At 38.7% G+C, this 57,671-nt stretch carries 43 protein-coding genes and 1 tRNA gene (1 of these 44 running past the window's edge); 13 read left to right on the plus strand and 31 right to left on the minus strand.

Features of this window, described 5'->3' with window-relative positions:
- Nucleotides 1-55: 55 nt before the first annotated feature.
- The 3 genes from OQX64_RS09395 to OQX64_RS09405 form a co-directional block, all read right to left on the minus strand.
- Nucleotides 56-137, minus strand: a tRNA-Leu gene (locus OQX64_RS09395).
- A gap of 322 nt (nt 138-459) precedes the next feature.
- A complete protein-coding gene (locus tag OQX64_RS09400; protein ID WP_265818571.1) occupies nt 460-762 on the minus strand; it encodes a hypothetical protein in 303 nt (100 codons plus the stop codon).
- Nucleotides 763-813: 51 nt separating this feature from the next.
- Nucleotides 814-1,614 carry an ABC transporter substrate-binding protein gene (locus tag OQX64_RS09405; protein ID WP_265818572.1) on the minus strand — a complete coding sequence of 267 codons (801 nt, stop codon included), beginning with the start codon at nt 1,612-1,614 and terminating at the stop codon, nt 814-816.
- A 140-nt stretch (nt 1,615-1,754) separates the two neighbouring features.
- Between OQX64_RS09405 and OQX64_RS09410 the strand changes: the two genes are divergently transcribed.
- Nucleotides 1,755-2,801, plus strand: coding sequence for an L-dopachrome tautomerase-related protein (locus tag OQX64_RS09410; RefSeq protein WP_265818573.1), 1,047 nt, complete (start codon nt 1,755-1,757; stop codon nt 2,799-2,801).
- Here OQX64_RS09410 and OQX64_RS09415 read toward each other — a convergent pair.
- The 9 genes from OQX64_RS09415 to OQX64_RS09455 all read right to left on the minus strand — a co-directional run bounded on the left by OQX64_RS09415 (nt 2,785) and on the right by OQX64_RS09455 (nt 20,563).
- The gene (locus OQX64_RS09415; RefSeq protein ID WP_265818574.1) at nt 2,785-3,480 is read right to left on the minus strand and encodes an ABC transporter ATP-binding protein; all 696 of its coding nucleotides are present in this window, start codon (nt 3,478-3,480) and stop codon (nt 2,785-2,787) included. The two genes, OQX64_RS09410 and OQX64_RS09415, sit on opposite strands and share 17 nt — an antisense overlap.
- A 106-nt stretch (nt 3,481-3,586) precedes the next feature.
- The gene (locus tag OQX64_RS09420; RefSeq protein WP_265818575.1) at nt 3,587-5,992 is read right to left on the minus strand and encodes an ABC transporter permease; all 2,406 of its coding nucleotides are present in this window, start codon (nt 5,990-5,992) and stop codon (nt 3,587-3,589) included.
- 68 nt (nt 5,993-6,060) lie between these two features.
- Nucleotides 6,061-8,451 carry an ABC transporter permease gene (locus OQX64_RS09425; RefSeq protein WP_265818576.1) on the minus strand — a complete coding sequence of 797 codons (2,391 nt, stop codon included), beginning with the start codon at nt 8,449-8,451 and terminating at the stop codon, nt 6,061-6,063.
- A gap of 83 nt (nt 8,452-8,534) precedes the next feature.
- Entirely contained in the window at nt 8,535-10,916 is a 2,382-nt protein-coding gene (locus OQX64_RS09430) for an ABC transporter permease (protein ID WP_265818577.1), read from the minus strand.
- Between the two features lie 78 nt (nt 10,917-10,994).
- Nucleotides 10,995-13,373: an ABC transporter permease gene (locus OQX64_RS09435; RefSeq protein ID WP_265818578.1), complete on the minus strand. Its 2,379-nt coding sequence runs from the start codon at nt 13,371-13,373 to the stop codon at nt 10,995-10,997.
- A gap of 78 nt (nt 13,374-13,451) precedes the next feature.
- The gene (locus tag OQX64_RS09440) at nt 13,452-15,824 is read right to left on the minus strand and encodes an ABC transporter permease (protein WP_265818579.1); all 2,373 of its coding nucleotides are present in this window, start codon (nt 15,822-15,824) and stop codon (nt 13,452-13,454) included.
- Nucleotides 15,825-15,902: 78 nt separating this feature from the next.
- Nucleotides 15,903-18,272 carry an ABC transporter permease gene (locus OQX64_RS09445; RefSeq protein WP_265818580.1) on the minus strand — a complete coding sequence of 790 codons (2,370 nt, stop codon included), beginning with the start codon at nt 18,270-18,272 and terminating at the stop codon, nt 15,903-15,905.
- A 192-nt stretch (nt 18,273-18,464) separates the two neighbouring features.
- Nucleotides 18,465-19,163 carry an ABC transporter ATP-binding protein gene (locus tag OQX64_RS09450; RefSeq protein WP_088302383.1) on the minus strand — a complete coding sequence of 233 codons (699 nt, stop codon included), beginning with the start codon at nt 19,161-19,163 and terminating at the stop codon, nt 18,465-18,467.
- Between the two features lie 155 nt (nt 19,164-19,318).
- Nucleotides 19,319-20,563 (minus strand): efflux RND transporter periplasmic adaptor subunit, encoded by a 1,245-nt coding sequence (locus tag OQX64_RS09455; RefSeq protein ID WP_265818581.1) that lies wholly within the window; start codon nt 20,561-20,563, stop codon nt 19,319-19,321.
- Nucleotides 20,564-20,860: 297 nt separating this feature from the next.
- Here OQX64_RS09455 and OQX64_RS09460 point away from each other — a divergent pair, with 297 nt between their 5' ends.
- The 3 genes from OQX64_RS09460 to OQX64_RS09470 all read left to right on the plus strand — a co-directional run bounded on the left by OQX64_RS09460 (nt 20,861) and on the right by OQX64_RS09470 (nt 26,089).
- Nucleotides 20,861-22,270 carry a sigma-54-dependent transcriptional regulator gene (locus OQX64_RS09460; RefSeq protein WP_088302381.1) on the plus strand — a complete coding sequence of 470 codons (1,410 nt, stop codon included), beginning with the start codon at nt 20,861-20,863 and terminating at the stop codon, nt 22,268-22,270.
- A 92-nt stretch (nt 22,271-22,362) separates the two neighbouring features.
- Nucleotides 22,363-23,721, plus strand: coding sequence for a sensor histidine kinase (locus OQX64_RS09465; RefSeq protein WP_265818582.1), 1,359 nt, complete (start codon nt 22,363-22,365; stop codon nt 23,719-23,721).
- A gap of 169 nt (nt 23,722-23,890) precedes the next feature.
- Nucleotides 23,891-26,089: a bifunctional alpha,alpha-trehalose-phosphate synthase (UDP-forming)/trehalose-phosphatase gene (locus OQX64_RS09470; RefSeq protein WP_265818583.1), complete on the plus strand. Its 2,199-nt coding sequence runs from the start codon at nt 23,891-23,893 to the stop codon at nt 26,087-26,089.
- Between the two features lie 610 nt (nt 26,090-26,699).
- Here OQX64_RS09470 and OQX64_RS09475 read toward each other — a convergent pair.
- Entirely contained in the window at nt 26,700-28,484 is a 1,785-nt protein-coding gene (locus OQX64_RS09475) for a glycoside hydrolase family 15 protein (protein ID WP_088302147.1), read from the minus strand.
- Nucleotides 28,485-28,752: 268 nt separating this feature from the next.
- Between OQX64_RS09475 and OQX64_RS09480 the strand changes: the two genes are divergently transcribed.
- Together OQX64_RS09480 and OQX64_RS09485 are read left to right on the plus strand one after the other, a co-directional pair.
- Nucleotides 28,753-30,171, plus strand: coding sequence for a glycogen synthase (locus OQX64_RS09480; RefSeq protein WP_265818584.1), 1,419 nt, complete (start codon nt 28,753-28,755; stop codon nt 30,169-30,171).
- 2 nt (nt 30,172-30,173) lie between these two features.
- Nucleotides 30,174-31,442, plus strand: a complete 1,269-nt coding sequence (locus OQX64_RS09485) for a glucose-1-phosphate adenylyltransferase (RefSeq protein ID WP_088302144.1) — start codon at nt 30,174-30,176, stop codon at nt 31,440-31,442.
- A 170-nt stretch (nt 31,443-31,612) separates the two neighbouring features.
- Here the strand turns inward: OQX64_RS09485 and cobA (OQX64_RS09490) are convergent, their stop codons facing one another.
- From cobA (OQX64_RS09490) to OQX64_RS09530, 9 genes are all read right to left on the minus strand, one after another.
- Entirely contained in the window at nt 31,613-32,407 is a 795-nt protein-coding gene (cobA, locus tag OQX64_RS09490; protein WP_265818585.1) for a uroporphyrinogen-III C-methyltransferase, read from the minus strand.
- Nucleotides 32,408-32,925: 518 nt separating this feature from the next.
- Nucleotides 32,926-33,390 (minus strand): hypothetical protein, encoded by a 465-nt coding sequence (locus tag OQX64_RS09495; RefSeq protein WP_265818586.1) that lies wholly within the window; start codon nt 33,388-33,390, stop codon nt 32,926-32,928.
- Nucleotides 33,391-33,558: 168 nt separating this feature from the next.
- Nucleotides 33,559-34,809, minus strand: a complete 1,251-nt coding sequence (locus OQX64_RS09500; RefSeq protein ID WP_265818587.1) for a sulfate adenylyltransferase subunit 1 — start codon at nt 34,807-34,809, stop codon at nt 33,559-33,561.
- Between the two features lie 82 nt (nt 34,810-34,891).
- Nucleotides 34,892-35,797: a sulfate adenylyltransferase subunit CysD gene (gene cysD, locus OQX64_RS09505; protein ID WP_265818588.1), complete on the minus strand. Its 906-nt coding sequence runs from the start codon at nt 35,795-35,797 to the stop codon at nt 34,892-34,894.
- Between the two features lie 81 nt (nt 35,798-35,878).
- Nucleotides 35,879-36,622 carry a phosphoadenylyl-sulfate reductase gene (locus tag OQX64_RS09510; protein WP_265818589.1) on the minus strand — a complete coding sequence of 248 codons (744 nt, stop codon included), beginning with the start codon at nt 36,620-36,622 and terminating at the stop codon, nt 35,879-35,881.
- A 2-nt stretch (nt 36,623-36,624) separates the two neighbouring features.
- Entirely contained in the window at nt 36,625-38,133 is a 1,509-nt protein-coding gene (locus OQX64_RS09515) for a TSUP family transporter (RefSeq protein WP_265818590.1), read from the minus strand.
- On the minus strand, nt 38,117-38,887 hold the full coding sequence (gene cobA / locus OQX64_RS09520; protein WP_265818591.1) for a uroporphyrinogen-III C-methyltransferase: 771 nt from the start codon (nt 38,885-38,887) through the stop codon (nt 38,117-38,119). Before cobA (OQX64_RS09520) ends, OQX64_RS09515 begins: the two co-directional genes overlap by 17 nt.
- A 130-nt stretch (nt 38,888-39,017) precedes the next feature.
- Entirely contained in the window at nt 39,018-41,108 is a 2,091-nt protein-coding gene (locus OQX64_RS09525) for a HEPN domain-containing protein (RefSeq protein WP_265818592.1), read from the minus strand.
- A 557-nt stretch (nt 41,109-41,665) separates the two neighbouring features.
- The gene (locus OQX64_RS09530) at nt 41,666-42,112 is read right to left on the minus strand and encodes an RrF2 family transcriptional regulator (protein ID WP_265819043.1); all 447 of its coding nucleotides are present in this window, start codon (nt 42,110-42,112) and stop codon (nt 41,666-41,668) included.
- Nucleotides 42,113-42,338: 226 nt separating this feature from the next.
- Between OQX64_RS09530 and OQX64_RS09535 the strand changes: the two genes are divergently transcribed.
- Together OQX64_RS09535 and OQX64_RS09540 are read left to right on the plus strand one after the other, a co-directional pair.
- A complete protein-coding gene (locus OQX64_RS09535) occupies nt 42,339-43,556 on the plus strand; it encodes a metallophosphoesterase (RefSeq protein ID WP_265818593.1) in 1,218 nt (405 codons plus the stop codon).
- A 70-nt stretch (nt 43,557-43,626) separates the two neighbouring features.
- Nucleotides 43,627-44,256: a M23 family metallopeptidase gene (locus OQX64_RS09540; protein WP_265818594.1), complete on the plus strand. Its 630-nt coding sequence runs from the start codon at nt 43,627-43,629 to the stop codon at nt 44,254-44,256.
- A 13-nt stretch (nt 44,257-44,269) separates the two neighbouring features.
- Here the strand turns inward: OQX64_RS09540 and OQX64_RS09545 are convergent, their stop codons facing one another.
- The gene (locus tag OQX64_RS09545) at nt 44,270-45,133 is read right to left on the minus strand and encodes a DUF808 domain-containing protein (protein ID WP_088302177.1); all 864 of its coding nucleotides are present in this window, start codon (nt 45,131-45,133) and stop codon (nt 44,270-44,272) included.
- Nucleotides 45,134-45,416: 283 nt separating this feature from the next.
- Between OQX64_RS09545 and OQX64_RS09550 the strand changes: the two genes are divergently transcribed.
- Both OQX64_RS09550 and OQX64_RS09555 read left to right on the plus strand, forming a co-directional pair.
- On the plus strand, nt 45,417-45,605 hold the full coding sequence (locus OQX64_RS09550) for a hypothetical protein (protein WP_140418690.1): 189 nt from the start codon (nt 45,417-45,419) through the stop codon (nt 45,603-45,605).
- A gap of 176 nt (nt 45,606-45,781) precedes the next feature.
- Nucleotides 45,782-46,219 (plus strand): hypothetical protein, encoded by a 438-nt coding sequence (locus tag OQX64_RS09555; protein WP_265818595.1) that lies wholly within the window; start codon nt 45,782-45,784, stop codon nt 46,217-46,219.
- 48 nt (nt 46,220-46,267) lie between these two features.
- Here OQX64_RS09555 and OQX64_RS09560 read toward each other — a convergent pair whose 3' ends face one another.
- A complete protein-coding gene (locus OQX64_RS09560; protein WP_088302131.1) occupies nt 46,268-46,870 on the minus strand; it encodes a hypothetical protein in 603 nt (200 codons plus the stop codon).
- A 228-nt stretch (nt 46,871-47,098) separates the two neighbouring features.
- Here OQX64_RS09560 and OQX64_RS09565 point away from each other — a divergent pair, with 228 nt between their 5' ends.
- On the plus strand, nt 47,099-47,713 hold the full coding sequence (locus OQX64_RS09565) for a ferritin-like domain-containing protein (protein ID WP_322974946.1): 615 nt from the start codon (nt 47,099-47,101) through the stop codon (nt 47,711-47,713).
- An 83-nt stretch (nt 47,714-47,796) separates the two neighbouring features.
- Here the strand turns inward: OQX64_RS09565 and OQX64_RS09570 are convergent, their stop codons facing one another.
- Nucleotides 47,797-48,762, minus strand: coding sequence for an SDR family oxidoreductase (locus OQX64_RS09570; RefSeq protein ID WP_265818596.1), 966 nt, complete (start codon nt 48,760-48,762; stop codon nt 47,797-47,799).
- A gap of 193 nt (nt 48,763-48,955) precedes the next feature.
- Between OQX64_RS09570 and OQX64_RS09575 the strand changes: the two genes are divergently transcribed.
- The gene (locus OQX64_RS09575; RefSeq protein ID WP_265818598.1) at nt 48,956-50,134 is read left to right on the plus strand and encodes a M23 family metallopeptidase; all 1,179 of its coding nucleotides are present in this window, start codon (nt 48,956-48,958) and stop codon (nt 50,132-50,134) included.
- A 100-nt stretch (nt 50,135-50,234) separates the two neighbouring features.
- Here OQX64_RS09575 and OQX64_RS09580 read toward each other — a convergent pair whose 3' ends face one another.
- Nucleotides 50,235-50,816, minus strand: coding sequence for a Crp/Fnr family transcriptional regulator (locus OQX64_RS09580; RefSeq protein WP_265818599.1), 582 nt, complete (start codon nt 50,814-50,816; stop codon nt 50,235-50,237).
- Nucleotides 50,817-51,017: 201 nt separating this feature from the next.
- Between OQX64_RS09580 and OQX64_RS09585 the strand changes: the two genes are divergently transcribed.
- Nucleotides 51,018-52,085, plus strand: a complete 1,068-nt coding sequence (locus OQX64_RS09585) for an SDR family oxidoreductase (RefSeq protein ID WP_265818600.1) — start codon at nt 51,018-51,020, stop codon at nt 52,083-52,085.
- A gap of 100 nt (nt 52,086-52,185) precedes the next feature.
- Here the strand turns inward: OQX64_RS09585 and OQX64_RS09590 are convergent, their stop codons facing one another.
- The 5 genes from OQX64_RS09590 to OQX64_RS09610 form a co-directional block, all read right to left on the minus strand.
- Entirely contained in the window at nt 52,186-52,599 is a 414-nt protein-coding gene (locus OQX64_RS09590; protein ID WP_265818601.1) for a hypothetical protein, read from the minus strand.
- A 71-nt stretch (nt 52,600-52,670) separates the two neighbouring features.
- Nucleotides 52,671-53,387 (minus strand): hypothetical protein, encoded by a 717-nt coding sequence (locus OQX64_RS09595; protein WP_265818602.1) that lies wholly within the window; start codon nt 53,385-53,387, stop codon nt 52,671-52,673.
- Entirely contained in the window at nt 53,384-54,883 is a 1,500-nt protein-coding gene (locus OQX64_RS09600; protein WP_265818604.1) for a hypothetical protein, read from the minus strand. The genes OQX64_RS09595 and OQX64_RS09600 overlap by 4 nt, the downstream gene beginning before the upstream one ends.
- 6 nt (nt 54,884-54,889) lie before the next feature.
- A complete protein-coding gene (locus tag OQX64_RS09605) occupies nt 54,890-55,645 on the minus strand; it encodes a hypothetical protein (RefSeq protein WP_265818605.1) in 756 nt (251 codons plus the stop codon).
- Between the two features lie 3 nt (nt 55,646-55,648).
- Nucleotides 55,649-57,671, minus strand: partial view of a hypothetical protein gene (locus tag OQX64_RS09610; RefSeq protein ID WP_265818606.1) — the 3' portion only. Its footprint extends 1,616 nt past the window's final position; only the last 2,023 of its 3,639 coding nucleotides appear in the window; its start codon lies beyond the right edge, outside the window; it ends in the stop codon at nt 55,649-55,651.

The raw sequence follows: 57,671 nt of genomic DNA on the forward strand, positions 1-57,671 counted from the left end.
TTTTAAAAAACAAAACCGTTCCGATGTTTAAATCGGAACGGCCTTGATCTTGTTGTGCGGAAGAAGGGACTCGAACCCCCACGCCGTGAAGCGCCAGATCCTAAGTCTGGTGCGGCTACCAATTACGCCACTTCCGCAGTTAGGATGTTGTAAGGACTGCAAAGATAGAAACAAGATTGAATATTCAAAAGGTATCGCATAAAAATCTTCAATTATATTTAGTCAAAAACGCTAAGTATTTAATTTTGAGGGAGAAAAATTTTATTTAAAATTTATTAGAAAAGCAGTTTCAGTGCTAATCGGTTTCGGTAGTCCCGCTTTTTGCTGCAAGCCCGGTAGAAAAAACCGGGGCTTTTCGCGACAATCGGGTTTAGTAAACTAACATTCCTGCTGATCACGCCGTACTAATGCATAAAATTAATGACATCAGCAGCAAAGTTGGCCAGCAGGAATAGTACTCTAAAACTTAATTAAAGTCACATCTAACAATTCAGGCCCACCATCAACAGGATAACCTTTCACCTTATTGCCTTTCACCGTCACCTTTCTGTTCATGTACTGATCAAGGTTAATGGAGCCGCTTTTCAACGCATAGGTCTTATTTGGAGTGGTAAGCAAATGTGTACCATATTGAAAGGTTGTTATGCCAATTTTTTCAATGGTTCCGGTCGCTGTTGCACGATTTGCCGTATTTGAATCTTTAAAAGAGGTACAGCCGGAAAAAATGGCTATAAATAGTGATAATACAAGTATTTTTTTCATAATTACGGATATAACGAGGTAAATCTTAATAATGCGACAATTTAAAAAATGCTACCCATAAAGTTCTTTCTGAAACTCAAAAAAATATTGAACGGCCTTTACCAAACGGCTGCCATACCAGCTAAACATTTCACCATCAACCAGCATGATCCTGACATCTGGAACAGCAGCCTGGATTTCATCAATATGCTTTGAACCAAACGGATAGGGCTCTGATGAAAGCAGGATCAGGTCGCAGTTTAACGTGCGCAGTTCCTCAAGTGTAATTTCCGGATAGCGGTCTTCTTTTATTACATTGGTCATCCCGTTCAGCGACAAAATGTGATTAATAAAAGTATTTTTTCCGGCCGCCATAAAAGGTTTCCGCCAGATCAGATAGGCCACTTTTTTGTCGATCTTATTTTGCAACGCAAGGCTTTGCAAATCTCTGAAACCAGCAGTAATCAGGTGATTCAGGTAACCAGCTTCCGGCTCCCGATCAACCAATGCTCCGATTTGAGTAATGGTTTCCAAGGCATCTTCCAATGTAAAAATATCACTCATCCACACCGGGAAATCTATCGCCAATTCTTCAATATCACTTTGCGCGTTTTCCTCCTTATTGCCAATGATTAAATCCGGTTTCAACGCCCTAATTAAATCTATCTGTAATTTTTTGGTGCCTCCCACTTTAGTTCGTTCCGCAAATTTTTCAATCGGATGAATACAAAACTTCGTCAAACCAATTATCTCCAGGTCTAACCCCAAATCGAAGAGGAGCTCAGTTTGCGAGGGTACAATAGAAATAATTCTTTTTGGTGGAAAATTAATGGTGATCTCCTTCCCCATCTGGTCTGTAAAAGATTTCTGCATAAAACAAAGATAACTTAACCGGGTGAAAAACATTCTGCTTTAGTTTAAGGTTATTTAAGAGTGACCTGGCGAATTCATTCATGAAAAAATACACCCCCCCTATACTGTTCTTTATCAGCATTTTATTTAACACCAAAATAATGGCTCAGGAATCTACACTTATGGAAGTGGCTTCCTTTGGAAAATATCAGCCTATCGGGGTGACTGTCTCCGCCAAAACCAACCGACTGTTTGTGTCATTTCCAAAGCGGGAGCCATATTTATATGGTTTAACAGAAATCGTTGACGGCGAAAGAAAGCCTTTTCCGGATGAGGAATGGAATAAAACTGATACCATCAATACGAGAAACCATTTTGTCAGCGTACAGGATTTATATGCTGATGAAAAGAATTTCTTATGGGTCCTGGATTCCAGGCCAGGAGGCAGTGCATCTATTTTCGGGAGTGATCAGGCTCAAAAGAAAGAAGGCCACTTTAAATTATTACAAATTAACCTGGCAGACAACAAAGTAGTAAATGTTTACCATTTTGACGATTTACCAAAAGATAAAAGCGCACTGAATGATATCGTCGTTGATCACGACAAACAACTGGCTTATTTATCAGATCCGGGTTTAAGTGCGATTGTAGTATTAGATTTGAAAACCGGAAAATCAAGAACAGTACTTCAAAAGGATACAGCTACATTAGCTAATCCAGGCTTTATCCTTCATTTAGATAATCGTGATGTGGTGGATCATGCAGGCAAACCCTTCACTTCCAATGTAAATGGGATAGCTTTAACACATGACAATCAATATTTTTATTTCAGGGCCATTAATCAAACTAAACTGTACCGAATTAAAACGGAATATTTGGCAGATACCAGGTTAAGTGAAACACAGATTTCTGAAGGGGTAGAAATGGTGGCTGAAACCGGTGTTTGTCATGGCATGATTGCCGATAAAAAAGGAAATATTTACCTCAGTTCATCACCTGATTATTCGGTTAAATATGTGAGCCCGGACGGAAAGCTGCATACCTTAGTAACCGATAAAAGGCTAAGCTGGCCAGATTCTTTCGGTATAGGTGATGACGGCTACCTGTACCTGAGTTGCTCGCAACTGAACCGGCAGGAAAAATACAATAAGGGCAAGGACAGAACAGACTATCCTTACCGGATATATAAAGTTAAACTGCCTGAATAGGCTTTACGGAAACGTCATCTTTTACCACACCATCAGCAATGTGCAAAATACGGCTACCATACGCTGCATTCTTTTCTGCATGGGTAACCTGGATAATGGTGATGCCATCTTCTTTATTTAATTTTTGAAAAAGCTGCATAATTTCTTCCGCCTGTGCCGACTGAAGGTTACCGGTTGGTTCATCAGCCAGAATAATGCCAGGTTGTGCGGCCAGTGCCCTGGCAATGCCCACCAGTTGCTGCTGCCCTCCGGAAAGCTGGTTTGGAAATAAGTCTTTTTTCGCAACAATATTAAAACGATCTAATAAATCGGCAATTCTGCTGGCTCTTTCCGCACTGCCAACCTTTTTATACAATAACGGGGCTTCAATATTTTCGTAAACGGTCATCTCATCAATTAAATGATAAGCCTGAAACACAAAACCGATATGATTACGGTAAAGTTCTATCCTTTTCCGCTCATTTAAAGTAGTTACATCTTCGCCAAGAAACTCATAAGTGCCGTAAGTAGGTTCTTCCAGCATCCCCAAAATATTCAGTAAAGTAGATTTTCCGGCACCGGATGGGCCCATGATGGAAACAAATTCACCCTGTTTAATACTGGTAGTGACGTGGCGCAATACATAGTGTTTAATGCCTTTGCTGGAATAGTATTTTTCAATGTTTTTAAGTTCGATCATTTTATTTTAGTATCAAGATTGTTTAAACAAGGTTAGAGGTTTAGGGGTTAGAAGCGATATGATGAAGAGACCTAAAGCACTTAGCCCCCTACTTAACCGCTTTGCGCTATTCGTATTTAAGTGACTTAACAGGATTAGCAATAGCAGCCTTTCTGGCTTGAATGCTTACGGTTAAAACGGCTATAACTACAGAGGTAATTGTGGCCATGATAAAGGGTAAAACCGGCATATCAATCCGATAAACAAATCCATCAAGCCATTTTTTAATTAAGATATAGGCTACAGGCCAGCTGATGAGGTTAGCTACCATAACTAAAATCAGAAAGGATTTATTAAGCAGATTAATGATTTGCATATTTGATGCGCCTAGTACCTTTCTTACGGCAATTTCTTTTGTTCTTCGTTTCGAAACAAAGGTAGATAAAGCAAATAAACCAGATAAAGAAAGAGAAACGGAAACAACACTGAATATAATCATCATATTCATAAAACGATTATTTTCTGCTAAACTATTGGTGAATGCGTGACTCAAAGATTCATAATTCATAGGGTAATTTGGATAATATTTTTTCCATACATCCTCAATTTTTCTGATAATACCCTCATATTGATCGGAGTTAAACCTAACCAGTAAATTTCCATTTGAACTCATTCCCCCCAGATAAGTCACCTTATAAATGGTCGGAATAATAGTTTTATCAAACGATTCTGCATGATAATCTTTAATCACACCAATGATTTGAAAAACATTTTCATAGGACCTGAATTGTTGTCCAACAACATTGCCCCCCAATGCCTTCGCTGCAGATTCATTAAGTACTACCGTATTTACAGTATCTTGTTTATAAAGTGATGAAAAAAGACGCCCCTGTAATGGCTTTATACCTAAGGCGGGGAATGCTTCCATGGTTACCGTAACCATATTTAAATCCAATTTTTTACCTTTAAAATTAATCTTGTCAGCATAGGCATAAGTGTTTCCGATGACTTGCGTGGTAGAGCCAACATATTGTACACCAGAAACCCTCCTGATCTCCTTTGCTATTTTCTCGTTATAGTTAGTACTGATATTGATCACACGGCTCTTATCAAAACCCAGGTCTTTTTGATTCATAAAGCTTACCTGCCTTTGCATAATTCCTATGGCAATAATCAATGTGACCGAAATCACGAATTGCAATACAATTAATAAGTTACGTAAGGCCAAACCTTTATGACTGTTAGAAAAAACTCCTTTTAATACCGTAGCAGGTTTGTAATTTGACAGCACCTTTGCCGGATAAAAGCCGGCCAGCAGGGTGATGATTAAGAATAATCCAAATAGCTGCAACAGTATAAAAAACAATTTCTGATTTGACCAGAAAGTAATATGTAAGTCGAGCTGCTCATTAAAAACGGGTAAAAATAATTCGATGAGCACGCCACAAATTAATAAAGCAAATAAACTTTGCAGTCCTGTTTCCATTAAAAATTGCTTCATCAGTAAGCCTTTATTGGAGCCAAGCACTTTCTTAACACCAACTTCCTTCGCCCTTTGAAAAGATTGTGCTGTAGCCAAGTTAATAAAGTTAATAATGGATATTAAGAGTAAAAAGGTCACGATCAGAGAAACAGGCTTTATCTTTTCTGTCCAGCCAGCGGTAAACGGCGGGTTTTGATGCGCTTCATTGATGGGCAACAGCTTACAATCTGGCACATTTCCAGATTTAAGATAATCTGCATACGAATTTTGGCCGTTGATAAATGTACTTTTAAGGTTATTGGTGTAAACTTTACGAATATTTTCATTTAGCTGATTCAGGTCAGCTTTGCTGAACAACCGGGCATAAATTTCTGTATACTTGTGAACAGATGGATGCTGATCATCTTTATCGAACATACCGGTACGAATAATACCGGAAAAATTAACACTTTGCGGCGTAACTGGCTCATCAACTACGCCTGTAATAGTAAAATCCGTTAGGGCATCACCTTCCCACCTTACTATGCTAATCGTTTTACCAATAACATCTTCTGTATCAAAAAGTCTTAATGCCACTTCTTTTTTTAAAACAATGCTCTTGGGTTTGTTGAGGGCAGTGATTCCATTGCCCTTTAAAAACCGGTATGGCATCACTTTAAAAAATGCCGAATCTGCATCGCGGATTCCCCTAACCATGAGCGATTTACGACCCTTAACCGTCAGGGCATAATTTTGATACCAATCATTTTCAACTTTTGTAATGGCACTGATTTGCGGAATGTTCTGTTTCAGCAATGCTGCAATTCTACTTTCATTTGACGTTTGCCAATATTGTCTGTTATCTGGCGAACTGTATGTATGATATGCCCTTACCTGATAAACATCCTTCAAATCTGGCGACCATGTATCATAACTTTCCTCATAATTAACATATAACAGCAGCAAGACGAAGGCAGTTAACCCAATGGCCAAGCCTGAGATGTTAATGAAAGCGTATAACTTATTTTTCCAGAGGTTACGCCAGGCAATTTTTAGATTGAGTTTGAACATATTGGTATCAAGTATTTATTATCAAGTATCAGGACAATAGCAAATGCTTAGTCTTTGGTCTTTTAGCTTTATTCGTATTTAAGTGCATCAATCGTATTGGAAACAGCTGCTTTATAGGAGCGGATGCTCACGGTTATTAAAGTTATTGTCATAGATATGACCATTGCCAAAATGAATGGCCAGATGCTGATATCAATACGATAAGCGAAGCCGGAAAGCCATTTGAAAACGAATAAATACGCCAGCGGCCAGGCTACGAGATTTGCGATAAAAACCATTATAAGGAATGACCCGTTTAACATTTTCACCAATTCTATGGTTGAGGCGCCTAAAACTTTTCTGATGGCCACTTCTTTGGTTCGTTGTGTTGCGACGAAAGAAATTAATCCAAATAAACCTATGAAGGAAATGAAGATGATTATGCCTGCAAATACCTTGAATAAAAACCCCGTTACTTTTTCGTTTTCATAGTAATTGTTTATCCGGTCATTAACAAAAAAGGAATAATAAACATGATCGGGAAAGGTGCTGTTCCATAATGATTCAATATTTTGCGTCGCAAGTTTAAGTTGCCTGGTATCCATTTTGATAGCGGCCCTGTAATACTGGTTTTTACCTGCAGCAATGGTGAGCCCTGAGATGCTTTCTTTTAATGACTTATCATTGAAATCTTTTACCACACCTACAATCGGGATATTCTGACCATTAGAGTTAATTAACTTGCCTATTGCATCCTGCGGATTTATAATATGCACTTTTTTAAGAAATGTTTCATTTACAACGTAACCGTTAGCCGTATCACTTTTTGAAAATACCTTTCCGGCTATAATTTTTAAGTTGAACAGTTTAAAGTAGTTTTCATCTGCCTTTATCCTTCGTACTTCAAAATCTTTATTTTTTATTCCGTTAAAAGTAAAATCAGAAGAGTTTACATTTTGCGATAAGGGTGGGTCCTGGCAAAAACTGATCATTTCGACACCCGGTAATTTTGAAGCTTGCTCTTTAAAAGTATTTTGTTTGGTTAAACTCAAACTATCTGTAGGTATACTAATCATGACGACTTCGCTGGAATTAAAACCAAGAGGTTTTTGTTGTATATAATCCATTTGCTTCATTACCACTATTGTAGCGATGATCAGTATAATAGAAATTGAAAACTGTACAATGACCAAAATTTTACGAAGACTCAATCCTCCGCTGTTTAATGCAGCCTTGTTTTTAATGGCTAATGCAGGTTGAAATCCCGACATAATCAGTGCCGGATAAAAACCTGCTAAAAAACCAACCAATATGACCAATACAACCATAAATAGAAATATGACCGGATGCTGGAATAATCCTATAGGGATACTTACTTTGAATAAATTTTGCAGATGAGGAATGCCCAGTTCTGCCAGTACACATGCTATCAACATTGCAATAAGGGTAACCATAAAGGTCTCCAGAAGAAATTGTAAAACCAGCTGCCTCCGCATACCGCCCATTACTTTTCTTACACCAACCTCTTTCGCCCGGTTAATGGCTTGTGCCGTACTTAAATTAATAAAGTTAATGCAAGCTGTAATAACCAGAAAAAGCCCAATGATCACCAAACCATAAATTTCTGTTCGGCCGATTGATGTATCGGAAAAATTATCATACAATTCACTAAAATGAATTTCTTTTAATGCCTGAAGCTTATTTTCCTGATTGCCTGCAATCTTTTTATCTGCATAATGATTTTTGTTAAACTGATTCATAGCAACAGTCATATCTGCTGCTGTCAAACCTTTCTGAAGCAAAACATAGAACTCATTGCCAGAACTTACACAATCCCAGCAATTATCATCTTTATCCGGAAAACTTTGATAGGCAACTACAATTTTTAAAGGAAAACTGCTGTTTTTGGGCATATCTTTGAAAACGCCGTTTACTTTACAGATATTTTTAGTCCCAAGTAAAAGACTTTTGCCCATAGCATTCTGAGCATTACCAAAATATTTTTTCGCGCTTGTTTCAGATAGCACAACAGTATTTGGTTGACCTAATGCCTGAGTTGGATGACCAAAAATCCAGTTAATACCAAAAATCTCAAAGAAGTCTGGCTCCGCATAATATACATCTTCATCGCTTTTTATGATATCTCTTCCTTTCCGATCCTGAACGCGGACAATACTACCTCTTCTTACGATCGCTGCTGTTTTTTCTAATCCTGGAATTTCATCTTTTGCCACTTTTGCCACTGGTATGGGAACACCAGCAGAATAATCATCAAATGCCTCATATTTCCAATCGGTTACAAATCTGAAAATACGGTTTTCATTCTTAAAGTCTTCATCAAAACTTAATTGGTAACGGATAAATAAAAAAATAAGAATACAACTGGCCATCCCTATCGAAAGACCGATCACATTAATAAATGTATAGCCCTTATTCTTCCAAAGATTTCGCAAAGCGATTTTTAGGTTTAGTTTGAACATATTTTTAAGGTTGATGGTTGAAAGGTTAGAGGTTTGATGCACTTAAGGCTTCCACCTCCAAACCTTCTGCCTTTCAGCCATTTTTATTCATATTTAAGGGCATCTACCGCATTGGCTTTGGCTACTTTAAACGTTTGCAGACTCACCGTCAAAACAGCGATTATAATCGATGTTAAAAGTGCCAGTACAAATGGCCAGGGATTAATGGCGATTTTATAATCATATTTTTCAAGCCATTTACTAACTGAAACATAGGCTACCGGAATAGCAATAATGTTAGCGATAATAACCAGCTTCATAAAGTCTTTATTCAGCAGCATTAAAATATCTGATAAATTGGCACCCAAAACTTTGCGGATACTGATCTCCTTGCTTCTTTGCTCTGCCATGTAAAGCGCTAATCCTAATAAACCAAGGCAAGAGATGAAAATGGCAAAACCACCGAAAATATTCGAAAGTACGCTTAGTAATTTTTCACTACGTAGTTTTTCAGCCATGCCCTCGCTTACCAATTTAATTTCCGCCGGGTAAGCGGGATTGATCTGCTGACTCACCTGTTTAATGATATCTATTGATGCTGTTAGAGACTGCTTTGTATTTAATTTTAATAATAAAGACTTGCTATTTTTGATGTTGTAATAATAAACCGTTGGTGATACCTTGGCACCTAAAGATTCATTGAAAAAATCTTGCACCACGCCAACCACTTTAAGTGGTGGATTGTCTCCCCAGTGAAGTATAGCACCAATTGGATTTTTCAATTCCATCAACTTAACAGCCTGCTGGTTAAGTATGAGCGAAGTAGAGGTATCAGCAGGAAATTTGGGAGAGAAATCTCGTCCGGCAACAATTTTTACGCCGGCGGTATGGGCAAAATCAAATCCCGTACTTCTGTAACTCACAATAGAAACATCATTTTTTGCTTTTCCGGGCCATGAAAAATCGCCGGTTATGTTTCCACCCCTGGTAAAGGCACCTGCATATTCGCTTGCCGATTCTATTGCACCAGCTCGTTTAAGTTCATTCTTAAAAATCTCCAGTTTACCAGGTTTGGCAAACTCCCCTTCCAAGTCAATTTGAGCCAAAGCTGCCACATCAAATCCTAAAGGTTTATCCCGCATATATTGAATCTGATTGTAAACGACAATAGCCGAAATAATCATGCAAATTGATAAACTGAATTGTAAAACCACCAAAGTTTTACGGATAGATAGTGAACCTGCAGAACCTTTAAATCCTTTTAAAACCTTTACTGGAATAAAAGAAGAAAGATAAAATGCGGGGTAACTTCCTGCCAATAAGCCCGTAATGAAAACCATAGTGGAAAGCGTGATCCAAAAGGGAGCTGAACTATATTTTATGATGATTTTGATATCCAGTAAATTATTGAAGTAAGGCAGCAATACTTCCAACATCGTAAATGCAATGAGCATGGCAATGGATGAAAGCATGAACGATTCAATCATAAACTGTCCCATTATGGTATTTCTTGAAGAACCCAAAGCTTTACGCACTCCAACTTCACGTGCCCGTTTCTCTGAGCGTGCGGTAGAAAGGTTCATGTAATTTATACACGCTATTAAAAGCACGCAAAAAGCAAGAAATACAAATAGCCGCACCTGATCCATACGGCCACCTACAGATTTCCCATTCTCAAAATCATCATACAAGTGCATTTTAGCAAATGGAAAAAGGAATGGCTCATACGTCATTTTTTTTAATTCGGGCTCCTTATTCACGATAAAATGCTGCAACAATTGATTCGTTGCTTCTACCGATACATTATCCTTTAACTCGAAATAGGTAAAACATGTAATAGTGCCCCAGGGATTTTCTTTATCGCCGGGATTGAGCTGATCTAAAAATGACCATGGATGTAAGACATCAAATTGTATGGTTTGATTCTTTGGTAAATCTTCAATTACAGCACTGACTTTAAGCTCCTTTTTTCCGTCGTACGTGATTCTTTGCCCGATAGGATTTTGATTGCCAAATAGTTTTTTAGCCGTGCTTTCGTTGATAATCAATGAACCGGGTTCATTTAAAGCCGTATTGGCATCGCCATAAATAAAATGATAATCAAAAATTTTAATAAAATCAGGATCAACATACAATGAGGTGAGCTTGAAATTATCCTGGCCATGGCTGTACAGTTTTACATTATTTTCATTTGATGCCCTTGCACTTCGTTTAAAGCCGGGCAATTCTTCCATCGCAGCTTTCGACAGCTTATTTGGTATGGCCATGGTAGTGGCCAGTTTACCATTAATCTTCAGATTTAACCCTGTGATATAGATTTTATCAATGTTTTTAAACTGTTTATCATAACTCCATTCGTAGTTTACATAAAGCAACAACATCAAACAGCAGGCCATGCCAATGGCCAGTCCTCCGATATTTATTAAAGTGAAGCCTTTGTTTTTCCAAAGGTTTCGCAAAGCGATTTTTAAGTTTAATTTGAACATTTTTGTAGTTTTACGTGGTAAGTTTTAAGTTATAAGTTTTTCACTTACGACTTAAAACGTATAACTTATCCCTTATTTTTATTCGTATTTCAACGCATCAACCGGATTAGCCCTCACAGCTTTTTTTGCCTGAATGCTTACCGTTATCACCGTTAATAAAATGGTAATGATTGCACTGCTAACAAAAGGAAGGACAGGTAAATCAATCCGGTAGGCAAAAGTTTCCAGCCATTTCTTAGTAAGGATGTAAGCGACCGGCCATGAAATTACGTTAGCTGCAAGCACCATGATAAAAAATGAACTGTTAAGTAATTTAAAAATCTGTATGTCGCTTGCACCTAAAATTTTGCGAACAGCTATTTCTTTAATCCGACCGTTAGTAATGTATTTTGCAAAGGCAAACAAACCTAAAATAGCAATGAAAATGGTGAGCAATGCCGCTGCAAAAAACACGGATTGTAGCTGCTCTTGTTTTTTAAAAAGTTTGCCATAAAGTTCATCTAAAAACTCATACCTGAAATCTTCACCATCCTGAGGGTTAATTTGAGGCCGTTGTGCTTTCAAAGCAGCCAAAGCATCAGACATTTTATTTTCCTCAATTTTTAGCATGATTTGCGTCTTATAATTGCCGCAAGGATTTTTAATTGCGTAAATGGTTGGCTGAACGGCACTTTCAAAGCCTTGAGCCTTAAAATCTTTAATTACACCAACAATTTTATAATCAATATTGCAGCCTCTGATTGTTTTTCCAACGGGGTTTTTCATGCCATATTTCGCAACAGTTCGCTCATTTATCACAGCAGAATTCGCAGTATCTGTACTAAATGACTTTGAGAAAAAACGCCCCTCTTTTAACTTGATATCCAGCGTCTCGAAATAATCAAAATCTACATCTATAAAATCAAGGCTGGATTGCACGCCCTCGAAAGTATAACCATTAGCCCCACCTTCTGCACCATCAGGGATATCAGTGGTCACGGTTGCCGATTTTATTCCAGGAATTTTTAAGATTTTATCTCTAACAGGAGTGAATTTTTCAGGCTTATTAAACATACTGATGTTCTTGATGTACACGACCTGGTTTGCCGTAAAACCTAAATCCTCACTCCTCATGTATTTAAGCTGAGCGTTAATGATAAACAAGCCAATAATGAAAATTACGGCGATACTGAATTGAAAAACCAATAATCCATTCCGCAACCAAGAGCTTTGTTTACTTGTAGAAAAATTACCCTTTAACACCAATGCGGGTTTGAAACCGGATAATACTAAAGCGGGATAAGTTCCAGCAATTAAGGTAATCAGACATAAAATTAAAGGCAATTGCCAGAACAGGTCATTATTGGCATGCCATATTGTTAAATTAATTTGGAACAAGTTGTTAAAGTATGGCAATGCCGATTCAGCAAAAACCAATGCCATAATTGTTGCAAACAGGCACTGAATAAATATTTCAGTTAAAAATTGAGCAGTTAGCTGAAGGCGATAAGCGCCCATTACTTTTTTAATGCCTACCTCTTTCGCTCTTTTAGTGGCCTGAGCAATGCTGAGATTAGTGAAATTAATACAGGCAATCACCAAGATTAAAACACCAAGAACAGAAAGTGCTATTAAAATTTTATAAGGGGTATCATTTCCTGCTTTAGGCCTTAAATGTTGATGAGCCAAAGGATCTAAAAATATAGACACGCCCTTAATTTCTTCAATTGTCTTTACATCGGTTTCGCCTTTTAATAGCTCAGCTCTGTATAAATTGGTGATTTTGTTTTGAAGATTTTCAACATCCGTTCCCGGTTTTACCTGAATAAAGGTATTATAATTATTATATCCATAGTTTTCTCCCTTTCCAATCTCGTTGCCTATGGATACCCCGTCGAAGCTAAAATTTGAATGCTCATTGTTAACAATAGCCCCGGCGATGGTTCCGGTTATTCCTGAACTGGAAGATCCGAAGCTCACCATTTCGGGTTTATTGTCTTTCTTACCAGGAAACAGTGTTTTAACGTTTTCAACATTCAGATAAGTTAATCTTTCTACATCACCCGATGGCTTGATCAAGCCACCTATTGGATTAATGTCCAGAATTTTGGCGGCATTGTAATCTGCCTGCAAAATGTTTTTCGTAAAAATGGCATTTTTGCCATTTTTAATAGCCAACTCCAATGAATGGTTTATCTTGGTGATCCCTGCATTTTCTACTTCAGGAAAATTTAACTTAATCGCTTTTACGAGCGGAGGAGAAGTGTAATTGGTTTTAAAATCAGGCTCAATTCTACCAACCACATAAATATTATTGTAGTTAGGATTTGTCTGATCGAAGCTGGTTTCATAGGTAAAGTACATGGCTAACAAAATAAAAGCAGCCAAAGCTATAGCTAAACCACCAACATTAATGGCAGTTATTCCCCGGTTTCTCCAAAGGTTTCGCAAGGCGATTTTCAAGTTTAATTTGAACATTTTTGTAGTTTTACGTGGTAAGTTTTAAGTTATAAGTTTTTTACTTACGACTTAAAACGTATAACTTATCACTTATTTTTATTCATATTTCAAGGCATCAACCGGGTTCGCTTTCGCTACCTTTACCGACTGAATGCTCACGGTTAAAACGGCAATTATAATAGAAATAGCGATCGCCAATGCAAAAGGCATAATAGATATGCTTATCCGGTATTCGAAAGATGAAAGCCATTTATTAATAATGATATAAGCCAGTGGAAAAGCAATGATGTTGGCTATCGCCACCAGTTTGATAAAATCTTTATTTAAAAGTGTAAGAATATTTCTTGTGCTCGCGCCCAAAACTTTACGGATGCTGATTTCTTTTTTACGTTGCTCGGCCATGAAAAGCGCTAATCCTAATAAGCCTAAGCAAGAGATGAATATCGCAAAACCGCCGAACCAGTTTGAAAGTGTGCCTAAAAGTTTTTCAGACTGAAATTTTTCTTCGAAAGATTCGCTGACAAATTTTCTATCCACAGGATAATCCGGATTTATAGCTTTTACGAGTGCATCTATTTGTACCAATGAGGCACTGATGTTTTGCGCTTCATTTAGTCGAATTAAAATTACTCCTCCTTCGTCACTATATATTTTATTAAAAATCATTGGTGCTACTTTTTGGTATGGAGATTCTGCAACAAAATCTTTCATTACGCCTATAATAGTAGCTTTGGAATCACCATAGTTAATTATTGTACCCACCGGATTTTTAAGTCCCATTATTTTAACAGCAGCTTCATTTATCAAAACCTTGTTAGAATCACCTGGAAATTCGACAGCAAATTCTCTTCCTTTAATCATTTCAGTACCCGTAGTTGCTATAAAATCGTAACCAATCCCCCTTTGGTTAAATAGTACCTTTTCATTGGGGTTTTTGCCCTGCCAGCTGATATCTGAGGTATTATTTCCACCTTCATCAATATTCATACTCATCAAAGAAACGTGTTGGGCAGCACCGGATTTGATAAGCTGCGTTTTTAATAAGTCGATTTTTTTTGTACTCGTTAAAGCACCTGCAGCTGCCATTTGTATCAGATTACCCTGATTATAGCCTATTGGTTTGTTTTTAATGTAGTTTAATTGCTGATAGATAACTGCAGTGCAAACAATTAGACTTGCCGCGAATACGAACTGAGAAACAACCAATACTTTTCTAATCGACATAGCCGATCCTGTCTTGAGTCTAAAGCCTTTAAGCACTTTTACAGGTTCAAAAGATGACAGGTAAAATGCCGGATAACTACCTGCAAGTAAGCCGGTAAATAAAATTAATCCGGTTAAAGTTGCCCAATTTCTCCAATCATGGTATTGAATAATCAGATTAATATTTAACAGCGTATTAAAGTACGGCAAACTAATCTCAACTAAAGTAAAAGCAACAACAGTTCCAATTAAAGAGAGTAAAATGCTTTCCAGAATAAACTGAGCTATCAATGATTTTCTGCTTGATCCAATTGCTTTGCGAACACCAACTTCTTTTGCTCTTTTCTCTGATCGGGCGGTAGAAAGATTCATAAAGTTTACACAAGCAATAAGGAGGATACAAATTGCCAGCATAAAGAAAATCTTCAGTTGGTCTATTTTTCCACCAATAGTTACCCCATTTTCGAATTCATTATACAAATGCCATTTTGATAAGGGATGCAAAAACAATTCGTTGGTATTTGATTCATTATCATGGGTTTTATAAATATCTTTAACTTTAGCATTTACTCCATCCAATAAACTAGTATTTTGAAGTTGTACCAGGGTTAAACAGAAATTACTCCCCCATCCCTGCTTAGCTATCCATTCGTGTGTTTTTTCATTTAATTTCCAGGGCATTAAATAATCGAATTTGATACTGCTATTTGCTGGTATATCAGCAATTACCGCTTCAACTTTTAACCCCTCTTTATTATCCAGCTTCACTATTTTACCTAAAGGATTTTCGCCTGCAAATAATTTTTCTGCTAATGATTGAGTTAAAATAACGCTATTAATATCCTTAAGTGGCGTTACCGCATTACCACTTAGAAATTTATAATCCAGTATATCAAGAAAAGATGGGTCAGCAAACAAACCTCTGTTTTTAATTTTTTTATCATTATAGCTAATTAGTTGTTCAAATGGATAAGAAGATCTCGCAGCATTTACAATACCGGCATATTTCTCTTTTAGCTCCGGGGCTAATAAACCAGGTGTCCAGGCCCAACTGTGCACTTTACCATTGGCTGTCATATTGGTATGGGCAATATAAGTTGTATTGTAATTCTTAAACTGCCTATCAAACCCAAACTCGTATGACACATACAATAATAGCAGCATACAACTGGCTAAACCTATAGCCAAGCCACCAATATTTATTAAGGAGAAGCCTTTGTGCTTCCAAAGGTTTCGCAAGGCGATTTTCAAGTTTAATTTGAACATTTTTGTAGTTTTACGTGGTAAGTTTTAAGTTATAAGTTTTTCACTTATGACTTAAAACGTATAACTTATCACTTATTTTTATTCATATTTAAGCGCATCAACCGGGTTCGCTTTCGCTACCTTTACCGACTGAATGCTCACGGTTAAAACAGCAATTAAAACAGATATTGTAATGGCAAGTGCAAATGGCCAAAATGATATATCAACCCGGTATTCGAATGCAGAAAGCCATTTATTGATGACCAGATAAGCGAGTGGAAAGGCAACCACATTCGCAATAGCAACGAGTTTGATAAAATCCTTATTTAAAAGCGTTAGGATGTTGGCCGTGCTCGCACCTAAAACTTTACGAATGCTGATTTCTTTTTTGCGTTGTTCGGCCATGAAAAGCGCTAATCCTAATAAGCCTAAGCAAGAAATGAAGATGGCAAAACAACCAAACCAATTGGAGAGTGTACCCAGTATCTTTTCATCCTGAAATTTTACTTCAAAAGATTCATTGACAAATTTGCGGTTAACCGGATAATTAGGTTCTATTTCTTTTACGAGCGCATCAATTTTATTTAGTGATGAACTGATGTTCTGACCAGGATTTAAACGCACAAGAATGACACTAAAATCTTCGTTATGTGCCAAACGAAAAATCATTGGTGCCACTTTCTGATAAGCGCTTTCTACAACGAAATCTTTAACAACACCAACATTGGTGAACTTGGTACCCCAAAAAGTGATCACCGCACCAATTGGATTCTTTAAACCCATCATTTTTACGGCCGATTCATTGAGCATCACATTGCTGCTGTCGTTCGGATATTGTTCCGAAAATTCGCGACCACTAAGTATCTCCGTACCGATGGTTTTTATAAAATCATAGCCAATGGATCTGTGGTTAAAAGAAACCTCTTCATTTGGATTTTTTCCTGGCCATTGGATATCAATGGTATTATTGCCTCCTTCCGTAACATCCATACTAAAAAATGTCACATCACTCGTAGCGCCAGATTTAAGTAATTGTGTTTTGAGCAACTCCAGGTTTTTATATTTCTTCATTTTACCTTGCACGGCAATCTGGACGAGGTTAGATTGGTCATAACCAATTGGTTTATTCTTAATGTAATTCAGTTGCTGATAGATTACTGCTGTACACACGATTAAGCAGGCTGCAAAGACGAATTGTCCTACCACTAAAACTTTCCTCACCGATACTGAAGAATCAGTTTTGAGTTTTAAACCTTTTAATACTTTAATGGGTTCAAAAGAAGATAGGTAAAGTGCCGGATAACTACCCGCTATAAATCCTGTAAAAATCATTAAAATAAAAAGCGCAGTCCAAAATCTAAAATTGCTATAATCAATTTCTAATTTGATATTTAATAAATTATTAAAATAGGGAATGCTTACCTCAACTAAAATAAAAGCAATAACCGTGGCAACAACTGTGATTAGGATAGACTCTAAAAAAAACTGGTTGATTAAAGATTGCCTTGAAGAACCAATAGCTTTACGAACGCCAACCTCTTTTGCTCTACGCTCGGAACGGGCAGTAGATAGATTCATAAAGTTTACGCAGGCAATTAACAGAATGCAAAACGCAAGTAATAAAAATATTTTGAGCTGATCTATTCTTCCACCTACAGATTTTCCGTTTACAAAATCGCCGTATAAATGCCATTTGGATAAAGGATGTAATAATGCAACTGCCAGGTTTTCTTTTTGATTGCGTTTGTAAATATCATGTATATAAGTATTTGCCGCCGGAAAAAATTTATTATCCTGCAATTGAACCAGCGTCAGGCACATGTTATTACCCCAGTTATTTTCCTTTGCCCAAGTTTCTCTCTTCAAAAATAAATCCCATGGCATGATACATTCAAAAATTAAACTGCTATTGGCCGGGATATCTTCTATAATGGCCTCAACTTTTAAAACCTCCTGATTCTCCAGCTTCACCGTTTTGTTAATGGGGTCTTCGTCCCCAAATAACTTCTTTGCAAATGATTTTGTCAGAATTATAGTATTTACATTCTCCAAAACTTTTACAGGATTGCCCTTAAGGAACTTATAATTTAATATTTTAAGGAAAGAAGGATCAGCGAAAACAACCTTGCTAATCAGTTTATTTTGATCAACGGTAATTAGATGAGCTCGTGGATAGGTAGAATGTGATGCATATTTTACTCCCGGTAATTTTTCCTGCACTTCTTTAGCCATTACATTAGGGGTCCATGCCCAGCTAAAAGTTTTACCATTAGCCTCCATGTTTTGATAAACCACATAAGTTTTATCGTTGTTGGTAAACTGCTTATCATAACTCCACTCGTAAGCAACGTAGAGCAATAAAACCATACAACTGGCTAAGCCAATGGCCAGTCCTCCGATATTGATCAGTGAAAATCCTTTGTTTTTCCAGAGGTTTCGCAAGGCGATTTTTAGGTTGAGTTTGAACATCTTTTAGTATCAGGTAAATAGTATCAATTATTCAAGACAGGTATATGAAAGCCTTAGCCTCTTTAATTTTATATTTTCGGTTTAGTCAGCTTTTCCAGCGCCTTGCCTAAATCTTCCCATCCGGGAAGATTTTTAGGAAGACCTATCATTAACTAAACTAAAATCTTTTTTACGAGGTGTAAGGTTTAAGCCTTAGATCAGCTCTTCGTTTCTACTTTTATTTATCTTTTCAGAAATTACATGACCATCTTTTAGGTTAATGATTCTGTTGGAAAAACTGGCATCATGACTGGAGTGCGTTACCATCACGATTGTAGTTCCGGTTTCATTCAGTTCACAAAGCAATTCCATCACTTCATTGCCATGCGAGCTATCCAGGTTTCCGGTAGGCTCATCGGCCAGAACTAATTTTGGCTTGGTCACTAATGCCCTTGCCACGGCAACCCGTTGTTGCTGTCCACCGGAAAGTTGTTGTGGAAAGTGGCCACTGCGGTTAACGATATTCATCCGTTCAATGATTTCGTTCACCAGTTGCTTCCGCTCTGCTGCCGGGATTTTATTGTAAATTAAAGGCAGTTCGATGTTTTCAAATACGGTTAATTCGTCTATTAAATTAAAATTCTGGAAAACAAAGCCCATATTTCGTTTCCTGAAATTGGAGCGCTCTCTGTCGTTTAAACTTAAAAGTTCAGTATCAATAAATTTATAACTGCCACTTTCTGGCTTATCCAATAATCCCATTACATTCAATAATGTAGACTTTCCGCAGCCTGAAGGGCCCATGATAGAAACAAATTCTCCCGCTTTGACGTGAAGGTTAATGCCGTTCAGGGCCGTAGTTTCGACTTCTTCGGTTTTGTAAACTTTTTCCAGATTTTCTATTTTAATCATAGCGTTTTAGTATCAGGTTTTTAGCCCCACCCAACCCTCCCTGGCAGAAAGGGCTTTTGGAGTGTTCATATTAAATTAATTTGTGCCAACAAGTTAGCTTTTTCGTTATTTAGGTTTTACTTTTTGCTTCTCTCCGGGGAGCTCGGATGAGGATACTACTTAGCGATCTCCAACTGGTCGTACTGGTTAAACTGATCGTAAGATGAGGTGATCACTTCATCACCTTTGGTCAAACCATCCAATATTTCATAATAAAGATAATTTTTTCGCCCTATTTTTACGTTTTTCTTAGTTGCCTTGCCATTATTCACCACAAATACCCATGAGCCGCCGGTACTTTGGAAAAACTGCCCCTGTGCCAGCAATAATGATTTGCTGTTATCCGATAAGGTTAACTTCGTTTGCAAGGATAAACCTCTGCGCAAACCTTCCGGAGCTGCACCTTTAAACACCATTTCAACCTGAAACTGGCCCGCTGTAACTTCGGGGATTACTTTACTAACCGTCAGGTTGTACGTTTTCCCGTTGAATTCACAGGTGGAAGTTTGCCCCTCTTTTACACGATTAATATAGTATTCATCCACACCAGCCTGTAATTTATATCCCTTCAATACATCAATTTTCCCAATCATTTCATTGGAGTTATATGATTTACCGGTAACCGGATCATAAGATGATAATTTTCCGGAAACAGGTGCCTTGATGGTCATGTTCTCAATGTTTTTGCGGATCATTTCCAAACTTTCATTCATCTGCGCCATTGACTGGTCAATTTGCATCAGCTGCATTCTCCTGCTTTGATTTTCTTGTTTTACAGCCTGGCGAACAATCTTAAGTTTACCCTGGTAATATTCATAATCCTGACTTGATTTATTAAACTCCTGTAGGGTGATCACCTTTTTCGCAAAAAGTGCACTATCTAAATGATACTGACGCGCAGCAGTTCTTAAGCTATTTTCGACATCTAAAACATCCTGATTTAAAACCCTTTGATTTTGCTCCAAATCCAATCTGGACTTACGCAGTTGATTAATTTGCTCAGTCGCAGCGGTTTGGCTTGAGGTATAACTTAAGATTGCATTAGCGTTCGAGATTCTCAATAATGGAGTACCTTTTACAACAGAAGCACCATTCTCTGTAAAGATTTCAGCAACCGTACCTCCTTCAGATGAACTTACGATAACAGATGTTAATGGAACAACGCTGGCGTTCAGGAGCGCCACATCTTCAAAATCGCCGTATGCTACTTTGCTAATGGTTAACTTCTCTGCATCTGCATGATATGTTTTTTTAAGTGATAAAGTATAACCATAAAGTACAATGGCCACAAATGCTATTGCTCCTCCAATCATAATTAAGGTTTTACGGCTAAATCTTTTCTTCTCTATTTTTTTATCCATTGTTCGGTTGTACTATTTGATTTGCTTATTAACCAAGTATGTGCCAAAGCGATAAAAAACAATTAAACACCTTAAAATCAGAACATTAAAAAAATTATTAAATTTATTATGTTCATTTTCGGACAGTTATTGTGCGGGAGCGGACAGTTTGGCTAAATTTACCGCATGCCCCCAATAAAGTGGCAGTTACAGGCGAGGTGGAAATGACAAATTCCAAAAGAAATTACCCTCAAGAACAACATTTGAAAAGAATTTAGCTATGTTCAAATTAATTGAAGTTTTAACAATACATTTGATATGAATGATAGAAAGGAAAGCTCCCCTTTAGGCCCTGGGGGTTTAGAAGCCACAGTTTTAATCATTGATGATGATGATGATATCTTATTAAGTGCCCGTCTCTTCCTCAAACAACAGGTAAAGCAGGTCATCACCTGTAAATCGCCCAAAGAAATTAATGTGTTATTGAGCAGGAATGAGGTAGATATTATTTTGCTCGACATGAATTACCAGAAAGGTGCCAGCGACGGGCGGGAAGGCTTGTATTGGCTTGAGCATATTTTATCCATCGATAAGGATTATGTGGTGATCCTGATGACTGCTTTTGGAAATGTGGAGCTCGCCGTAAAGGCCATTAAAAAAGGTGCAACTGATTTTATCCTCAAGCCCTGGGAAAATGAAAAACTGTTTGCTACCCTTTCTGCAGCTTCAAAACTTCGCGAATCTAACCGGAAAGTAAAGAAACTCGAAAAAATTCATACCTCATTACAAAAAGATTTAACACGGGGTTTTGAAAACATTGTAGGTCAGGCAACAGGCATTAAACAGCTGCAAAATACGTTATTAAAGGTAGCACCTACAGATGCCAACGTTTTAATCCTCGGTGAGAACGGTACCGGAAAACAGGTTTTCGCCTATGAGATCCATGGAAACTCACAACGGAAGAACCAGGTTTTTATGCATGTGGATTTAGGATCGCTCAATGAAAACTTATTTGAAAGCGAGCTTTTTGGCTATGCCAAGGGTGCTTTTACCGATGCAAAAGAAGATAAACCCGGCCGTTTCGAACTCGCAGATGGCGGGACGATCTTTTTAGATGAAATCGGGAATTTAACCCTTCCTTTACAGGCTAAACTGTTAAGTGTGTTACAAAACAGAACGGTGATTCGTTTAGGTGAAAGCAAAGCACGCAAAGTGGATGTTCGTTTGATCACTGCAACCAATATGCCCCTGAATGAAATGGTTGCCAAAAATACATTCAGACAGGATTTACTGTTCCGGATCAATACGGTTGAACTGTTATTGCCACCTTTGCGACAACGCGGTACAGATATTCTGCTTTTAGCCAATCATTTTATGCAGGTGTTCAGCTCAAAATACCATAAAGAAACCCGAAATTTAAGCAGCAAAGCTGAAGAAATCCTTTTAAATTATAAATGGCCTGGAAATGTGCGGGAGCTGCAGCATGTGTTGGAGCGGGCGGTTATTATGAGTGATGGAAAAGAAATTACTGATGAAGATTTACAGCTTAGTCCGCAACGTTTTACCCAAACTAATACTGTACCCGAAGAAATGGCATTGGGTGATATGGAAAAAATGATGGTGCAGAAAGCCATTGATAAACACAAAGGAAATATATCAAAAGCTGCCGCCGAACTGGGTTTAACCAGGGCAGCTTTGTACAGAAGAATAGAGAAATTTGGAATATAATCTAAGGTAGAAGGTAAAAAGGCAGCGAGCGAGAGGTTTATCTCGCAAGCAAAATCCTCCACCTTAAAACCTTCGACCCTCAACCTTAAAATATGTTTTACAAACGTTTTACTTTCCGTTTAATATTCCGGTTGCTGGTGATTAATATACTGGCTTACCTGCTGTTCTACCTTATTAAAAATACACAACTCTGGTTTACCATTATCGGGGTGGGACTGATCTTTCTGGGTACCGTCATCTCCTTGTACCATTATATCAATGAAATCCGTTCGGATATCAAACGGTTTATATTGGCAGTTAAAACACGCGATCATACCTTAAATTTTAAAAACAAAACCACCAAAGGAAGTTTCCCGGAGCTGTACGAATCATTTGGGGAGATTCTTCTGGTTCATAAACAGATCCGCTTAGAGCAGGAAGCCATGTTTCAGCTCATTAAAACCATTCTGGAGCAGGTTCCTGTAGGAGTAATCGTAATTAACAATGCTACAACAACGAGCCAAAATCAGGAAATTGCCTTCTTTAACCAGGCAGCCTCAAATTTACTGGGTGTGCCCGCTTACAAATACTGGCATCGCTTAAAACAACATTTACCGGCATTCGCAAATGAAATTGATCAGATATCCGGTGGCGGCAAACGTTTCCTGGAACTGAAAATACAGGAGAAGTTTATTCAACTTTCAACGGAAGTTATTCCCCTTAACTTATACGGGAAAAATTATACGATCATCAGCTTTCAAAACATTAAGGATGAAATTGAACAAAAAGAAACTGAAGCATGGAACCGGTTAATAGGTGTCATTTCACATGAAATTTTAAATTCCATTACACCGATCAGTTCGTTGTCTGATACCATTAACAGCATGGTTACTGATAAGGAGAACCTGAATATAGATGAGATGGAAGACCTGAAAATGGCCCTCCAAACAATTAAACGCCGTTCTGCCGGATTGCTGGATTTCGTAAAGGATTACCGCCTCATTGCAGAGTTACCTACACCAAATCTCGAATCGCATACCATTGGCGAAATTTTAAAACACATCATGGTTTTAATGCAGCCTTTTGCGAAAGTTAAACATGTGCTTTTGGATATTGAACAAACCAGTTCAAAAATTACTGTTCAGCTTGATTTAAAACTGATTGAACAGGTATTAATTAACCTCATCACCAACAGTATTTATGCTGTTGAAGGATTTGATCAGCCTCATATCACAGTTAGGCACCGGTTGGAAAACACTAAACTTTATATAGACGTCACCGATAATGGTAAGGGAATAGATCAGTCAGATCTGGAAAAGATTTTTGTTCCTTTTTATACCACCAGGAAAAATGGTTCGGGCATTGGCTTAACCATTAGCCGCAACATCATGAAAATGCATCGCGGAAGTATAGAAGTTGTGTCTGTTCCGAATGAACAAACCACTTTTTCTTTAGTATTCAATTACGTCTGATCCGGATTTAAAAAATCAGAGTCAAACCTGACCTTTTCACCCCCTTAAGTTTTGAAAAGTTATTGGTAATATAATTTGGTTTAAATCATTTCAATGTTTTTTTAACACGAATATTCAAACAAAAACGCTGTTACAAGCTTTTATTTATGTGGATACATCAAATACAAGCATGAAAACAGTTATAATATCGAACAGACTACCCGTTAAAATTATAGAAGAAAATAACGAGTATACCTTCATCCCAAGTGAAGGCGGACTCGCAACAGGCCTTGGAGATGTTTATAAAACAGGTAACTCCATCTGGATTGGCTGGCCGGGAATTGAAGTTCCGGAAGAAAGGCAACAGGAAGTCATAGATAAACTCGCTGTACTTAACCTCTACCCGGTATTTCTTACCCAGGAAGAAATTAATTTATATTACGAAGGTTTTTCAAACGAGGTTTTATGGCCTGTTTTTCATTATCTCGTTACCTATGCGCATTATGAACAAAGTTATTGGGATTGTTATAAATCCGTAAATCATAAATTTGCAAAAGCCGCTTCAAATGTACTTTCTGCAAAAGATAAAATATGGATTCAGGATTATCAGCTCCTGCTCCTGTCAGGCATCCTGCGTGATCAATTGCCACAATCTACCATAGGCTTCTTTCAGCATATTCCCTTTCCATCTTATGAGATATTCAGGTTAATTCCCTGGAGGGATGAATTGCTGAACGGCATGTTAGGCGCCGACCTGATTGGTTTCCATACCTATGATGATGTGCGCCACTTTTTAAGTACAGCAACCCGCTTATTACCGGTAAATTCAACAGCCAATGTTTTAAACAACAACGAAAGGCAGATTGTAGTAGAAGCCTTTCCAATGGGCATTGATTTTGATAAGTTTTCTAATCTTACGTCGCATGATGAAGTTCAAAAGGAAATTGAATACTTCCGGAACGGAAAGGAAGACATGAAAGTTATCCTCTCCATTGACCGGCTTGACTACAGTAAAGGCATTCTGGAGCGCCTAAAAGCGCTGGAATTATTATTGCAGGCTCATCCCGAATTTATTGGTAAGATAGAGTTGTATATGATTGTGGTCCCATCCAGAGACACTGTTCCGCAATACAGGGATTTAAAAGAACAAATTGACCAGTTTGTAGGGAATTTAAATGCCCGGTACCGCTCCATTAACTGGATTCCGGTTAACTATTTTTATCGCTCTTTTCCGATTGAAATTTTATCAGCCCTTTATGCCACTGCAGACATTTGCCTGGTTACCCCCATGCGTGACGGTATGAATTTAGTAAGTAAAGAATATGTAGCCAGTAGAAATCATAACAACGGCGTACTTATTTTAAGCGAAATGGCTGGCGCATCCAAGGAACTAACAGATGCAGTAATTGTGAATCCAAATAACATTGGAGATATTATGGAAGCCATCGTATTGGCTTTAAAAATGCCAGTAGAAGAACAGCATATCCGCATGAAAGCCATGCGGAACATTGTAGAAAAATTCAATGTGAAGCATTGGGTAAATAATTTTATATTAAGACTAGACGAAGTGAAAGATTCTCAAAACTCATTACTTACAAAACATGCCGTAACGGCGATTAAAGAAGTAATTTCCGAAAAATATGACCATACCACAAACCGGGTATTATTCCTTGATTATGATGGAACCCTGGTAGATTTTGCCGGAAATATTGATGATGCATCGCCTGATGAGGAACTTTATAATTTAATTACCAGGTTAACGGCAGATCCGGCAAATACCGTGGTCATCATCAGTGGCAGAAGAAATGAAACCCTTGAAAAATGGTTTGGCCATTTAAAGGTAGACCTTATAGCGGAACATGGTGCCTGGCAAAAAGCCTATGGCGATAAATGGAACTGTTTACCACTCCTCACCGATCAATGGAAACAGGAAATGAAATCTATCCTGGAAACTTATACAGACAGGACACCCGGCTCTTTCATTGAAGAAAAAAGTTATTCCTTAGTGTGGCATTACCGCAAGGCAGAAGAGGGATTAGGCGATTTAAGGGCGAATGAAATTGTAAGTCACCTGAAGATTCTGGCCGCAGATAAGGGACTACAGTTAATGCCGGGCAATAAGGTCATCGAATTTAAGAATATGGAAGTAAATAAAGGAAAAGCTGCACTTAACTGGCTGTATGGTAAGCAACCCGATTTCATCCTGGCACTTGGCGATGACCATACCGATGAAGATATTTTCAAAGCCCTTCCAAATGATGCATTTACCATCAAAGTGGGAAATAACATCTCTGAAGCGAAATATTATTTAAATGACTTTAAGGAAGTGAGGAAATTACTTTGGGGTTTATTAAAAGATGAGGTTATAGAAATTAAACCATCACTTTAATTTATTTCGTACATAATACATAATTCAAATGGTCTGTATTTCGCAGGCCATTTTTTTTACCTTTAAAAAAAATATCCCGGATTTAAGAAGATCATCGCTGAAAAAAATCAGCGGAAATCTTCTAAAATATCATTTCGTCAGGCGCAATGTGACAATGACAAAAATCCCGCTGATTTAAGAAGATCATCGCGGAAACAAATCAGCGGAGATCTTCTAAAATATCATTTCGTCAGGCGCAATGTGACAATGACAAAAATCCCGCTGATTTAAGAAGATCATCGCGGAAACAAATCAGCGGAAATCTTCTAAAATATCATTTCGTCAGGCTCAAGGTGACAATGACAAAAAATCCCGCTGATTTAAGAAGATCATCGCGGAAACAAATCAGCGGAGATCTTCTAAAATATCATTTCGCCAGGCGCAATGTGGCAATGACAAAATCCCGCTGATTTAAGAAGATCATCGCAGAAACAAATCAGCGGAAATCTTCTAAAATATCATTTTGTTAGGCGCAATGTGGCAATGACAAAAATCCCGCTGATTTAAGAAGATCATCGCGGAAACAAATCAGCGGAAATCTTCTAAATCTGCGGGAAAATTATTTTCATCGTTATAAAAATATCGGCCTGTCTAACTTAATCGCGATGCGGTGTGCAGCGTTCATTAAACCAACATGGCTGTACGCTTGCGGAAAATTCCCCCACTGGCTACCAGTTTTGGCATCAACATCTTCACTGAAAAGCAACAAATGATTACAGTATTTGATAATGTTTTCAAATTCTTTAATCGCTTCATCAACCCTACCCACACAAGCTAATGCTTCCACATACCAGAAAGCACAGATTAAGAAAGTCGTTTTAGGCTTTCCAAAATCATCGGCATGCAAATACCTGTAGAACAAGCCATCTTCAGTTTTTAACTCCTTTTCCAAAGCAATTAAATGATCTTTGGCACGGTCAGAAGCTGGGTCAAGATAATTCATCATGATCAGTTGTAACGTACTGGCATCTAAATACGGACTGCCAACAGCATTGGTATAAACCTTTCGTTCAGGATCATAGCAAGCTTCAATATGAGCGGCAGCTTTATCTATTAAAATTTGTGCCCGCGCTTCAAAATCAGGATTACCAATGGTTTTGGCCATTTTTAGTGCCGCATGTGCCCCGGCCCATTGAAACAGATTACTATAGCAATGCACATTGGCAATATTTCTGAATTCCCAAATACCAGCATCTTTTTCATCTATTGTTCTTTCAATTTTAGAAAGCACGCTTTCAATCCATTTTACAGAATCACTTCGCTCTGAAAACACAAAACGATGATCAGTGTAAAGCGGTAACATTGAAGTTAAAACCTGTCCATAAATATCGTTCTGAATATGTTCATAAGCCTGGTTACCAATCCTGATGGGTTTCTCGCCTTTATAACCTTCTAAATGGTCGAGTGTGGTTTCAATGATTTCCCTTTCTCCTGCTATGCCATACAGGGGCTGATAACGTTCATCTTCATTGTGCGAAATATCAGAAAGGTAATTGAAATACTTTTCCATTTCTTCAAAATGACCAATATGATTTAAAGAAGTCAGCACATAATGAGAATCTCTCAACCAGCAATAACGATAATCCCAGTTTCTGGTACTACCCGGAGATTCCGGCAAACTGGTGGTACTTGCTGCAATAATGGCACCCGTATCTTCATACTGATGAATTTTCAACACGAGGGCTGAGCGGATAACAAGAGGTTGATAAAACCCAGCGATGGTAGAATGTTTGATCCACAACCTCCAGTAGCCAATGGTTTCACGAAGAAAATTTTCTGCCGTACTTACAATAGGCGCCTCGAGGTTTTGTCCGTAGGTCATGACAAGATATTTTGTCTCATTGAGTACAAATGCCTTTTCATCAATAATATAAGTAAGAGAAACATTGGTACTCAACCTGATATTTTCATCACAGCCTAAATAATCAATATGATTGCTTCCGCGGCTGGCCCGCATCCTGCCTTTACCATAATCGCATACCGGCTGGCATTTAATGGTTATCCGTGGGTTGCCTTCTAATGGTTCAATTTTCCGGATAAACATCAGGGGTTTAAAGTACCTTTCATGCAATCTAAAACGCGGCGCAAAATCTGTAATGCGGTATTTTCCGCCTTCAGTCGTGATTTCCGTTCTTAATACATTGGTATTTTCGATATAATATTGAGTAGAACTATATTCACCCTGTGGAAGAATTGAAAATTCACCCCCCTTATTTTTATCCAGTAAACTTCCAAATACAAAAGGACTGTCAAAACGAGGCCAACATAGCCAAGATATATCAGTATTCTTATTAACATGTGCCATAAATGCACAATTTCCTATTATTCCAGTTTGATAAAGGTGCTGTTCAGCCATAAGCTATTTTAAGTGTTTATCAACAAACAAGCTTATGCCTAAAATGTTGGCAGGAATGTGAAATACCTCTTTTCTAATAACTATAATGTGCAATTGGATTAAAATAATATTCACATTTAAGGCTTTCTGTTTTTAAAAATATTTGCTCAAACCACTGGCTCACAATAGACAATGAAAAATCATCTTTTCCAACCCAAATAAATTCCTCAATATTTTCAAATCGGAAAACAATTACTAACTTAACACAGTTATCTACACCAAATATTTGATGGAAATTATACATATAAGCGCCGAGTGTTACCCTGCTGCTAAAGTTGGCGGATTAGCTGATGTAGTTGGGGCTTTACCAAAGTACCAGAACAAAATAGGCCACATTGCCAAGGTGGTTGTTCCTGCGTACGATACTAAATTTATCCGTGAAAGTGAATTTGAAGTAACTTATGATGCCTGGTCTAATTACGGTAATCACCATTTTCAATACCGCATTTTAAAAGAAAAAACCAATAAATTAGGATTCGATTTATATTTAGTCCATATCCAGGGACTTACAGACCGGCCTAACGTTTATGGTTATGAAGATGATACGGAACGTTTTGTCGCTTTTCAGATTGCTACATTGGATTGGATTGCGCAATGGGAGCATCGCCCGGATGTCATTCACTGCCATGATCATCACACCGGACTGGTTCCTTTCATGGTGGCAAACTGCCTGAAATATCAATCCATCAGCAAAGTTCCTACCGTCCTAACCATTCACAATGCACAGTACCAGGGGCAGTTTGGCTGGAATAAGCTTTACTATCTTCCTGCTTTTGATTTATGGAAAGGTGGATTACTGGGCTGGGAAGATGCCATCAATCCCTTAGCTTCTGCCATTAAATGTGCATGGCGGGTAACCACGGTTTCGCCAAGTTACCTGGAAGAAATGATGGGTAATGCCCGCGGACTCGAGAGTTTATTAAGACAGGAACGGTGGAAATCTGTCGGGATACTGAATGGGATCGACAGTGAAGTCTGGAATCCGGAAACAGATCCGATGCTTAAAAAAGGTTATAATTTAAAAACAGTAGAAAGTGGAAAAGCCGCAAACAAAAAAGCGCTATGCGATGTTTTTCAGTTAGATTCTTCCAAGCCACTATTCACCTTTATTGGAAGATTAGTGGATGAAAAGGGTGCAGATTTACTTCCGGATATTTTTTATTCCGCTTTACATCAACACGGTGACAATATTAACATCCTGGTTTTGGGCTCCGGAGATAGTTGGGTGGAAGGAAGGTTAAATCAAATTAAAGATTACCACAGTAGAAATTACAACGCATACATTGGTTACAATGAACAGGTTTCTCACGAAATATATGCAGGTGCAGATTTTCTGTTAATGCCATCAAGGGTGGAACCCTGTGGTTTAAATCAACTTTATGCCTTGCGGTATGGTACAGTACCTATTGTGCGTAGGGTTGGTGGATTGAAAGATACAGTTGTTGATATTGGTGATGGCGGTTTCGGAATTTGCCATGACCAAACCAGTGTATGGGATGTAACCCATGCTATAAATCGAGCTGTTGAATTATATCGTGATAAAAAAGCTTTTAAAGCCGTTCGGAAAACCATGATGAAAATTGATCATTCATGGGATAAGGCTGCTACAAATTATATAGAATTATACCAAATATTAAAACAAGCTTAAACATGACTGACAAAGTTTTAGGCGTTATCCTTGGCGGTGGCCAGGGCTCTAGATTATCGCCACTTACACAAACACGTTCTAAACCTGCAGTTCCAATTGCTGGTAAATATCGTTTGGTAGACATTCCTATTTCAAACTGTCTGAACTCAGGGATTCACCGCATGTTTGTACTTACACAGTTCAACTCGGCATCCTTAAATAAACACATTAAAAACACTTATCACTTTAGTCACTTCAGTACGGCTTTTGTTGATATTCTGGCTGCTGAACAAACCGTTCAGAATGCAGGCTGGTTTCAGGGAACGGCAGATGCAGTACGTCAATGTATGCATCATATTGTTTCTCATGAGTTTGATTATATCCTGATTCTTTCCGGTGATCAATTGTACCAGATGGATTTTAAAGATATGATTGAGAAACATATCGAAGCAAATGCAGAAATTACCATTGCCACCATTCCGGTAACAGCAAAAGATGCGACAGATTTCGGCATTTTAAAAGCCGATGAGGAAAACATGATCACTTCCTTTACTGAAAAACCTAAAGTAGGTTTGGATGCCTGGGTTTCAGATACAGGTGCAGAAATGCAGGCCGAAGGTCGTAATTTCCTAGCCTCCATGGGGATTTATGTTTTTAACAGGGAATACTTAATCAATATCCTGAACGAAAACGAAGATGAAAAAGACTTTGGTAAAGAAATTTTACCAAGGGCAATTACAGAAAGCAGGGTATTGAGTTATCAATATGAAGGTTACTGGACAGATATTGGTAACATCTCTTCATTTTTCGAAGCAAACTTAGGCTTAACGGACGAAATTCCGAAGTTTAACATGTTTGATAGCAACCACACCATCTTCACCAGAGCGAGGATGTTGCCTCCATCAAAAATTTCAGGCACGACATTGGAGAAGGCCATTATTGCTGAGGGTTGTATTGTACAGGCCAGCAGAATTGAACATGCTGTTTTGGGAATCAGGGCCCGTATCGGAAAAGATACTGTTGTAACCAATGCTTATGTGATGGGTAGTGACCGTTATCAAACCCTGGAAGAAATTCAGATGGAAACAGAAATGGGAAATTCCCTTATTGGTATTGGCGACAGATGCTATATCAATAATGCCATCATCGATAAAAACTGCCGCATTGGCAATGATGTAAAAATTAATGGTGGTGCTCATTTAGAAGATGGCGACCATGAATTATACGCGGTTAAAGATGGAATTGTTGTAGTGAAAAAAGGTGCAGTATTGCCCAGCGGAACCATTATTTAAAGTAAAACTTTGTTATAATAATAAGACCAGTATCGGATAGCCAATACTGGTCTTGTTTTTTACAGCCAATTCTAAATAAATGAGATTTATTTAAATCTCTACACATGAAAAAACCGCAATGCTTTCGCACGCGGTTTTACAATAAAACAAATAGTTGGTTATAGTTGATATTAATACTCTTCAGCCATGATTTCATAAAAATCCCTGATGGGTTGAAACTGGGGATGTAATGAAACCACATCACCAAACACCAGTAGTGCCGGCGCCTTAATTTTTTTATCTTCTACCACTTCTGCAATGGTATCTACAATTCCGATTGCAATTTTTTCATCTTTTGATGATCCATTTTGAATAACGGCCACAGGCAATAATCCTTTGTTTTCACCCTGAAAAATTGCAGCGATTTCTTTTACCTTTTCTATCCCGTTCAAAACGACAATCGTAGCTTTAGTTTTTGCGGCAATGTACAAATCTTCAGAAATTTCTCCTTTTGAGTTGGTTCCGGTTACCGCCCAGAAACTTTCGCTCAAATCTTTATAAATCATGGGTATTTTCTGCAGACTTGGTGCACCGGTTGCACTCGAAATACCTGGAATAATTTCAGTAGGAATACTGTAAGACTCTGCGGCATCGATTTCTTCGTAACCTTTCGCAAAGAAAAACGGGTCGCCGCTTTTTAAACGAACCACATGACCGTAATTTAAAGCATAATCTACAATGAGTTTATTAACCGCATCCTGCGAGAAATCTTCATCATCGGTACGTTTACCAACATAAACTTTCGGAATACCCTCTGGCGCATGACACAGTAAAGCCTCGTTTACATTTGCATCATACAAAACAACATCAGCTGTTTTTAATGCTTTAACACCTTTTAAACTGAATAAATCCGGGTCGCCGGGACCAGCACCTATTAATGTAATTTTTGGTTCAATGTTCGCTTTTTCTACTTTACTTAAAATCATGTCAGAAAATATTAGCTCGTGATCATTATGATTAATTACACAAATATATAAAGTCTATAGATATTGTAGTAATTTATTTTAAAATATTTTTATTCACTGTTTAGTAACTGATTATAGCATTAAGAAATATTTCAATCACCTACATTCAGGCAGTTATTCAAGATGACAAATTATTAAATATATGGATATGAAAACATTATGAGTACAGGAAACTCAACTGACATGAGTCAAAATCTAAAATTGCAGATTTATGCCGCTATAGCAGTGAGATTGCTTATTACCTCGCAATGACGGCAAGAGGTGTCGTCATTGCGAACTAGAGGGCAGGGCTTAGTAATGGCGTGAAGCAATCTGATTCGCGAAAATAGATTGCTTCGTCGCTGAAAAAGCTTCTCGCAATGACGATGAGGCGAAGAGTTCATTTTCTTCTTTCGTTCATCGTTGATTATTTTAAGTTTGCTGCTTCAGATTCGTTTTTCCAGCATTCAGCTTTGTCTTTAAGCTTTAGTCTCTCACTTCTATTTACAAGGCACTTCTATAAAAGTAAATTTACCCGCATCGTAATTGATGGGTTTCCCTTTTACGAAGTAGGATCTGCCCAATGTAGTCTCAATTTGCGCGACGCCCATGATCAGTTTACCATCCTTTTTCAAAAATGCCAGTGGATTGGTGAATGCTTTGGTGGTATCTTTACCCGTATTAAACCGATAATCGACTAAAAGTGTATCCCCATGAAACTTACCATTTATTTCGCCCTTATTCTGAGGCTTTTCTGCATATTTTACCAATAATGAACCAGTCACTTTTCCAGAAGCCATTGTTTTTACAATCATGGCTGCACTGTCTTTTTCAAATGATGAGGCATAACAGGTTTCATTTATAACGGAATCTTTCTTTACTGAATCAGCTTTTTTCTCAGACTGGTTACAGGCAAAAATAAATGGAACCGCAGCGAAGGCGATGTATAAAAGATTTCTTTTCATAATTATAAATTTAAAGTTTCTGAGTAAATTATACTAATCTGATGAAAACTTTTAAGTATTTCCATAAGCACTGACCTTAAAATAAAAAGCAGGCCCATCTTAAAAGATGTCCTGCTGAAAATATGTATCTGAAAGACCGAGTCAAACTATAACATGACGGCGACAAAGTTATTCCACTGCTGCCCTGAACATTAAGGCACCAACGGTCAGATTGGTACGGCTATCTACCAAAATGGCTGAACCATTTGCACGGTTATCATCATATAGATCAAAAGCCAAAGCGTCAGCCGTTTTAACAATTACCCTTCCGATATCATTTAGTCTGAATTCATCTGCGGGGTGTTTTTCCAAGGTATTAATATCTACTTTGTGCAGGATTTCACTGATTTTACATTTTGTAACCTTACTGTTATGTTGAATCAGGTACATGACAGTGGTATCCAGGGCGCGTCCATCCATCCAGCATAAATCGGCTTCAATTAATTTAGAATCCTGCGGCAATGCCGATGCATTTACAATAGTATCTCCCCGGCTGATATCCACATCATCTTTTAAATGAATCGTAACCGACTGTCCCGCATGTGCGGCATCCGGTGCCTGATCGAAAAATTCAATTTTTTCGATGGTTGAACTTGCTCCTGAAGGCAATACTGTAACTTTATCATTCAGGTTAAATGTTCCACTCAATACCCTACCCGCGTAACCACGGTAATCATGAAATTCATCTGTTTGCGGACGGATGACCCATTGTACGGGCATACGCGCCAGCTGAGATTTATCCAGGTTATCCGTATCTACCTGCTCCAGAAAGTGCAATAAACTCTGGCCGCCATACCAGTGCATATGCTCCGAATGCTGAACTATATTATCGCCTTTTAATGCACTAACCGGAATATAGGTTACATCCTTTAATTTAAGTTGTTGCGCTAAAACTTTATATTTTTCAATGATGGAATTATAAACGGCTTCATCATAATTAACCATATCCATTTTGTTGATGCAAATCACAATATGTTTGATCCCCAGCAAAGAAACCAGGTAAGAATGGCGAATGGTTTGTTCTACTACCCCATTCCGTGCATCAATTAAAATGATGGCCAGGTTAGCGGTAGAAGCCCCGGTAACCATGTTTCGGGTGTATTGGATATGTCCGGGTGTATCTGCGATGATAAACTTGCGCTTCTCCGTCTGAAAGTATTTATAGGCAACATCGATGGTGATGCCCTGCTCCCGCTCGGCCCTTAAACCATCTGTTAAAATGGCTAAATCTATTGTTCCATCATCATTTTTACGGTTAGCGCTTTGCAAAGCTTCCAACTGATCAGCTAAAATAGAATTTGTATCGTATAACAAACGGCCGATCAAGGTGCTTTTACCATCATCAACACTGCCTGCTGTGAAGAATTTTAATATGTTCATGTTTTTTAGATATGAGATAATAGATGTGAGATATTAGACAAATGCGAGGTTCTTAAATCTCACATCCCAATATTCAGCTCTCTTAAAAATAGCCTCCCTTTTTTCTATCTTCCATGGCGGCTTCAGAAACTTTATCATCCAGACGTGCGCCACGTTCAGAAATTTTTGAGGCACTGATTTCGTCAATAATGTCATCAATCAGTGTCGCTTCTGATTCAACTGCAGCCGTACAAGACATGTCTCCAACAGTCCGGAAGCGCACCTGCTTATGGAAAACCACATCTTCATCATCCATGTTTAAGAAGGGAGATGCCGCCATTAACTGACCATTTCGGGTGATCACTTCACGCTCATGAGAGAAATAAATGCTTGGCAATTCAATTTTTTCTCTCCGGATATAATTCCACACATCAAGTTCAGTCCAGTTACTGATTGGAAACACACGAATGTTTTCTCCCTTATGGATTTTACCATTGTAAATATTCCACAGTTCAGGTCGCTGGCGTTTAGGGTCCCACTGTCCGAATTCATCTCTGACAGAGAAAATACGTTCCTTTGCCCTTGCCTTTTCTTCATCTCTCCGCGCCCCGCCGATACAGGCATCAAACTGGTGTTCGGCAATGGTATCCAATAATGTAACCGTTTGTAAAGCATTTCTACTGGCATTTTTACCGGTTTGTTCTATTACTTTACCCTGATTTATGGATTCCTGAACAGAGCCTACAATTAAGCGTTCGCCTATTCTTTCGATCATTTTATCCCTGTAGGTAATGGTTTCTTCAAAATTATGCCCCGTATCAATGTGAACCAATGGAAAAGGAAATTTTCCCGGGCGAAAGGCTTTCTCTGCTAAACGTACCAGGGTGATGGAATCTTTGCCGCCAGAAAACAGCAAGGCAGGCTTTTCAAATTGCCCGGCCACTTCACGTAATATATGAATGGCTTCAGCCTCCAGTTCATCTAAATAATCAAAATTATATGTGCTCATTTATTAAGTTTTGAATTTTGAATGATAAAATGAGTGACAGTAATTTCTGTAGGTACTCATGTTATTATTCAAATGTTATATTCATTTGTTGTTAGTAAAGCTTTCCACTTTAGTCTTTAAGCTAGCTTCAGTTGCATGCAACCCACACTCCTTTTTGCTTTGGTCTTCCCACCACCATCTGCCTGCTCTAAAATCTTCGCCTGGCTGTACCCCTCTGGTACAAGGGGCGCAACCAATACTGGGAAAATCTTTATCATGCAAGGTATTGTAAACGATGTTATGCGCTTTAATATAACTTTTTACCTCGTCCAATGTCCAGTCAAAAATAGGGTGAAATTTTATTAATTGATTTCCTTCATCCCATTCCAGATCATGCATATCTTCACGATTTGGACTCTGCTCAGCCCTGATTCCGGTTATCCAGATCTCATTCCCTTTTAATGCCCTTTTCAGCGGTTCAATTTTACGGATATAGCAGCATTCTTTTCTATTGTCTACAGAATCGTAAAAACTATTAGGTCCTTTCAAACCTACCATCTCCTGCAATAATTCGTGTTGAGGATAATAAGCATGAATGGGTTTCTGATATATTTCCAGTGTGCGGTTCCATACATAATATGTTTCCGGAAAAAGCCGCCCTGTTTCCAGCGTAAAGACTTTAATTGGAATCTGATTTGAAAAAATGATATGCGTAATGGCCTGATCCTCCCAACCAAAACTGGTAGAAAAAATAATCCTGCCTTCAAACCGGCTGGCCAGGTGTTTCAATTGATCGATCACCGTTAAGCCCGTAAGTTCCTGTCTGATCTCCGCTAAATGCTCCATCACTAAATTAATTTTAAAATAAATACGATTACACTGCGCAGGCTAACCAGCATAACGATAATTCCAACTGCCACCATAATGGTTTTGGCCGAAATTTTATTGGACACTTTTGCCGCAATCGGCGATGCGATGGCACTACCAATAATTAAGCCTACAACTGCTTCCCAGTGTTTTCCACCCAGCATCGTAAAAAAGGTTAATGAACTTAAAGTCGCAATAAAAAACCGGCTGATTTTGACCGTTCCCAGTGAAAACAAAGGATGGCGGCCACCCGCTATTAAGCTGGATAAAACGATAGAGCCCCATCCGCCGCCAAATGCAGCATCAATAAATCCACCGACAAACCCCAAAAGACCGATTTTTTTAATTTTTTCATCAGCCTTTTTTCTTTTGATATTGAAAGCCTTCATCAGGATTACACCACCTAAAAATAAAGTATAAACCGCAACAACAGGTTTTACGTAAGCAGCGTAATGTTCTAAAGAAGATAAGATATAAGCACCCAAAACCGCTCCTATAATCGCTGGTATAATTAAAATTTTAAACAGTTTCCAGTTTACGTTGCCCATTCTGTAATGCATCCAGCCGGCAATACCATTGCTCATGACTTCTGAAATATGAATGGCCATACTTGCTGAGGCAGGAGGCAACCCCATGGCCAGTGAAAATGATGCAGTAGTAACGCCATAAGACATACCTATGGCGCCATCGATTAATGCAAATAAAAATCCAGCCCCTAGAAACCAATAAAATAAGGGGTCGATATGAATTAAAAACGACTGAAATTCGGGTTCCGTATTCCATAAAGAAATACCAATAGCGCCAATCAGTAAAATGGAAGCCAGCCAGATTAACCACTTGATATTGCGCTCAGCAAAACTCTTTTTAGGGTTAATCAAACTTTTGGTCACCTTATTCAGCTTTTTGACTTTTGCTGAAAAATCGCCCGTTAAAGTTTGGCGCAAGGCACTCATATTCTGTAAAGTCTCATCCAGTTCTGCCGGAATGCCTTCATTTAAGATCTGCTTCAAACGCTTGGCAATGGTTGGGGATTTACCATTAGTTGAAATGGCAATTTTTAAATCACCTTTCTGAACAATAGATCCCAGATAGAAATCACATAGTTCAGGTTTATCGGCTACATTGATCAGTAAACCTTTTTCATGCGTTACTACCCTGATTTCCTCATTCAGGATATAATTATTAGTGGCCGCAAAAACAATATCAATATTTTCCAGATCGGAAACATCAAAGCTTTTTTGCTTCACTTTTATATGAGGATAGTTAGCCACCAAAGCATAAACCTCAGCGGAAACTGTTTCTGCAACTATTGTAATTTTCGCCTGCTGGCTGTTATTTACAATTGCCGTTAATTTCTCCAGGCCTATATTTCCGGCACCAATCAATAACGTACGCAGCTTGTTCAGTTTAATAAAAACCGGAAAAAGCTGGTTACCTTTTTCTTCTGAAAAAGACGCTTCACGATCTGACGGATTAGGCAATACTTGCATATTGTTTTACTAAGTTTTTAAATGACGGATGTAAGGAAACCACTTCACCAAAAATCAACAGTGCCGGTGCTTTGATATTTTCCTGTTGAACCAGACTTTCAATCGTTTCCACCACACCTACAATTAATTTTTCATCTGCTGATGAGCCGTTTTGAATCACCGCCGCCGGTAAAGCATTTCGACTTGCAGCCTTAAAGATCTCAACAATTTTAGCTAATTTTTTCAAGCCCATCAAGACTAAAACGGTTGCATTTGATTCTGCAGCCTGGTAAATATCTTTAGAAACCTCTCCAGAGGTAGTGGTGCCTGTAATTACCCAGAAACTTTCGCTCAGGCCACGGTGGGTTACCGGTATTTGTTGCAATCCTGGAACACCGATTGAACTGGAAATGCCGGGAATTACATCAACCGGAATGCTATAGGATGCCGCATAATCCAGCTCCTCGTATCCCCTGCCAAACACAAAGGGATCGCCACCCTTTAAACGCACTACATGGCCATAATTCAGCGCATAATCAATCATGAGTTTGTTGATGGTTTCCTGCGGATAAGAATGTTCTCCAGAGCGTTTCCCCACATATATTTTGATTGCTTCTGCTGGTGCATGCGCTAACAATGCCTCATTTGTTAAGGCGTCATATAGCACCACATCTGCAGCTTGCAAGGCCTTTACCCCTTTTAAGGTCAGTAAATCCGGATCTCCTGGACCTGCGCCTAAAAGTGTAATTCTTGACGCTTTATTTTGATTTAACATAATTTTGAATTTGAATGAGCTTTTTAATTATTGAATTTTCAAGGATAGATTGAGTGAATGTTTTACCAGCGACTGCACTATGAAATTCTCTCATTCTATAATTCTTTCATTCTGTCATTTTTTCATTCTGTCATTTTACTAAAGCTGCCCTTTTTTCTTTAATCTGATTGAGAAATGCATCTGCTTCGCTGAAATATTGTTGAGCAAATTCAGCCGTAGGCTCATTTTTATTAATTTGAAGTACCAGATCTGAAAAGTTTGTAGACAAATTAAACTCCCCGGTTTCTACATAATGATGATCAAATTCCCTGATCACTCCAACTTGAGTGCTGCTGTTTATGCCTTTATCTAAAAGCAATGATTTTGCTGCACTGACAAATGTGCTGTAAGTGTGATAAATGGCATCTGCATAAGCACCTCTCTCTACATTCTGTTTTGCCCATTCAAATTTTTCATCGGCTTCCAAAAGTAAAGTTGCAACTAAGTCAATTACCACTCCAGCACATTCACCTACGCCAATTGCTGTAACAAATTGCTCTACGTGACCCCAGTCTACAAATTCTTCCTGCTGCAAATTTGTTAAATCAGCCAATGGTTTTAACAGCTGATAAAAATGATCTTTACCCTTCCGGTCGTAATATTGATGGAAGTTTTCATCTGCTTCATTATTCGCTTTGAAATCATTTAAAATGAAATGTAAGACACTCGTTGCTCTCTTTGAAGGCACTTTAATAACGCGTTCTGCCACACGACCTACGCCATTCCCCACTGTTCCACCTCCAAGCATTACCTGAACTGCCGGAACCACTTTTCCTTCTGCTTTGACAGAACTGCCGTGGAAACCAATTTCTGCTAAACCATGCTGACCGCAAGAGTTCATACATCCACTGATTTTAATTTTGATATTTTTCTCGTAAATAAATTCAGGGAAATCGGTATAAATCACATCTTCCAAAACTTCCGCTAAAGTCATTGAATTGGAAATTCCTAAATTGCAGGTATCTGTTCCGGGGCAAGTGGTAATATCAGCCAGGCTATCAAATCCGGCGGTGGTAAAACCAATGGTATTCAAGGTAGTATATAATGAAGGTAAAGCCTCCTCACGAACGAATTTCAATAACAACCCCTGATTCTGGGTGATCCTGATTTCATCTGCAACATAAGGTTTAATGGCTTCCACAAATGCCCTTGCCTTATCCGTTTTAATATCGCCTACCTGTACTTTAATATAAACGGCATAGAAACCGGTTTGCTTTTGTGGTACCACATTCGTAGCATGCCAGTGCTTATAATGCTGTTCATTCAGTATTTCGACAGGCTGATAATCTTGATGGGCCGGTGCCACGGGCTGTGGAACAGCTTCGCGATCGATGGTAAAGGTTTTTACCTTATTGGCCACACGCTCTTCGGCAACCAAACGTAAAACTTCTTCTAAACCTAATTTTTGTACTAAATATTTTAAGCGAGCTTTATTCCTGTTACTGCGCTCTCCATAGCGATCAAATACCCGGAGTACTGATTCGGTAAAAGGAATTAACTGATCCTCCGGCAGAAATTCATGCACCGGGCTGGCTAAAAATGGCTGAGCCCCCAAACCTCCTGCAAACAAAACCTTAAATCCTCGTTCCCCATTTTCATTTACTTTTGGAATAAATCCCAGGTCGTGAATGTAGCTGAAAGCGGTATCCTGATCACTGGAAGAAAAGGAAATTTTAATTTTCCTGCCCATTTCCTGGCAAATTGGATTGCGTAAAAAGTATTTGAAAACCGCATGTGCGTAAGGAGAAACATCAAAAGGCTCATCTTTGTCGATACCAGCATTTGGTGAGGCCGTAACATTACGTACGGTATTGCCACAAGCTTCACGAAGGGTAATGTCGTCTTGTTCCAGTTTTGCCCAAAGTTCTGGTGTTTTGTCTAAACTCACATAATGCAATTGAATATCCTGACGAGTGGTCAGGTGTAAATTTCCGCTTCCGTATTCATCTGCAATATCTGAAATGCGCAGCAATTGTTTGAAAGTCACCTTCCCAAAAGGCAATTTAATGCGAATCATCTGCACACCAGGCTGCCTTTGTCCGTAAACACCACGGGCTAAACGCAGGCTTCTGAATTTTTCATCGTGAATCGTTCCATCGCGAAAAGCTTTAATCTTATTCTCTAAATCAATGATGTCCTGCTCGACAATATTGTTTTCGAGTTCTGTTCTGAAACTTTGCATATGTGTTGTTAGCTTTATTCAAAAAATGCTTCCCTTTTTAATGAGAAGCATTCAATATTTATATCTATAAATTTAAAATACCCCATCTACCTTGTTTTACAACAATAGCACATCATTTGAGCACGGGTATTTTTAACTGTAGACCTGAAGTTCATCTTCCAAATATATAAAGTATATAGGAATAGTAGTAATTTTTCTCGAAAAAATTTATGTATTGGTGGTTGGTTTTAGGAAAATAGATCTAATGTATTGAGTAGCCGTTGTTTTTATCCTGTCAATGGTAGGCAAAAAGCATCTGGATTATATAAAAGGTCAAGCATCATTTACCGAATGGCATCACATCCAGCTTGCAACATTTCGATGTTATTCTTATCCTGGCCGGACGGGCTTATTTTCTTTGGCGCTAAAAGAAACAAAGGTGGTCTTTCTTTAAGAAACTACCATTGTATTTTCATCAATTTAAACAATCTCATTCTTGATATGGCATAAGCAAAAAGAGAATACTTCTATTTAATAGATGTTGATTTGTATAGAATAAATAATATAGAAGTCAGAAATTATAAACTATCTATCCCCAATTTCAGAGTATCTTCGCGGTCAATCACATCGGCGATGCTGGTTTCACTCAGTACTTTTAATGTAGCATCTCTTACATCAATAAACGCACTTCGAATGCCACAGGTTTTTTCATCTTCACATTCATCACATTTGTGATAAAAATTTAAACTGGCACAAGGCACCATTGCAATTGGTCCATCGGTAACACGCATTACATGTACCAGCAGAATATCCTCAGGTTTTTTATTCAGACTATAGCCGCCCCCTGCTCCTTTCTTGCTGTACAGGAAACCGGCATTACGCAGATCCAAAAGAATTTGTTCCAGGAATTTTTTAGGAATATGCTCCTCTTCCGCAATCTTAGAGATTTGCATCGGTGGTCTTTCTACATTTTTACCAAGTGCAACAAGTGCTTTAATGGCGTATTTGGTTTTTTTGGATAGCATATATCTTACAAAGCTACTAAATAATGTATAATTATAAAATATGCCCACGGTTGCCATCATATTTATGCTGAAGCTGCAAACAATAAATCAAAATCATCCTTCCGGAGTGGCTACATTTAAAATCCGATGCCTTTAATCAATGTGAGGTAAAATTAAGTACTGCCTGAAACACAAATCAACAGATGAGGATTTAAAATTTAACTTTGCCACCGTTTGTACATTCAGAATGAAAAGAAGATCTCCCCTGCTCCCCATCTTAATCGTGATTATCCTGTTCTTTGCGCTGAGTGCATATGTACTATCCGGCTTTAATACCATCAATCACTGGGAAGGCCTGGCACCTGCATTCTGGACTGTAATCATCAGCCTGGGTATGGCGATTATTTTTGCCATTTCTCAGATGCGGAAGGGCAGAAATATATTTTTCACTGTTGTTGGTCATATCTTTCTGATTGTACTTGTTGCTGAAATGGTGTTCGCTATTTTTTTATTCATTGGTGATCTTTATCGGGTGGTGAGTTCGATTTCGACAAATTTTCAGCCACAGGGTTATCAAATAACCGGTAGAAATGATTACTGGGTAGATTTTGCTTTTATCATGTTTTGCCTGACCGTATTGCTTTTTGCATTTGGAATAACCAGGGGAAAATATGCATACCGGGTGATTAAACATACCTTGTATTTTGATGATTTACCACAGCATTTTGATGGATTCACCCTCACACAAATTTCTGATATACATGCCGGAAGTTTTACCAAACCCAAAGCCGTGCAAAAAGGCATTGACCTGATCAATGCACAAAAAAGTGATTTATTTGTATTTACTGGTGATCTGGTTAATAATGCTGCATCTGAAATTGTTCCTTACATTCCTCTATTTTCACAGATTAAAGCACCATTTGGGCAGTTTTCCGTTTTAGGAAACCATGACTATGGTGATTATGTCAAATGGCCCTCTGAGACAGATAAAATCAAAAATTTAAATCAGTTAAAAGCTTACCACAAGGAATTAGGATTTAAACTTCTTTTAGATGAACATGTGGTACTGGAGAAAGGCGGGGAAAAAATTATCCTCGCAGGCATTGAAAATTGGGGTATCGGTTTTGGCGAGCGGGGCGATTTAAACAAGGCACTTCAACATACTGAAGCTAAAGATTTTAAAATTTTGCTCTCGCATGATCCTTCACACTGGGATGCGCAGGTTAAAAACCACCCATCAAAAATTCAGCTTTCACTGGCCGGTCATACCCATGGGATGCAGTTTGGCATTGAGGCTTTTGGGATAAAATGGAGTCCTGTAAAATACCGTTATAAACATTGGGCAGGCATCAAGACAGAAAATAATCGCCACCTGAATGTGAACAGGGGATTTGGTTTTCTAGGTTTTTCTGGAAGAATCGGCATCTGGCCGGAAATTACTGTAATCGAGTTAAAAAGAAAGTAACCTAGCATATTAGCATAACTATATTAGTAGTTCTAGAGAAATTTTTCTTATTTTGATCTTTTATACATTGATGATGAAAATTAGCCTGATCCTGTTCTTATGCCTCTCCTTTTTACAAAATCCAACAATTGAAAAAGATAAAGATCGTTGGAAACCTTACTATACAGCTGCATCACCAGGTCAGATGGCAGATAGCTGGTATTTACCATTTAAAGGCAGTGACCGAAAGAAAATAGCAAACATTAAGATCATCAGTATTTTTGGCGATCACCGCAACAGCTATTATAAAGGCCACATTCATACGGCTATTGATATCAATCCATCTGCATCAAAAACAAAGCTGATAGAAGTGTATGCCATGGCTAATGGAGTGGTTTGTTCCATCCACCTGGGTGAAAATCAAAAAACGGTGGTGGTAAAACACCAGCTGAAGAATGGCACCATGATGTTTACCAGTTACAAACACCTCCGCGAAGTTTATGTTAAAAATGGTCAGCCTGTAAACCAGGATACTAAACTTGCCCGTCTATTTACAAAGGAGGAAAGTAAAAAATATGGTGGAGATTATCACCACCTGCACCTCGAAATCAGAAAAAAATTTGATGATTACGGCTGTGCCAGCTGGTTGACCATGAACAAATCACAGCTTGATGAAAGATTCTATAACCCGCAGGCATTTCTAAAAACTTACCTCAGGTAAATAGAATAGCCGGTTAATTTTTAAATAAGGGAATCAGTTTTTTCACTCCTTCCGCTATACCAACAGCTATTAACCCTGCTATCAGCCCAATGGCAAATTCTTTAATCGTTGACATTAAATCAGGCAGGAAATGGTGCAAGAAATCAATATTATGCACGAAGATACCACCAGAAACCAATATTAAGGCAATGGTACCCGCAAAGCTGAGCACCTTTATAATTACCGGTAAAGATTTCACCAGTACATTGCCCAATGCCGAAAGGAATCCTTTATCATTGGAATATTTCACCAGCTTGTATCCGGCATCATCCATTCTTACAATTAGCGCTACAATGCCGTAAACGCCTATGGTCGCTAAAATAGCCACAACAGAAACCGTAAGGATCTGGATAGTGATGCTTTTATCCAGTACAGTACCAAGGGCAATGATGACAATTTCTACAGAAAGAATAAAATCAGTGGTTACTGCTGATTTTATTTTGGCCTTTTCTGCTGCCTGATCATCCTGAACAACATCTTTGGCTGCCCTGCCATGCTCATGGCGATGAAAAAGAAACTCAATGATTTTTTCAACCCCTTCATAGGCCAGGTAAAACCCACCCAAAATTAAAATAAACTTAATGGCTATCGGGAAGAAAAAATTCAGCAGCAGTGCCACGGGCACAATAATAATTTTATTAATCAAAGATCCTTTGGTGATGGCCCAAAGCACTGGCAACTCCCTAGAAGAGAGAAAGCCGGTCGCTTTTTCAGCATTTACAGCCAGGTCATCCCCTAAAATGCCGGCGGTTTTCCTGGTGGCAATCTTGGCCGTTACTGCCACGTCATCCATTAAAGCACCTATATCATCTAAAATTGCGAAAAATCCTGAAGCCATATTGATCTTATCTTTTTGAAGCCTGCAAAATATACATTCAATTTTACAATACCTCGAAAGCATAAAGAGATAATTGGCAAAAATTGTTTTAAATTTCGTTTCTGGCGCTGGCTCTAACGTTATATCCATTACATCAGGAAGATTGCAAAGCCTGTTTAAGAAACATGCAAATCCGATAATTTTTGAGCCTTTTTAGTTTCACTTCCCCATGAAAGCTGAACAATCTGATTTAAACTAAACTTTGCTTGTTGCATACTGTTGTATTTATATATAAAAGATGATCATGGAAAACGAAAAAAATAAAGCAGAAGAATCGAAAGAAAAAAAAGTTGGCGTAATCCCGGCTGATGAGATTAAAGGCAGCGATGCTGATGGTGCCTATACCGGCGATGAAGAAAGCCCCGAAGAAATGGCAAAACAACAGATCGCTACAGACGCGGCTGAAGATGATCAGAAAAGCAAAACTAAATAAGTTGCTGTCTTTCAGTTTATAAAAACGGAGAAACTGGATCTTATTCTGTTTCATTCGAAAAACAAATGCCTATCTGTTAAAATCATTTAATGCTGTTTATTTCCTGAAACATTATATTGATGAATCCTATAAAAGGGGCTTAAATAAGTGAGTAATAATTGCCACATCTATTTCATATGGACAAAATAAAAAATTTAATAGCAGGATTCGCAGGTGCTCTTGCCCTCAACATTTTACACGAAAGTTTAAAAGATAAAAGTTCAGATGTTCCCCGGATTGACCGTTTAGGTGAAGAAGCTTTAGGGCACACACTTGACTTTCTGGGCATTGGTGGTAAACGCGGCGAAAACTTATATGGCGCTACACTTGCAGGTGACTTAATCAGCAATACCATTTATTATAGTTTAATAGGCAGCGGCAATACTAAAAATGTATTCTGCAGAAGTATTGCATCTGGCTTAGCCGCCGGACTTGGAGCGGTAACGCTTCCAAAACCTATGGGACTAAACCCTAAACCTGTCGCTAAAAATAATCAGGTAAAAATACTTACTGTAGCCTATTACCTGGTTGGGGCTTTGGTTACCGCCAGTGTGATCAAAGTGATTAAGAAATAATTAACTACCGGCCGGTTAATGGGTTTACCGGCCGATATCAATTTATCTTTAAGCCATTATGCCCTTCACCAGCAATTTCCATTGCGGATAAGAGAAACCCAATCTGGCTGCGCCACCCACTAAAAAATTTCGAACATTATCAAGTGTATTTTCTGTATTTGTATTCGCCATTTCATTCCGGCCATGTTCTTCTGCCTGAACTTTTAGCTGCAACCTGCGTACAATAAAAGTTGAAGTGGCCGCATCCTGTAAAAAGTGTGCGGGTGAAGCTTCTTTTGAAAGGGGCTTTACACTCGGACGCACCTTAATGGCAAGAAAATCATCTTCTATCTGTTGTCGACTTGCAATTTCTTCGATTTTTACCCAATCGTAACCACCACCGGATGGCGCTCCCGGACCAGGAATATCAATCCGGATGTAATCTCCCTCCTGCGCTTTACGGTGAACTTCTTTTCCATATCCGTCAAAAAGCTGGAACCCTGACATACCAGATCTATTGCCCCAATCATTCACATTCAATAACCGGTTACAGGCTGTAGCGAAAAAAGCAGAGGCTTCATCCATTGTTTCAAAAGTACGGCGCTCTGTTACATCAATTTCACTTCCCTCCTGCTGATCCGGGATAAGATCATCGTGCTCATTTACTTTCATATTAAATTCTTTTACGTGATACCATAGATAAAACAACCTTCAGGAATGAAAGGTTTAATATTTTCAGGATGGCGTGCCAGTTCAACATCCCGCTTCAATAAATAGTGAATAATTATTGGTGTATACCAATGCCTTTCTTAAGCAATCAGATTAAAATAAGATTAAAATAGCCAAAACCTTATTCCAATTTAGGCAGTTCTATTTGTACATCATACTATATAAAAAACTATGGCAACTACAAAAACAACTGCTAAAAAAGCAAGTACAGGTAAAACAGCAACAGCTGCTAAAGCACCGGCCACCAAAGCTTCAACCAATAAAAAGTCAGCTTCTAAAACTGGTAAAATGGAAGATTCAGAATTTCATGAATTTTTTGTTGATGAATTAAAAGATATCTATTGGGCAGAAAAACATTTAGTAAAGGCACTTCCAAAGATGAAAAAGGCTGCAACCAGCGAAGAACTTATTGCCGCATTTGAAAAACATACTGAAGAAACACAACAACACATCCAAACGCTTGAACAGGTTTTCGAACTATTGGGTGAGAAAGCAGTGGCAAAAAAATGCGATGCCATGGCTGGATTATTAGAAGAAGCTGAGGGCATCATTTCAGATACAGATCAAGGCACAATGGTTCGTGATGCAGGTTTAATTCTGGCAGCACAGAAAGTAGAGCATTATGAAATCGCTACATACGGTACCCTTAAAGTATTTGCTGAAAACATGGGTCATCAGGATGTGGCAGATTTACTTGATCAGACATTGGAAAATGAAAAAGCTACCGATGTGGCTCTGACTGAAATTGCTGTAAATTCTATCAATGCTGAAGCAGCAGCAGAATAATGAAAGCTTTATAAATTATAAAAAACGGCATTTCTTTATCGAATGCCGTTTTTTTATTATACCAGATTTTTAATTATCTGGGGTTATCTACCCAATATCTTAATCAAGGCGAGCACAGCAAGTGAAGCAGCCATACCTGCAATATATTTTCGATGTGCCCTGGGTTTACCTGGAATTCCCCAGCCGCCATTAACCGCATTCCCAAACGGAACAGGTGCGAAGATATTTCCATTGGTGGTTGGTATTGGATCTGCCCTCTTCAGGTAACCCTTAATGACTGCGCCTGCAACAAATTGTGTGAGTGTAGGAAAAAGCCCTGCTGAAAGGCGCAGCAAAACCGATACACTTCCCACCATTTTCTCTTTTTTTGGCTGATCTGCCAGTTTAGCAATGGCTTGCGCCAGGCGCTCCGGATCGTAAACCGGCGGGGAAGGTTTCAGGTATTTGCCGGTATAATTGGCTGCGTGCTGTATGCCGGGACTGTCCAGAAAAGCGGGGAAAGCATCGCAGACATGAATATCAGGATAAGCAGCCAGTTCTGCCTTAAGTGCCTGCCCAAAACCCCTTAAGCCAAACTTACTGGCCGAGTAGGCAGCACCCATCGGTACCGCTAAAAAACCACCTATAGAAATGTTATTGATTAAAATTCCTTTACCCTGCTTTTTAAAGTAAGGCAAAACAGCATGTGCGCCGTGCATGTAACCTAATAAATTGGTTTTTAATACCTGCTCTGAAACTTCCATCGGGATTTCATCAAAAGCACCTACAGCCAGTACACCTGCATTGTTTACCCAGATATCAATTCCATTTCCAAATTCATCAGCTGCAGCGGCCAGATTGATGACAGCATGGTAATCGGTTACATCTACTTCCAGGCATTTTACCTCCGCACCAAAAATTCTGCATTCTTCGGCCACCTCTTCCAGCATCTTCATATTTCGTGAAGCCAGTATTAAACGTTCTGCCCTGCGGGCAAATTGTAGTGCTATTGCCCTGCCTGCTCCGCTTGAAGCACCGGTAATGACAACGGTTCGTTTATTTATCTCCATATACCAATAACCTGCCCGGGAAAGGGATTGTTTTTGAAACCTTAAAGATGGCTGTCAATTGATAACCAGCACAATCTCTGCCGGATGAATAGCGCTTGCCCTAAACCTCTTATGACTGAATTATAAAAAAAAGCGGATGTTGTAACCTCTCATCAAAAGATGAGGTCATAGTATAATATTTCAAATGATGATTATGCTAAACCGTAAAATTTTTTTCTTCGCATTAATGCTTTTAACAACGATGCATTGGGATAAAATTAAAGCTCAAACCTTAGCTACAACAGAACTAAGCCCTCCGGCCAGGCCATTTTCTTTTCCGATACAGCTGGAGATGCGCGTACCTTTTGCCCCAACTGCTTTTCGAAGCGGATCATACAACCATTCGATTTACGAACTATACCTGACAAACTTCAGTTCAACCCCTTTAAAATTGCATCAGATAGCACTCATTGACCCCAAAGCCAGCAAAGCCAAGCCGATCATAACCTTTGATACGGCACAATTGCAGCCAATGGTTAAGCCATTAGGCGCTACGGTTTCTGATAAACTTATGCTTGCAGGTGGTCAGACCGCAGTTATATACATAGAAGCCATTACAGATTTAAGGCACCCCTTTCCCGAAAGTTTGGCACACCGAGTAATAACCACGACTGATTCGCTGGAGGGTGCCATAATTTCAACCCACCAGTCGCATTTACAGGTTTTAGGCCCTCCCTTGCAGGGCAGTAGCTGGACGGCAGTAGATGGCCCCGGAAATCATGAATCCAATCACCACCGCCGTGGAAACCTTATTTTGGGTGGGCTGGCAATCAATTCCCGCCGTTATGCCATCGATTGGAAAAAATTCCGGAATGGTGTTTCTTTTGCAGGCGATTCAAGAGATGTGCATGCCTATTTTTGCTATGGTGAACCCGTATTTGCCGTTGCGGATGGTCGTATTGTAAATGCAAAAGATGGCCTTCCGGATAATATTCCGGGGCACGGTGCCGCGTTTCATCCCGCTGTTCCCTTAACTTTTGACGGGCTTGCAGGAAATACCATTGTAATTGATTTGGGTAATGGGCAATATGCACATTACATGCATCTCCAGCCCAAAAGTTTACGCATCAAAACAGGTGATTACGTCCGTAAGGGACAAATGTTGGCTAACATCGGTGCTTCAGGAGATGCCCGTGAACCGCACCTGCACTTTGAGGTTACCACCTCTGCTCATCTTCTTGTCGGAGAAGGTATACCCTATTTAATCAGCCGATATCAATTAAGTTCAGCCGGAAAACGACCTGATCAGATTCATACCAATGAACTTCCGCAAGATGGAGAAATGATAGATTTTGAGCAGCGCAAAGCTGCTCATGATAGTTCCTATAAGTAATATAATTTTGACGGTATAAATAAGATTTATTTAATTAAAATTTACATGTGGAAGGCCATCAAGCCGCTCAATCTGCCTGGCCGGTCATTCAGCTTGAAAATTACTTTCTTAAAGCCAGGTTCTTTTTAATCCGGCTGAGTGTTTCAGGTGCAATCCCCAGGTAAGAAGCAATCAGGTTTTGAGAAAGGCGTTCTGCAATTTTTGAATTTGATTCCATCAGTTCCAGATATTTTTCTTCGGCCGTGTGCGTTACGGAACTCATCAAACGGCGCTCTTTCGTAACGATGCTGTTTTGGTAAAGAATTCTAAAATACCTGTCCATTACAGGTACAGCCAATGTCAGTGCTTCATAATCTGCTTTAGAAATTAAAAGCAATTCGCAATCTTCAATGGCATCAATATTAAATACGGCAGGTTCTTCTGATAAAAAGCTGTTAAAATCAGAGATCCACCAGCCTTCCCAACCAAAAACATTCATATGTTCGTTTCCCTTCCCATCAACATTATAGGTTCTTAACAAACCTTTCACCACAAACGCCAGGTATTTACAAACTTCACCTTCCTGTAAATGATATTGGCGTTTTCTTAGTTTTTTAGGACTAAAAAAACGAGATATAGCCAATCTATCCGCTTCTGTGAGCGAAACTTTTTCCTGAATATGGTTAAAGAGTATATTGAACATAGGGGATGATGTTGAAGAATGACAAAGATAATTTTAAACGCTCAACAATATGCTAAGATCATACTGAAAATAGATTTGATCCAAATCAAGGGTGTTTTTTGATACAGGTCATCATCGTTCTGGCCACATTGATCTAAATTTGTAGAACAAAAAATAAGACCTTGCAAAATAGATCGGTCAATAAAATTTAAACAAAAAATTATGGAAAATATAGCTTTGGTAGTAGGTGCAAGTGGCATAACAGGAAGCAACCTGGCCGAAAAACTTCTTTCAAAAGGCTGGGAAACTTATGGATTGGCCCGTAACCCGAACAATGAAATTAAAAACCTGAAACCTGTTGCAGCAAACCTACTGGAGATTGATAGTCTGCGATTAGCATTAGCTGATATCAGCCCGACTCACGTTTACATCACCACCTGGATGCGAAATGAAACAGAAGCCGAGAATATTCGGGTGAATGGATTAATGGTGCGCAACATTCTGGATGTTTTGACTGAAAAAAAATCGGTCAAGCATGTAGCATTGGTTACCGGTTTAAAACATTATTTAGGTCCGTTTGAAGCCTATGCTGCGGAAGGTTTTTTACCTGAAACGCCTTTGCGTGAAGAGCATCCGAGGTTAGCTATAGAGAATTTTTATTATGCCCAGGAAGATGAGGTTTATGCGGCAGCGGAAAGAGATGGCTTTACCTGGAGTATACACAGGCCACATACTGTCATTGGGCAAGCTGTTGGAAATGCCATGAATATGGGTACAACCCTGGCCGTTTATGCCACTATCTGCAAAGAAACAGGACGTAAATTTACCTGGCCAGGTTCGGCGGCACAATGGAACGGCTTATCGGATGTGACGGATGCCCGCATATTGGCGGAGCAATTAATCTGGGCATCAACTACCGAGGCTGCTCAGAATGGAGCATTTAATATCGTGAATGGAGATGTTTTTCGATGGAGCAGACTATGGAACAAAATAGCCGATTATTTTGGTGTAGAAGCCATCGGATTTAATGGCGAGATCCACCCGTTAGAGAAAGAAATGGCCAATGATGCGGAAAAATGGCAGGAAATTGCTCAAAAATACGGACTTAAAGAAGCTTCATTAAACAGATTGGTAAGTGCATGGCATACCGATCTAGACCTTGGCAGGCCAATTGAAGTAATGACCAATATGTCGAAAAGCAGAAAATTAGGTTTCAATGTATTTCAGGATACAGAAGAAACTTTTTATGAACTTTTTGACAGACTTCGTGAAGCGAGGTTAATTCCTTAATGATCAGTTACCAATTCAATATGTTTAACGTTACCAACGCTATAGGCAGATGGCTCAATAGCGTTGGTAACTTTAGCTAAATACATGAACCTAATGGCTTTTACAAAGTTGTTCTGAATGACGTAACTGCCCCATAGGATGTTCCAGCTGAATTTACAGCATAAGCGCGAACGTAGTAAGTTGTGCTGCTAGTTAATCCGGTAAGCGTACTACCCGCAGCACTTATTCCGGAATCGTTATTGGTATAATTCGCATTTGAAACTGTAGGCACAGATGTACTTGCCGAATAGCATAAACCTTTTGATGTAATTGTACCTCCGCCATCCTTACAGCCATCAGGAGATAGCAGGTATTCGATTTCAATATGGATATTTTTATCAGCATAGAGCGTGCCCTTTGGTTTCCATTTGTTTTGCGCGAGTAGTGTACCGGCAAATAAAACTAAAAAAAAGGTGCGGAATGTATTTAGACATGTATTATTGTTTATTATTTTTTCATTTTTATTTAAAGCCACTTAGTAAGTATCAATGGTAAGTGGCCCATTGCAAAGCGATCTGCTAAAAGGATCGCTGGAAGATCTTGTGGCTACGGACTTAGCCTCATAATAATATTGGATTCCATTAGCCATGACCTTGCCGCCTGATCCGGAGAGGGCATATTGACCGGGTTGTGGAATAAATATAGATTCCCAACGGCTCCATTCACCACCGTTTTCCTGGTGGTACGGAAGAAAAGCCTCACACTATCTGATCTTACCGTAACACTAACCCCTGTTAGTTTTTCTTCACAGCTTTCGCGTTTTGGGAGATTTTGTTGCGCTTTCGGCAGAACTTTCTTGTTAAGCAGTTGTGATCTTTTTTTGGTTTGAATCTGAGTTTTCACATTAATACTCAACTGACTTGAATCTATCGGCTGATCTTTATTTTCATCTTTAGCCGCAAGTTCCTCCGGTCTGGGGCTCACCTGTCCATAGGGTCCGGATGCAAGTAAAAGTCCAAGAATTAAAAGGGTTAAAGGAATGCCTGCAAAAAGACTAATCTTTTTATCAAGCTTGAATTTTTTTGTAGCCACTACCGTTCCAATCGCAGCGCCCATCAGTAATCCGAAAAAGCTCCAAATAAATACCGGAGCATTTGCGCCAGATAGACTAAAAGCATTATCGATCAATACAAAGGCATTATAAGCTACCGCAGCGAAGAAATGATGGAAAATAAGTAAAAGCATACCTGCAATTATATATTTCCATGCATGTTTGTCTTTTTTACTTTCGGGTATAATAAATGGTCTTACCGGAGGTTTCATATTTGTTCTATTTTTTTAATTCTTGGCCAGGCCAGTAATGGAACTAAAATGGCGATGATAAATATCAGGATATAAACCAGGTGATTGGAGGGAACCTGCGCACTGATGTTATTCCAAACCAGCTGTGGTTTAAGCCAGCCATTTCCGTTATAAGCCCAGGAAATTAGTAACCTGATGATGCATAAAAAAATTGTTCCTAAGCCACCATATCTTAACAGGCAAAGCATAAATGCCCGCATCGGGAATACGGTTTTAATAGCAAGCGGAATATGGATGGATTGGTAATCGGTTTGAATTTGAAGCGAAATTGTATATAAGTGATCTTTGATTAGCTTAGAAGGATCTACATTTAAATGGAAGGTAACAGACTCCTTTCCTCCCAGATCAGATAAAGTTAAATTTTTAGGAGAAATCCAGACTCCGGGAACATCCCGATCAAAGCCCACTGTTGCACGTACAAATCCTTTATTGTTCAGGCGAACGACAATTGGGTGAAAAAGTGCTTTGTTCTGAATATTAAGAAATGAGAGTTCTTCTGCAGCAACTGATAAATCCGGAATTTCCATGTCTGGTGCCAATGCTTCCAATAGTTTTTGCACCAGATTCCGGGAAAGCTCTTCACTCTTTTTTTCTGCTGCCCGAAGTTCTGTAGCGTAATTTTTAAACTTTGAAATGATTTCACCCATCCCTCTTCTTTCGAGCCAGATGGACAATAACCCATGATCAAAAGTAGCCAATAGTGGTAACCAAAAGCTAGCATCTCTTCTTGCTCTTGTTACTAAATCTCCTGGCTGTAAGAAGAGCTCGTTTTCTACATAGAAAGGATAATCCGGATCAATTGTATATACAAAATAAAGAAAATCACAAAATGATTCGCCTGCAGGTAATATATTAATGAGATCAATAAAACAACGATGGATCCAGATTTGCAGGTGCCCGGCAGCAAATGTATTGTAAATCTCACTAAAAAAGTCTTGACCTACCCAACCACGATCCAGAAGTTCTTTCACGGTAGAGAAAGACTCCTCTCCTATTTTAAATGGAAGGTTTGCATTTAACTGGTAACATATTTTAAGAAAACGTTTTTCGCTATTCCGCTCGCTGTCATGGAGTTCCATCATTTCCATGGCCAAATCAACGTTCTGATGACTGAGGTAGGTTACATTTTCTTTCAAAAACACGGCATCTTCCAGGTATTTCAGGGCTTTAACCCGGTTTTTATAGAGTACTTCACCAAGCTTTTCCAGGCTCCTTACTTCTATTCCAAAAATATGGATAGGTCTTACCACCCGGTCCCTTCCCTGCCGTTCATCCCTTAAAGCATCCCAGTTGATGCTCAAATGAATTTCCTGTAACAACGCACCAAACTGACGGTTATCTAAACCAAGTGTTTGTGCCTGTTTTTTTAAATGGGTTTGATCGGAATCAGTCAGGAAGCCGATTTTTTCAACCAACAGGTTTCTGATGGTCTTTTTAAATGCGCTAAGTTCTTCCATTTTAACTTATCTGAATGAAATTCTTGCCTGTTCCTTAATTTCCCACTTTCCGCCAGATAAGGTTAATAAACCAGGTGATTCATTAATGATGTTGCCAGAGGGCAGTGTATCATAATGGCAGGTTGGTTCGAGAAAATAATCAGCATTGCTTAATGCATATTTTTGTGCTGCCGGATTGGCACTTACTTTAAAAGTGGCCTTATTGGGTGAAAGGATGGTAATCTCGAAAATGGTATCATTACCTTCCCTGGTTAATAATTCTGAAGCAGAAAAACCATCTGCCAAATCTGCATAACGGCTGTAAAAGGTTTCCTGGATTTTTTGAGGTGCTTCTGGCTTATCCCAAATAACGGTGTTGCCGGCAACTTCTTCCTCAGTTTGTTTTGATAAGGCTAAGCTCATTTCTTCTTTTAACTTATTAATTTCAAATTTGTCTTCCGCTCTCAAAGAATTGCTTTCTTTTAGCTCATTTCTAAGATTTTCAATTTCATGTCTAAGCTGATTTCTTTCTTCCCTGATGCGCTTCAAATCTTTTGAAAGTTTGCCGCTTTTTTTTTGATCATTATTGTTTTTGAATAGCATAATGATGAGTAGAAGAACGATTACAGCCAACGCTCCATAGCGCATATTTGCGCTATAAAACCATGAGCTATTGGTAGAGAGGGTTTCTGCATCAGTTGCACGCTCAGCAAGTGTGAGTGCCTGTAATTGAGATACTAACATCAACAAAAAGCCTGCAAGTAGTACTATTTTTTTACACATAAGTTAAGATGGATTGGATTGCGTGATCGATTTAGACAAACGGTAAAGGGTATCTTTAAATGCATAGAAGAACAGCGATTCAGGAAGTGGCTGCTCATGATCCAGCTTGTGCAGGTCTTTCAGCACTTTTCTATAGCTGTCATACACTAATCCTTCCCCATCAAATACACCGCCATTCCATTTCAGTTCATTATAAACTGTTTTGGCATTTGTAATCTTGAAATCGCTTAGAAAGTCTACAATCTTTTTATTGGCAAGCGTACGTTCTACAAATTCATTTACATTTTTCAACACACCAATGTTGACCATATTATCCAATTCAAGGGTATCACTGATGGTTGTAGTTGTGGTATCTGCATGGCCCGTTTGCAAATCTCCGGTCAGTACAAATTCCTGGTATTTTTTACGCGGATCAGCTTCTGCTGCAGAAAAATCTGCATCTCTGGGAATTTCTACAAACTGATCCTGAAGATCAGCACCAAAGTATTCGATCGTACCATTAGCTGTAATTACCTTAGGGTCTTCGTTTACATGAACCTGAAATAAAGACGGTATGCTCTGGCTGCTGTAAGCTTCAAATAGCAATTTGGTGAAATTGTTAAGTTCTTTCTCACTTCCATTACAGAGTAATTTAAGGTATTGACTACCTTTACCCGTGAACGATAAATACTGAGGTAAAGGATATTTTTTAGTTTCAATGATCTGGCAAATGTGGTAGATAATGGCACTATAATGTAAATACAACACAATAGATAAATTCGGATTGCCATTGGTGATGGATTCGCTAAAACCAAAGCTTTTATCGTACCTGAAAAGTAGGCTAATCAGATCATCAGAACTTAAATTGTTATCTCTCTGCGCATTCAGCAGATATTTATTATCCTTGGTTTCAATATTGTTTTCTTTCTGGAAGGTTTGATAATTGCGGATAAACCCATTGTCCTTAAGGTTTCCTTTGTAGCCACTACCCCAAATGTCGTTTCCTGCAAAGCGAAAAGAGCTGGCTAAATACTTATCGTATCGTTTAGCGGTAGATTCCATAAACATCATGATATCTGTTGTGCCCCCACCAATATCTACGTTCACTACATTTGCCCCATCCTGAATGCCACTCCCATTTTTAGTCAGGAAGAAGTATGGTGCTACCGATTCCTTTATGGGCTCATCTATCGTATTAATCTTTTTCTGGTCAGCATTCGGAAATACAGATAGGTATGCTTCTTTTATAATTTTGGTGAGTTCGGTACGGGTTTTCCTGTCCATTGAAGATGGAATAGACCAAAGCACATCAAGCTGTTCGGGTTTGCAGAAATTCAGAATGGCTTTTGTTCGGATATGTAGCATAAGCTGCTTCAAAAACAGACTTACCCTGGCTTTATTAGCTATAATTTTACTTACCTCAAGGTTGTTTTCCAGAAGCCACTTTAAATTGGTGGTATATACGGCACTATTGTTTGTATTCTCTTCCCTTTCAATATTAAATCCGATATTGATGTGGCCAAAAAGCGCAGCAGCTTGTTTATCCATATTATTGAATGTAGAAACTTCACAAGTGGCTGTTTTAAAAGGGAAAGAAACGGTTGAATGTCCTTTTGATTTGATCACCCTTGGCATGAACTCTCTATTCACGGTTAGTTGGAGTGCAGCAAGTTGCCCAAAGTGATCGTACCTGGTCCCTAAATCTGCCGATGCCAAAGGCTCATTAAGCATGACCATTTGTTGATCGGCCTCATCAATTTCAAAAGGTAATGGGAGTGGTGAACTCTTTTCCTTGAAAGCGATGTGGGTATTGGAGGTACCAAAATCAATGGCGAAAGTGATGGCTTTATTTAGGTTAAGCTTATTAAATGCTCTTCCTTCAAAGTTTGGAATGACGATCCCCGAGACTTCAAGTCCATTATCCTGGTAGCGAAGTTCCATATAATCAAAAGATTCTTTTAACTTATAAAATCTCGATTCTGTTAATGCCGCTCCATCTATATCCGCAGCGGTTGTGCGTTCAACTACAGTGGCTCTTAGGTGCTCT

Source organism: Pedobacter sp. GR22-10, assembly GCF_026239715.1.
Classification (GTDB): domain Bacteria; phylum Bacteroidota; class Bacteroidia; order Sphingobacteriales; family Sphingobacteriaceae; genus Pedobacter.

Coding starts and splice junctions, on each gene's coding strand:
- OQX64_RS09515 (WP_265818590.1), bottom strand. CDS start 38,133: ATGCAAGTATTGCCTAATCCGTCAGATCGTGAAGCGTCTTTTTCAGAA.
- cysD (WP_265818588.1), bottom strand. CDS start 35,797: ATGAGCACATATAATTTTGATTATTTAGATGAACTGGAGGCTGAAGCC.
- OQX64_RS09440 (WP_265818579.1), bottom strand. CDS start 15,824: ATGTTCAAATTAAACTTGAAAATCGCCTTGCGAAACCTTTGGAAGCAC.
- OQX64_RS09455 (WP_265818581.1), bottom strand. CDS start 20,563: ATGGATAAAAAAATAGAGAAGAAAAGATTTAGCCGTAAAACCTTAATT.
- OQX64_RS09550 (WP_140418690.1), top strand. CDS start 45,417: ATGGAAAACGAAAAAAATAAAGCAGAAGAATCGAAAGAAAAAAAAGTT.
- OQX64_RS09405 (WP_265818572.1), bottom strand. CDS start 1,614: ATGCAGAAATCTTTTACAGACCAGATGGGGAAGGAGATCACCATTAAT.
- OQX64_RS09430 (WP_265818577.1), bottom strand. CDS start 10,916: ATGTTCAAATTAAACTTAAAAATCGCTTTGCGAAACCTTTGGAAAAAC.
- OQX64_RS09475 (WP_088302147.1), bottom strand. CDS start 28,484: ATGGCTGAACAGCACCTTTATCAAACTGGAATAATAGGAAATTGTGCA.
- cobA (WP_265818591.1), bottom strand. CDS start 38,887: ATGTTAAATCAAAATAAAGCGTCAAGAATTACACTTTTAGGCGCAGGT.
- OQX64_RS09510 (WP_265818589.1), bottom strand. CDS start 36,622: ATGGAGCATTTAGCGGAGATCAGACAGGAACTTACGGGCTTAACGGTG.
- OQX64_RS09435 (WP_265818578.1), bottom strand. CDS start 13,373: ATGTTCAAATTAAACTTGAAAATCGCCTTGCGAAACCTTTGGAGAAAC.
- OQX64_RS09530 (WP_265819043.1), bottom strand. CDS start 42,112: ATGCTATCCAAAAAAACCAAATACGCCATTAAAGCACTTGTTGCACTT.
- OQX64_RS09420 (WP_265818575.1), bottom strand. CDS start 5,992: ATGTTCAAACTCAATCTAAAAATTGCCTGGCGTAACCTCTGGAAAAAT.
- OQX64_RS09580 (WP_265818599.1), bottom strand. CDS start 50,816: ATGTTCAATATACTCTTTAACCATATTCAGGAAAAAGTTTCGCTCACA.
- OQX64_RS09605 (WP_265818605.1), bottom strand. CDS start 55,645: ATGTGTAAAAAAATAGTACTACTTGCAGGCTTTTTGTTGATGTTAGTA.
- OQX64_RS09480 (WP_265818584.1), top strand. CDS start 28,753: ATGGAAATTATACATATAAGCGCCGAGTGTTACCCTGCTGCTAAAGTT.
- OQX64_RS09600 (WP_265818604.1), bottom strand. CDS start 54,883: ATGGAAGAACTTAGCGCATTTAAAAAGACCATCAGAAACCTGTTGGTT.
- OQX64_RS09545 (WP_088302177.1), bottom strand. CDS start 45,133: ATGGCTTCAGGATTTTTCGCAATTTTAGATGATATAGGTGCTTTAATG.
- OQX64_RS09425 (WP_265818576.1), bottom strand. CDS start 8,451: ATGTTCAAACTAAACCTAAAAATCGCTTTGCGAAATCTTTGGAAGAAT.
- OQX64_RS09485 (WP_088302144.1), top strand. CDS start 30,174: ATGACTGACAAAGTTTTAGGCGTTATCCTTGGCGGTGGCCAGGGCTCT.
- OQX64_RS09555 (WP_265818595.1), top strand. CDS start 45,782: ATGGACAAAATAAAAAATTTAATAGCAGGATTCGCAGGTGCTCTTGCC.
- OQX64_RS09445 (WP_265818580.1), bottom strand. CDS start 18,272: ATGTTCAAACTCAACCTAAAAATCGCCTTGCGAAACCTCTGGAAAAAC.
- OQX64_RS09450 (WP_088302383.1), bottom strand. CDS start 19,163: ATGATTAAAATAGAAAATCTGGAAAAAGTTTACAAAACCGAAGAAGTC.
- OQX64_RS09525 (WP_265818592.1), bottom strand. CDS start 41,108: ATGCAAAGTTTCAGAACAGAACTCGAAAACAATATTGTCGAGCAGGAC.
- OQX64_RS09565 (WP_322974946.1), top strand. CDS start 47,099: ATGGCAACTACAAAAACAACTGCTAAAAAAGCAAGTACAGGTAAAACA.
- OQX64_RS09560 (WP_088302131.1), bottom strand. CDS start 46,870: ATGAAAGTAAATGAGCACGATGATCTTATCCCGGATCAGCAGGAGGGA.
- OQX64_RS09575 (WP_265818598.1), top strand. CDS start 48,956: ATGCTAAACCGTAAAATTTTTTTCTTCGCATTAATGCTTTTAACAACG.
- OQX64_RS09535 (WP_265818593.1), top strand. CDS start 42,339: ATGAAAAGAAGATCTCCCCTGCTCCCCATCTTAATCGTGATTATCCTG.
- OQX64_RS09595 (WP_265818602.1), bottom strand. CDS start 53,387: ATGAAACCTCCGGTAAGACCATTTATTATACCCGAAAGTAAAAAAGAC.
- OQX64_RS09415 (WP_265818574.1), bottom strand. CDS start 3,480: ATGATCGAACTTAAAAACATTGAAAAATACTATTCCAGCAAAGGCATT.
- OQX64_RS09470 (WP_265818583.1), top strand. CDS start 23,891: ATGAAAACAGTTATAATATCGAACAGACTACCCGTTAAAATTATAGAA.
- OQX64_RS09460 (WP_088302381.1), top strand. CDS start 20,861: ATGAATGATAGAAAGGAAAGCTCCCCTTTAGGCCCTGGGGGTTTAGAA.
- OQX64_RS09400 (WP_265818571.1), bottom strand. CDS start 762: ATGAAAAAAATACTTGTATTATCACTATTTATAGCCATTTTTTCCGGC.
- OQX64_RS09585 (WP_265818600.1), top strand. CDS start 51,018: ATGGAAAATATAGCTTTGGTAGTAGGTGCAAGTGGCATAACAGGAAGC.
- cobA (WP_265818585.1), bottom strand. CDS start 32,407: ATGATTTTAAGTAAAGTAGAAAAAGCGAACATTGAACCAAAAATTACA.
- OQX64_RS09465 (WP_265818582.1), top strand. CDS start 22,363: ATGTTTTACAAACGTTTTACTTTCCGTTTAATATTCCGGTTGCTGGTG.
- OQX64_RS09410 (WP_265818573.1), top strand. CDS start 1,755: ATGGCTCAGGAATCTACACTTATGGAAGTGGCTTCCTTTGGAAAATAT.
- OQX64_RS09540 (WP_265818594.1), top strand. CDS start 43,627: ATGATGAAAATTAGCCTGATCCTGTTCTTATGCCTCTCCTTTTTACAA.
- OQX64_RS09570 (WP_265818596.1), bottom strand. CDS start 48,762: ATGGAGATAAATAAACGAACCGTTGTCATTACCGGTGCTTCAAGCGGA.
- OQX64_RS09500 (WP_265818587.1), bottom strand. CDS start 34,809: ATGAACATATTAAAATTCTTCACAGCAGGCAGTGTTGATGATGGTAAA.
- OQX64_RS09495 (WP_265818586.1), bottom strand. CDS start 33,390: ATGAAAAGAAATCTTTTATACATCGCCTTCGCTGCGGTTCCATTTATT.